This is a genomic window from Nostoc sp. (genome assembly GCF_036916985.1).
Lineage (GTDB): Bacteria > Cyanobacteriota > Cyanobacteriia > Cyanobacteriales > Nostocaceae > Nostoc.
On sequence record NZ_JBALFD010000023.1, the window covers coordinates 1 to 45,864 of the forward strand.

A 45,864-nucleotide genomic window follows, 5' to 3' on the forward strand; every position below is an offset into this window, starting at 1 on the left:
CCACGAAAAATCAATGCTTTGAGAGACTAGAATTGTTGAACTTTTTTATATGCTTACAGTGTGAAGACAAAATAAGATACCCTTATCTTTTATCCGATATAATCTACGATTAATACTACTTCCCTTGATATACAACACTTTCACCAACATGCGATCGCTCTGGGTGCATGTTGGCAACGGAATAGACACTATTGCGCTGCCGATAAATTTTGCTTGTCTTGGTATCGCCTTTGATGCGTCATCCAAGCGATAACCATTTACAGGGTGCTAACTTCCAGTTATAGTTAGCCGTAACTTATTATAGGCACAATGCAACTATAACTTTGACTTGGTGCAAAGATAGTTTACAAAAATTGCTCAGGCGATTGCCTTAGTTCCGGTTTAATTCGAGAAGCTATCCACGCGCAGATCCCGCCAGACATCAGAAATCTGCCAGCCGGAATTGCCCACCGATTGTACTGGAGGATTATCAAGAAATGGAATATAGGCAGGAACTCTAGGCTCTGAAATTGCTACTGGTTGCTCCTCAACCTCAACCACAGGGGCTGGAGAATTGACAGTATTAGCTTGAAGAAGTTGGTCTTCAGCCTCCTTGATTAGCTTCATCTGTTTCAGAGTAAGCTTGTCGGATTTTTTGATGATCTTCTTAGTATCTGTATCATTAGAAGTTTTCATTGGCTGTTCCCTCGAAGGCATTGGTTTAAAATTTGTCTGAGTAAAGTTACAAGAAGATAGGTATTAATAATTGCACAGAATTAACAAGTCACACCAAATCGATGGAAAATACGAGTCCCTTGAAGAAGAATTTATTAATTGTGTACAAATCTGTTTTCGGGTAGATGCCCCAGCATAATCTGTTGCACAGATACAAGTATTAAGCGATCGCTTCTCGATCATGACTGTAACTCAAGATTATTTTGCGGTTTTGACTCCTAATAAGCAGATAATGAAGGGTTAAGAGTTCTCGCTCATTAGGAACAGCGTTGAGAAACTTATCAGGTGATAAAGGCACAATAAGAGTTAGTAACTTAGCGCAACACTCAAACCCCAACATATCTGCCAAGATGACAGTAAGGAGTACTAGTTCTGGGCGCAATTGTTGAAAAATATTTATTGCTTCTGCACCATTTTTAGCTTGGGCTACTCGATAGCCTGATTGTTCTAGAAAAAAGCATAGTTCTTGGCGGTTTGCCTGATTGTCAGCAATCATCACTAAAGATTGGTTGCTTGAAGAGGAGCTTTCATGACAGTAGATTGCTTTTAGCAGAATATTTAAGCGGTTTTACTATTTGCATTACTAATTGCTCTCGGTATCAAGTTAAACCTTTAGCTTGTACGGTATAAAACCTTTGGTCAGACTGAGTGTAGAGTTATTCTATGTTCCTGGTAGCGTAATGCTCCTATATAAGTATAAGCAATCACGTCCAAACCAAATTCGTTTTGTGGTAGAGCTAGGGAACCTTCTTGCTCTGGTCGATATGCTTTTTTGTACCGCAGACATGACTGATTTTGACATCGACGAATTTTTAGCTTTAGTTCTACTACCCCATAAAACGTTCTTATATGTCGAGGATTATTGTATTCATTCCACATTGCTTTCCCGCACGAAGGGCATTTTTTTTGAAACACAATCGAGTACTTTAAAAGATGCTGCCTCTGGTTTTAGACAATTTCATGCCAATTTTTTGCACCATTATTTCGGTACAAGGTCAAGATTACAGGATTTCCACTCTTCTCTAGTAAGTCTTTTTTGAGCAAACTACAAATTAAGCCATTACACAACACCTTGAAAGGGCTAGTGGATTCAAGAGGTAATAGTGCTAAGAATTACTACAATTTCATTAAGTTATTTTGCTTTAAGTTAAAAATATATTTTAGTGTATACTTTAATACCTTTAACTATTTAAAATTTTTTAAATAGTATACTGTATAAATTAGTAATGAAAGACTAGTAGTTTAAGACGTTAAATAATTTATGACAAATCCTAAAGAAGTTTCTTTAAATACTACAAATGGTGGTATCCAACTTCATTGCTAGCTGACTTTTCAACATATCTCAGATTTTTAGAAATTATATTAAGAAGGTTAAGTTTTCTATGACAGGAGAATCTTTAGAGCTAGGTAGAGAATATCCACCACAAGGCGAAGAATTACTGATAGAGCGAATATTAGCAATCAGTAAATTCTCAATGGAACACAAGCCTCATCCTCCGACTCTAAGGGATCAGCACCCGAAGAGTCATGCTTTCGTTGAAGGAGAGCTTATTGTTGAAGAAAATATTCCTAATGATTTTAAAGTAGGGGTCTTTGCAACACTCAAAACTTATCCTATCTGGATTCGTTTTTCTAATGGTAGTAGCGATTCTGCTGGAAATATTCAACCTGATACAGTAGGCGACATTCGTGGAATGGCTATTAAGTTAACAGGTGTCGAAGGAATTATGGCAATTGATACTCCCTCTCATCATGGAGAGCAAGATTTTGTACTTATAAATAACCCTACTTTCTTTATTCGTGACGTTCAAGGATATATTGACTTTTTTCCCGTTATAAACGCGATAAGGCAAGGAAAAATTACTTTCAGCCTAGATGGTAAACCAAAGGACATTCCTGATGATTTGCAGGCACAATTTCGAGCAATTTCCTATGCTCTTCCACTAGTTGAAACAATTAAAGCAAAGTCAACTTCTAGTCCGTTAGAGATTACTTACTGGAGTGCAACTCCTTATAGAATGGGTAATCGTGCCATTAAGTTTTCTGTTGTTCCTCAAAGTATTGGTGAAAACTTCAATCCAGAAATTGCCACTGATAAAAATAATTATTTACGAGAGGCAATGACTAAGAAATTAGATAGTGAAGATGTTTATTTGGACTTTAAGATTCAATTGCAAACGGATGCCTTAAGAATGCCGATTGAAGATCCAATAGTTGTATGGGATGAGCAGGAATCACCTTATATCAAGGTAGCAACCATTAAAATTCCTCGGCAAGACTTTAATACTGAAGAGCGCAAACAGCTTGATGAAAAGCAATCTTTTTCGCCGTGGCATTCTCTATTAGAACATCAACCATTAGGAGGGGTCAATCGCGCTCGTAAAATATATATGGAACTGGCTAATATCAGAAATAAAATTAATCAAGGTAATATATAGATAGTGTATAGCGCAAGGTAGTGGATGTGAAAACCACCTAATAAATCACTGAACCGGAAGGGAGCATAGGTTATTTGTTGAGGTGTCGTTACATAGCATTATTGCCCTATGCTTACTCTGGTTAGATAACTCTAAGAAAGAAAACAAATCAACTCAGCCGAACCAACCAGCTTGACGTTAGAAGAATTATTTTTGAGTTTCAAATGAGTTTTTGTTTAGTCTCAACTTTTGTTAAGGAGTATATATGCCGCAAATTTTGGTTGGTGACTTGAACGTTCACTACGAGTTAAAAGGTAATGGTGATCCTTTACTGATGATTATGGGTCTAAGCTTTAGCCTGTTAGACTGGGGTGATGAGTTACCTAATGAACTTGCAAAGCAATATCAGGTAATTCTCTTCGATAATCGAGATGCTGGGCAAACAAAAAGTTCATCAGTGAAAAACTACACAATCGCCGATCTGGCAGATAATGCAGCTGGTTTATTGAAAGAATTGGGAATCAAGCAAGCTCATGTCTTTGGTGTAAGCATGGGTGGTATGGTTGCTCAACAATTTGCTTTGAGACATCCTGATAAACTCAATAAGTTGGTATTGGGTTGCACAATGGCGGGTGGTGCTTGTAGTATTCCAGCCAATCTTGCAAATCTGGTTGGAGGAAGCCTTTTAGATTTCTTATTTACGTCGTCATATCTGGCAGATCCAGATAATAAGAAAAAAGCACAAGAATTTTTGGCAAAGACTTCTCTATTTCACAGCAAGGAGGATGGTTTTATACGGCAGATGAAAGCGATTGCTAGTCATGATATATGTAATGTGCTACCAGATATCAAAGCTCTGACACTGGTAATTACTGGAGATAGCGATGTAGCAATCCCACCTGAAAATAGTGACGTTTTGGTGCAGAAGATTTCCGGTGCAAAACTTGCAATGATTAAAGGTGCTGCTCATGGGTTTCCTTACAGCCATGCTCCTGAAGCTGTAAAATTATTGACTGATTTTCTATCCTAGTTTAACAACACAGAAATAAAGATTTTAATTAATAGTATGACAAAAAATGAAAGTGATTCTCAAAAAGAAGATAAAACTACAAATCAAAAATCTGCATCACAATCAATAGAAAATCAATCTGCAAACAAATATCAGTATTGTTCCCAGCCTGCAACAGTCGAGCGAGTGTTTGAGCCTAAAGTAGAAGGCGATCAACAACGACTTATAAGGATTTTGAGCTTTGATAAAAAATGGCTTAATGGAACGGTACTTCATTATTATTTTTTTGATGAAATACCTTTGAATGGCTCTGAAGCTGCTAAAAATGTGGTTCGCAAGGCTTTTCAAATTTGGAAAAATATAGGAATAGGACTAGAATTTAAAGAAGTTAGCTCAAAAAGTGAAGCAGAAATTAGGATTGGATTTCTTGAGGGTGATGGTGCATGGTCTTATATTGGTAAAGATATCCTCAAGCAGGGTATCAATGAAAGAACGATGAATTTTGGTTGGGATATCACCCGCAATCCTCGAGAAATTGATACAGCTATTCATGAAATCGGTCATACTTTAGGATTTCCCCATGAGCATCAAAACCCAAACGCTGGGATTGTGTGGGATGAAGAAAAAGTTTACGCTTCTTTAGCGAGTCCACCCAATCAATGGAATCGGCAAACAACATTTAATAATATTATCCGCAAACTCGACCCGCGTGAGGTAGAAGGATCGGAATGGGATCCAAATTCTGTCATGGAATATCCTTTTGAACCTGGACTAATCCTGTCACCACCTGGATATGGCGAAAAAGGCATTAATCCAGCAGGCGGATTATCAGCAAAAGATATAGAATATGCTCTAAAATTTTATCCTCCACTGCCTACACAAGAAATCGAATTAAAACCTTTTGTATCTGTTCCACTAAAACTAGCAGAGGATCGACAACAGAACTTTAAAATTATCCCGGATGCAACACGAAACTATAGCTTTGCGACCTTTGGAAAATCAGATTCGATACTTGGCTTATTTGAAATCATCGATGGTACACCACGCTATACTAAAGCGGATGACGATAGTGGTGAAGAACGCAATGCCACACTAAACATTAAACTATTTGCGGGTCGTCAGTACATTTTGAGAGTTCGCAACTATAGTAATCAAGATGAACAAATTGCAGTCATGATGTGGTAAGGAGAAATAAGTCATGGTTGAAATATATGGTGGTTTCTCTTTACAACGGCAGGATAGCGATAAAAGCCAAGTTTGGGGAGGTGTAAAACGAGATACTGCTGCGAACCACGTTGCTGAACTTCAGCAAGATCTCAAAGAGTTAGGATTCCGTATTGTCGGAGAATCCCCCGATGGCGTGTTCGGGCGTAACATTGAATGGGCTGTACGTGAATTCCAGATTTACGCGAAGATGGAATTCGTCGCTAGAGATATTGCCAAAGAAAAAGCTTCTCTAGCGAGTATTCTCGATTTTTTGCGCTTGGTTGAACAGAAAAATGACGATCGCTATTCAGGTGCAGTGAGTGGTGTTGTCAATTCCGAAACTGCAAAACGCATTAAAGCTTGGAAAGACAAAGGCTGGCGTTGTCCAGTGATTGCCTGTGCTTTTGAGATATCTAACAACGAGCGGACAGCAAATGTCAGAGTTAGTAATCTGTGGGCGGGTGATGAGTCGTATGAAAAACCTAAATATACACGAGTTTATGTTCGAGATTTTACCCGCTACTACTGCCAGAATGGAGAAGTCCCCACTCAAGTGCAGTTATTGTGGGTCGATTCCTCTTCTACAAGCCCATTTCAGCTAAAGTTTAGGGGTAACACGAGTAGCGACATTAGTGATCGAACAGTGGCGAGTCTGCAAACCGCCCTAAACACCCTCGGTAATTTTAAGGTCATTGGAACTGATGGTGGACTTTGTGAGATCCGCTTCATAGATCAGCCAACCCTCGGAACAGCAGAAATTCTAACGGTTGAAGGGATTCCCACCGATGCGTTTCACCTCGCCACTGTCCCTGAATGGCTAGTTGTCGGAGACTATGCTAAATACAGTGACTTTGGTGGCCCTCGATCGCTACCGCCAAATCACTGTCCATCCCAATACGGCGGCGAACTGTTGCCCGAATCTTTAATAGGGAAAACGGCTGCTGAGGTAGACAATTCAGATACTCTAAAAAGTACCTACCGAGTCGTGCGGGCAGTCTCAGAAGTAGAATGTTTAGGCTTCTTTGATAGTTTGAATGCTTATGATACAGGACTTATTTCCCTTGGTCCCTGCCACTGGACTTTAGGACTGAAAATTGACAAGACTCCAGCGATCGCAGCAGGGGAATTAGGAGCTTTTTTCTCCTTTTTAAAAAATAAATCTCAAGCATCATTTGAGAAAGTCATCGGTCAATTTGGCGTACAAATAAGCAATCAATGGGATGAAACCCCAGGTAAAGGGGCTAAACTTTTTAACAAAAGTCTGCGAACTTACACCACTTGGCTGCAATTACAAACAGAAACGGGATTTGCCCCTTTAGCCAAGACTTGGCAGGAAGCCAGTTGGTTTAAAACTTGGCATTGGTTTTATCGCTTCGCTATGGCAGGGCGAACTCAGTTTGCTGATGGGGCTACTGCTCCAAAAACAAATTCTCTGCTAATTGCTTACCGACTAGCCATGTGGGATATGGCCCGCATTCGTTTGCGGAATATCTTGACAGCTGAATGGCCAAAAATTGAAGGTAAAACTCTGATTTATGAAGGTGAAGAAAATCAGGCAGGGCCGAAAGGACCTCGCACCGCCCGCATTGGCGATGTCTTTACCTCAGAATTAGCAACTGCTCTCTTGCTACGCTGGCATATTAATATTCCAGCGACACTGCTCAAAAATGGCAAAGCCGGCAAACACCTTATTAATATTCTCAGACAAGTCGATAGTGGAGCGATCGCTGGTCTAGTGGCTCGGATTGATACAAATGACGCTCAAGCAGCTTTGACGAGTCAACTGATAAGTTATATTGAGTCCGATGCAAATCCCTTAAAGCTAGGCTCTAAGGCTATAAAAAACTTAGTCACCACGCTAAAGGAAATCCAGAATTGGCCAGAAGACCCTGCCCGTCAGAACCGAGGCTACCGATTAAAGAAAGATTCGGGCAATACAAATCTAAATAATCTAATCCAGGAAAAATTATTGCTCACAAGAAGGAGTTTTTCTTTTCACAAAGAGGGAATCGATGTTGCTCAGTTGCCCATTTCACCTCAAAAAGTGCAATATGCGGTAATTCCTATTAGTACCCCTGTACAAACCGATCGTCCTTCTTTTTTCCGATTTGGTGTAGCACTTTTAACTAAGCTATTCGATTTCGATGATACTGAAGAACTAGCAGCAACCATACCTATCAATGAATTAGCCCTCACCATATTTGCTCCTCCTTTAGCTCCTAACGATCCTATTCCTGATGACGATCCCTCTCTAGATGGGCTACCGCAAACCATCGTACAAGAACAACCCTTGTTTGTGGGTTTCAAGTTTCCTGTTACAAAGATTGAAGGCCGCGATCTAAAACCCGCAGATATTGTTACTGATATAAACTCATTATCAGATGAAGATTTTATCCTTTTTAATGAAACCGAAGACCCCCACAATCAAAACAGTGAAATCCTCTCATTAAACTTAAACGAAGATATCGGTAAACAAGTTTGGCAACTCGATCTATCCTCTCTCGCAGATTTTTTAGGATTCAAACCAGAAGTTAAGGTCATCCTAGAAAATGGTCAGGTTCGCCTAGATGTCACAGTTGATGACCAAAAGGTTTCCTTACCGCGGCCTTTTAACTGGTCGTTTGCCGCCAATGGTTTAGATACCGCCCAATGGACAACCTTTGAGTTTGATGTGAGCGATCGCTCTGATTTGGAAGTGGCTCATATCAAGTTTGACATAACTGAAAAAACCCTTCCACTAGACTACGGTTTACCATTTTTGTTGACGGGTAAGATGAGCGGCACTTTAGATTTAGAAGTGATTTTAGATCGAAAGTGGCAACTTGCGCCGAAACTTGATTTAACAGTAGCGATCGAAAGCGATAGTCGTATTGATTTAGGTTCTCCCATTGCCCAGCTTTCTTTACCAACTGGAGGGTTTAAAATTGAATTCGATACGACTAGGGGACTGCGCTTCATTCTCAATGAAGACATACAACCAAAACTCCATCTTGATCTCTTTGAGAAATTCGACGGTCAGAATGTCGTCGTCAACAATATCTGGTCAGGGGAACAAGGGCAATTAATAATCCTTCCTTTACCGCAGTTAACAGGACTGAGCGAGGAAGTACGGACAATTACTTGGCAGAACAGTTTCCCCTCTGTGAACCAAGAACTCATGAGTCACCTGTTGGGCAATCTTAATGATATTGCTGTACAAACAGGACGACGCTTACAATCCTTAGCAGGTGGAGTTTTGGGCGCGGTAACACCCACACAAGTTACCTTCGATAAATGCAGCACTAATTCTTTCGCGTTCACGCCAGGAGAACTCAAGGTTTGTCTGAAGTTAAAAGTAGCCGATCAAAATGAGCAAAAAACCGTACTGGAGGGGGAAGGTGAATTTGTTTTTCTTTATGATGTAGAAGGTAATAGAGTGATTTTCAGACCTGGAGCTTTTCGCTGTACGGGAGAAAGTCTGATCCGCAGCAAAACCTCTTTTAACTCTAGTTTCTCTGAAATTATCTCACTGCATATTCCAGTAGAAACTGCTTTTAAATTTATCTGCGATCCTAAAGATCCTAAATTAGAGTACGAACCCGCTCAGTCTCAAAAGGATGGTGTGCCTTCACGTATTACTATTCGGGTTCCAGCTGCTCCTGACGACAAACCTCAAGACTCGACCTTTACCTTTGAATTGGAAGAATTCGCCCTACATAGTGCAGGTTTCGATCTCAAAGGCGCAATCCGTTCTGAAAAAGTACGCTTTGGAGAAATTTTTGCAGAACCCCTAGCCGTTAAAAGTCCTGAACGCAATAATTCTAGTAATGGCAAAACACCGACGACTGGATGGCTGGAATTTAAAAATAGCACCTTGGTCAAGGGAAGTCTGCAAGCCTCTGCTAAACTAAAATACTTCGATGATGCCACAGGAACATTTACCCTAGCTCTCGCTCAAGATTCTGCCAGTAAACAACTTGACGCGGCTGGATCTTTAGAAGTCAGTGGACTGTCAGAATTCCATATTGATCGCCTGTACATGGCTTGTCAGGTTGCGATGTTTCACTTAGGTGTGAAATATATAGCTGGTAAATGGTCTGTTGATGCTTGGATGACAGGACGAATCAAATTTGCCCCGCCTCGTGGTCAGTCAGCCGGCAATATGAAAGAATTGTCCGATCTGTTTAGTGGTGTAGAGTGCGGATTTGAGAAATTAGATCCTCTTAAGTTAGGCAGCGAGAAAGTTGAAGTCACTTTTCCTGTCAAACGCTTCGAGTTTGCCGATGTTTTCGATGTCGATCTGCAAGGAGTGAGTTTTGAGAAGCCAACAGCAACCCTAAAAGATGAACTGATGCTGTTAGGCAATATTACCATCAAGCAATTACCAGGAGTAGAAGCCTCGCTACGATTTGGCAATATTACTTTAATCGATGGCAATCCACCGACTTTTATTGTTGATCGCATTGGCGCACAATTTAGCGTACCGGGTGGATTTCGCCTGGATGGTGACTTTGAATTTATTGAATTTGAAACCGAATCAGGTTTTGTTGGGGCATTCGCCGTCACTACAGAAACTTTACCTAGAATTTCTGGCTTATTGAAATTAACTCGCGTTCGTACCCGCGATCGCCAAGCTTGGGTTCCGTCCATCGCCGTTTATCTAGAAACAGATATCGATGTTGCTTTATTTGCAGGCTTTTTCCTGCGGTCAATTGGAGTAGGGCTGGGGATCTATCAAGCATTAGCAGGATTGGAACCAGACAATAGTCGCCCGCTACCGCAAAAAATCATCCAATTGGTCAATAGTCCCACTGGCTTACCGCAACCTCGTCGCCCCGAAGCTTGGAAACCTGCCCCACCTGAACGAGTCAATAGCGGTCTAAATTGGATGTTTGTCGCATCAGGATTGCTAACCCTCGGTAAGTTAAAAAATGACCAACCTCATTCCCTTGCTGCCAGTATCTTACTAGCTCTTGACCAGGATTTACAGTTAGTTGTTGGTGTCAACATCTGGCTATTTGCCTCACCTCAAGATACTCAAAGTAAAGAATTTGCCTATCGTCCCGTGGGACGCGGTGCAGTCGGTTTATCTGTTAAAGAGAAGCGACTCTTTGCCATGTTCCGTACCTTGAAAAATCCCAAACTACGGAATGATGCCCCGCCAATATTAAAAGAAGTTTTGAGCAAAGTTGAGACAAGCTTACTCTTTAGTGCCGATCGCAAAGGGATGTTAGTAGAAGTGGGCTGGCCTTGGGAAACACGCATTAAAGGTCATGCTCTAGGGGAACTAATCAAAGGGGAAATGACCTCTGGCTTCCGTTTTGGTATTTATCAAGATGTTATCAGCTTTGGTCTCAATTATGCAGTTACGGTAGCTCTAGAGGCAGAACGTCGGATTGGGTTTGACACAAAATTGGGCAGTGCAGAAGCTTATCTATCCGCCAAAGGCAAAGGAACGTTTCGCGCTTCCTTTGCTGGAGCCTTAGACCGCAGTTTTCGAGTCTATCTGCTTGGAGATGTCCGAATCAACGCCACCTTAGCCCTCACTGCTCAAGCATCAGTCTCCTTCTCCAAAAAAATTACACGCTGGTTCAAAATTAAACTGAGTATTAAGTTTAAGACCACCATCGAAATCTCGATTTCAGCTGCACTGACCGCAGCAATGGAGCCTGGCCCGAATATAGGATTTGAGGGAGAAGCATCGGTAGCGATCTCGGTCTCTGGCTATCGTCTCGCTGGGCGTTTAACCTTTGCCTATCGCCGTGAAGCGATCGCATCCACTAGGAAAAACATTGAAAGATTGCTGCCACCCCGGTTGGATAATCAGATTGCTGCACGTTCTCAACAATTAGCCTCTGTCGAAAATCTCTCACAGGGTTGGAACTACCGTTTTACAAAAGTTAAAAATAATACATTTGTACGAGTCTTACTTTTTCCTAAACCTGGTACGCTTTATCCTCTTCCGGCTTTACCCAAAACCCTCTCTAAAGAAGATACCCAAGTTGTTTTAATAGACTTTAGCACTAACTTTAGCATTCTATCGATTCTAAATCTTTTAGAAACACTTCCAATCGATACAACTACTCTGAAAACTCTTCTGCAATCTCTATCTCTACCTTCAGAAATTAAATCAGTAAATATTCTCAATCAAGATATTCTTGCACCTTTAGAGGCTAACAAAGGTTGGCGCGTTGGGTCTGATAGTGACATTGCCGGACAAGATTATTTGCTGATTCCTTTTGAGGAAACAGTTATACCATCTACTTCGATTTTTGCGATCGCTAGTACGGATGCCGCTCCTATCATTACTGCTTTACCATCAGGCGATTTACCAACAATAACCGCAACCTTAAAACCATTTTTTGATAATAACAGTAAACCTCTCCCCGCTCTCATCGACGGAATAAGTCCCTTAAGCAGTGACACAGTTACTGCTTTAGGTGGTCAAGAAGGTTGGCGTATTGGCAGTGATGTTACTTTATCCGATCAAGATTATGCACTGATTTTGATGCCTGATGCTTCTTTAAGCGTCTATTTCAATCCCGAACGCATCAGAACCGTCATCCGCGTTTTTTTGAATCCGCAACGACCGCGCTTTGCTCTCAAACTCAACAAACCCGAATTATTTAAAGGCTTTGTCAGGAATCAGAAAGTTAATCCAGTTGACGCTCAACTCTTCTGGGGAGAAGATATTAACCGAGAACTATCTCCTCTAGATTCTCCCAAGGAAGAAAAAATTTATGTCCGTGATGTCTTACGTTCGCTCAATCAAGAGCAAGGAAAAACCCACTTTCAAGGGACGAAGGAAATCAACGATTCACGTCCACTCAATCCTTCTCCTGAGCATACCGATGATGAAACTGCATCAGTTGCAACAGCACAGGTTAATTCGCCCAATTTAACCCGCAATACTAAGTACGATCAAGCTTTATCTGATGCTTGGTCGGAATCGACAACTCCACGCTCCTTTTTAGTTTCATACAAAGATTCAGCCGATAAAATTAAGATTGAGCAAGCGATCAACAAGTTAATTGAGCTTGCTCAAAGTCCGACAGAAACTGACTTTCCCCAAGAATTGAGTGATTTATTTGTAGGAAAAACCGAGCAACTGTTAAGCAGAATCTTTGTTACACAACTCCCTAACTCGGAGGTTGAACCATTTCAAGCTCAAGCTGTGTGGCAAGTTAATCCAGGAAATGATGAACCTGCCGATTCTAATGGTTTTGTTCCTGGGTACTATATCCTGCAAATCGATCAAGGTTTAAAGGTTATCGCCAATTACTACAATGAATCAAAGATAGAAGAGCCTCTCTCTCCAGGAATGCTGTTAGCAGAATTGTTAGAACTCATGGCTGATGAAACCGCTTCCGTTGATACGGTCGTTAATGAAGGTTTTGCACCTTATCTCAATCTTGTTTTAGAATTTGAGCTAACCAAAGATTTAGAGAATAAATTCGATCCAGTTCCCGAATTGATCGACTTAGAGCAGGGAATCAGGATTGAAGAAATACAACAAACGCTAGAATCACTTTTAGGTAAAGGCATTGAACCACCTGAATACGATCTTGTAGCGGGGCCAGTTCACCAGTCTAATGAACAGATTTGCTTGACTTGGTTATTTTTGCGTGAAGATTTAGCCCAACCGCAATTAGAAGTTAGTCCTGAAGACTCAGCCAATCCCTTTGTTGCTTATACTGAACTAGAACGGTTTGTGATTATTCGCCGCAACCTCAGCAGTTTGTCCGATAAACCAAGGGAAATTGCCATTTATCCGTCATGGATTCAAGGTAAAACAGGCTTAATCCGCCCTCAGTTTCAGTTTGTCGATGAGCAACTCGAAAATGTCAGTGAAGGAAATCAACTACAGTACGAAGTCATTGCTAAAGCTTGCGATCGCATTTTAGCTTCTTGTTTAATTAATACCATTCGTCAAACTGTTCAGCCTTTACCACCGTTAGGACAAGCCTTAGCCTTGCACGATCTTAACTCTAGAGAACCGAGCATCGAAATTGTTGTGGCAGTTGAATCCGTCGCCCAAGAAAAATTTCGGCTCACCGATGAGTCGGTTAAAGAATTGAAAACCATTTTATACAAGAACTTCACTGACGATATCACTGACAATATAATTGATGGGATTATTAACAAGGTTATTTCTTTGGTCAACCAGACTTTTGACCAAGAAACTCAGTTGAGAAAACAACTGAAAGAATTATTGAGTGCAGGAGAACTAATCCGCTTTGAAAAGTACATCTTGGCTCAAGCGCGATTTACAGTTTTCGTGCCTCTTTTCTCTGAGGATGAATTACGATTGCGCTATCGCTTAACGCAAGCCAAAACTGTTGGTTCCTATGGCTTTGAAAATCGTCCAGAAGTCACCACTCAGTGGTCAAACGGACTCCCCTCACGTGAAAAAGACCTTAATTTCCCCCAGATCGAATTTGCCTCAGTTCAAGGAAATTATCAACTTCCTTGGGTAGAAACAGCCGATACAGCTGACTTACCCTTATTAGATTCCATAAGCTGGGAATTAGTTGAAGAAACCCTACCCGGACAGCCTCTCCAATATGGTTATCGCAAACGATTTCCAGAAAAACAACTGCGTGAGTCCCTCGGAAAATGGCGTGAGGGGGCTGCCATTGAATTTTTTATCGGTCGAGAACAATCAAACCAGCAACAAGGAAACATAAAAAAAACAAGCAAGCGATCGCCTCTGTTGAAATGCCGACATGCCATCATTGCGATCGCTGCTATACCTTTGACGGACGATCCCTCCAATAATCCTTTATATCTGGGACGGGGGAACTTTGTAGAAGCCCTTGAATATCTTCCCGAAGATAAGCCTCAATTAGAGTGGCTCAATCCTAAACGAGTCATTGAGCATCAAATTGATTATCCAAAAAATGACGAGCAGAAGACATTCTCACTTACTCTAGCATGGCGACATGACCTATCAGGACGACAAGGCTATGACGATCCGATGTTACTGGGATACGACGATCCCTCAGCAGATACCCCTGGTTTGAAAAAACTATTCGATCCAGTCATTGGCTATCGCCTTTACCGCCAAGATGCCTATGACCCCAATCCGTTAAGAGCCGACGCAGAAGTTTTTATCCGAGTTATCCCCGATCTGCTCTACCGCGCTCAACCCGCCTCGATTGAAGTGCTGGGATTGACAGATAAACCCGATCCAACGATTTCCCGTCCGCGCAAACCCACTAACCTTGATGAAGCAACGATTGATCGCCTCGATTATGGATTGATCGCCCCGGTTGCCGATTGGATACCAAAGCAAGAGGACAGAAGGGATTTAAAAACAGAGACGCTAAACGATCTTGCTGATGGAACGCCAGCACCGTTACCGTTCAATGAACCAGAAAAACTTCCCGGTGGACGAGTTTGGCTACATAAAGCTATTCAGGAATTTATCACAAAACTCAAAGATAAACTGCAAGCTAAGGCAGTTATTGAATTAGACGATCCACTGGAGTTAAAAGCAGATGCCGAGGAAAGTGTTACCGATGAATTACTCATCTCGGAATTACAGACGTTGCAGACTGAGTTGAATGGTAAAACCGATCCCTACGGTTGGCGAACGGCTGAAGCATTTGGCTTATCTTGTGAATGTCGTTTTCAAACCAGCACGGGACAATTCATCCCTACTGAAACCGTCGTCAAGGCCATTGATGAGATCAAAAATGACTTACCTCAAGTAAGTGTCGGTATTTTTCTTGCTGAGAACGATCAAACACCGTTAAATGTAATCCGGTTGGTTTATGCACGTAAAATCCGAGACTGGACAGAACCAAAGCGGGCATTCGATCTAGATATTGCCTTCGCTCATCGCTATCTAGGGACGCAAGTAACTGACAATCAATATATTCATCGGACTCTCACCGAATCACAGCGTCAGCGATTGTTAAATGATAAATCAGGTTTTAATCTTAAACAATGGCTTGATAACCTCAATGCTCGACTAACAACCTCGCAGTTGATGGATGAAGATCAAACAAGAGCAATTAGTCATCTAACCTTCTTTCGCTATGATGCCAGAACCAGCCAAAATGTATCTCAAGCAGACAACTTACCACCGCAAGCTGTTGTGGCTTTACCTATCAACCGAGAAGGACGGATCGAACATCGCCTAGCAGTTCCCGATCGCTGGGCGCACCAGTACAAAATTTCATTAGAACTTGTACGACGCTACGATCAAGCACGAGGGCGTATTTTCGGCGGCATACCCCAGCCAGAGTATCAAAGCGTAATTGATGTCATGCGATCGCTTGAACTTGTTCCTCACAATCTCCTCGCCACACCGCTAAACGGTGGAATTCAAGCGATCGTTTTCCGTCATCCGGCGGCTTTTGCAGCAGCAGCTTCAGCTGTACAAGCGGCTCATATTCAATATTCAGGGCAAACTGTCCATCTAGAACGCCGGATCGATCCAAGCGTTTTGGACGTACTCAAAGCCCTCTACAATCGCTTTACCGTGAAGAATCCCGCTTTGAATTGGCAACTCTATCAGCAATGGCTCTTTAAGAGTGGCAAAGAAGATGTGACACCTGGCCCGAAACTGTACAGTGCGGATGGGGCGATCGCAAAACCTAAATCTCTCGATCCGCTACAACCCGTAGACGAAGGAACACTACCCGCAATTTATGGAGCTGATCGCTATGTTTTCCCCGATCTTCCTGGCTACTATCAGTATCGAGTCGTCGCCTATAGTACCGCCGGTCGTCGCCATAGTCAACCAAAAGCAACTCCTTGGATTAGCCCACTTTATGAAGCAGGAGACAATGCACGTCAGCGTCCTGTCGCTGAACCCTGTAATTTAGCAGATTATAGCGCCAGTCAAAAAACTTTAAAATTGCAAATTCCCCTAATTCATCCTCGACAACATTTATTAGAGGCGATTCGTGGCTTATGGGTCGATGCAGATGACTGGTTTGAGATTAACACGACACCTGCGATCGCGCTGAGGTTTGGCAGTCTTCCCGATTTGTATCTGACTTATCAACTCTATTTATGGATTAACAAAGGTGTCGGTGATGGTGCAACGCGAGTTTATTTACCGTTGCTGAAGATTAATAAACCACCTCGTTTAGAAAACGATGATGACAATAATTGGTTTGCTGTAGAATCACAAGCAACTGGCTTGAAACTAGCAACTGATCCAGCCACTAGCAGCGAAAAATTTATCATTACGCAAGTCGAAGGTCAACTCGTTTTTGAAATTGATTTAGACCTTAACGATCCTAAATGTCAACCTCTGCTAGAAGCTTTGAATGCTCTCAAAACAACCGATGTCAAAGAAATTATTTCTTTAGCAGTTCAACGGGGTGGAGTCTGGTCTAAGCTTCAACCGCCCTTTTTATAATCTAATTCTGCTCAATGCTTTTGGAGGAAAACTATTATGCAACGTGACACGATTCGATTGACAATTCCTTTATTTTATGCATGGAGTGAACAGGAAGATCAATCTGCACGAGTCGATATCATCCTCACATCCACCGACAATACAGGATTTGAAGTCATTCCGATCGGCACGGTGGCAAATGCAGCAGACAAATACGCTCAAGTCTATTGGAATTTTACTAAAGACAAAGCGGTAAATGCTGAAATTATCTGGCGGTTTGCAGGCGGTGAAATCTCCTCAATACTGCAAACAACAAAGATCGAAGCTCAACTGGAATTAGGTCAGATTGGCGCACCGCCAAGTGAATCAGGTAACTGGGATATCCTCTTGCGAGGTTCTCTGTTGATTGGTACAGATTCTTTAACCTCCCTCCCGGAAGAGTGGAAAAAACGTCTCACTCAACTCTGGCCGACAGGTAACTTGAAGGATATTACCAACCTACGCATCGAACCAGCAGGGCTATTTTTGCAAGGTAAGTTGCCCAGTGCCTTTTTTCCTGGTGAAGCAACTGAAGTCGTTCTCCGTATCCCACAAGCTAAATCTGATCTAGTCAAACCTCGTAGCAATTTTCGGCGTGAGGATCAATTAGTTGTTGAACCCTCAATCGACACAGAAACCCGTGTTTGGACGTTATCGACCTTTCGCTTTCCCAACCTCATCAATGCAAAAACATTTGTCACAGATCGAGCTAATGAGTTTAAAAACTTCACAATATTTCCTCATATTCAAGAAAATAGGACGACATTTTTAGATAATGTGGTCTGTGAACCCGATCCTAATTGTACCGTTCGCCTAGCGGTAAAAATAGACACAACATCGAATAGCATTACAGATATTAACTGGTGGGCTGAAGGAATTGGCGTAAGATTAATGATTGCAGCCAAAGGTACAGATGAAACTACCTTCTACCCTGAAGCTTTGGTGGGAAGTCTGAACCGGTTTTTAGCTATGCCTTGGGAGGGAAATCCGATCGCTTTTGTTTCAGGTCAACCGAATCCTGATGCAAATGACTTAATCCGGCTCGATTTGTCCTATCTGTCTTCCAACTCGGTTCAGTTCCACTTCCAAGAAAGAGAACTAGCAGCCCACGTCATACCCTCTACTGCTTTACAAGAAAAATCGGGCAATTTAAAACGAGATAGCCAAAACAATTTTATTCGCCGCGCTTGGTTATGTACTGAAACAGGTTGGCTTTCTTTAGATGCCACTCATCCCCAAGCCAAACTTAAAGATGCAGCTGAGATCCCTTCCTCAGAAACAGTAACGAGCGTGCTTCCACTCGATGAGTTATTGTCGGCCTTAACGACTGAATCCGAAGTCCTTTCAGGAATGACGGTTCAGGTTGAAGCCCTCGCAGAAAGTCACGTTGCTGTTATTCTCTCCCCGAATGCAACCGAGTTAAGTCTGTGGTTGACTAAGACTAAGACGATCCTCAAAACTCCCTCAGTTTGGTACTATGCGCTACGCAGCCAAGGAGACCTAGAAAAACCTAACCCTCGTGAGGAACAACCCGTATTAGAAACACTGATTCCCTCATTGACCGCAGCTTTGACGGAGATCCAGTCAGTAGAATCGCTCGAAACACAATTGCAAAAGGTTCTTGTTGCTGCAACTTTCTTTTCTAAAAATGTTCTGGACATTAAAGAGAATGAAAACTCTTTAGAAGTTCCACGAGAACTAATTACTCGCATTAACTGGAATGAAAACGATCGAGAATTTGTCTTTAAGTTCGAGTCGAAAGGAATGCAACTTTGGCACTACTTTGAAGGCTGCCCACTCGTTCAAGAGGTTCCCTTATCGCCTGTTGTTTCCCGGGATATGTTTCTGGATGCAAACCGAGGTTTGATTCCTTACCAAAAACGGAAAACTGACGAACCCGTAGCGATCGTTTTTCCCACAGGTCAATTACCTCGTCTCCAAGAAATTGATGCGCCTCCTTCGCCCACAACATTAACGATCAAAGATAATAACTGGCTTGTTACCCCAACTGTTGCCGATCAACGCTTTTTCCTACCAACTTTACCAGGAGTTGAACTTCAGATCGAAAAACCTTCTTTAAATCCTGAAGATTGGAAATGGCAATGGTCTTACCGTCATGCGGTTCCCGTTCTCGATGAAGCTTATGGAGAAATTATTGAAGTCCCACCCGAAAATTCACTACAAACACCGCAAACTGTTCTAGTTGAATTAACTCGCATCAAAGGCGCAACCGCCTTTACAATTCAAAGCGGGTCAGGTGAGGCTAAAGGGTGGCTGCATCCCACGCCTGATAACGTGGATGGAAAAACCCAGATTGAAATCAGTCAAATTAACTTGGTCGGTTTACAGCCTCGCATCGATTTTAAAATCCAGGGACTGAACGCGGCTTTCGCGTTTCAACGCCCCCGTTTTCAAGACTCGACAACCGTCTCAGAATTAACAGCTAATCTCCAAGCGAATCTGCTTAACAATAATGCCGATTTACCCACTTTCCAAGTCAATTGGGCTAATAATGGGGCATCTGAACTAGCGATCGTCAATAATGGTCAACCTCTGTTTGCTCGTTGGAGTGAGACTTTAAAAAGATTGCTTACTTTAGATGGCGAGGGAATTGTCCAAGAAGAAGCGATCGGCCCAGATCGACGAGAACATCACCTCAATCAACCCACACTGACTTTTCGGACTGCCAGTTACCTTCTCAAAGATCCTAACAGCTTAGAAACGGCACTTCAGTTAGATGTAGTTAACATACCAGTCGTGCCTCCCCCAAATCCTCAGCCTGAAACGGGTCAATGGATGCTACATGATGGCGCAGGTACGTGGCCAGTTTGGCGAGGGTTTCCGCTTATGCCGTTGCGGTTACAAGAGTTCCAACAAGACAGCGATATTATTACCATCAAACTCGTCGTGATCTTGCTTTGGCGAATTCCTGAAGCAGTTTCAGAAGTATCCACAGAATCAACCGGAGAAATAACCTTCACTTTTTCAGGTTCAAGTGAAAACATAGTATTAACCGAGCTACAGGGAGTCATTGACTGGCGATTTTCTACTTTATTGGAAAATCAATCAGAGGAACAGGTATTTCTGAGCCGTTTTAAAGCCGAATTGACAACAACCACCCCTACGTTACCGTTATTAAAATTACAAGAGATCGATTTAGAACATCCCATTAGCTTATTACGACTACGACCCGATCTAACTCAAACTATATGCGAATTAGGAGAAAAAGAGTTAAGTTTTATTGCTAAACGTAACACGCCTGCTTTTACCTATGAAAGCGAATCGGTGCGTTTAGCCTTCCCAATCGATGTATCGCAACTCTCATCAAGATGGAATTTTAGCTGGTTTAATTCAGATGAAGATACTCAAATCCGTTGGCAACTCAATCATGATTCATCGAAATGGTCGTTCCGCTTAGAACGTCAGTCAATGGATCTAATCGGTACGCTAACGCTGAAGCCTCATTGGGTTGCTGCTCGACAGTTCCTGTTTGAGATTTCTGAGAGTGATTCTATTCCTGTTCTGTCAGAATCTTGGTTGAAGATCGAGCAAGCACAAGGCGGATTCATAGGCGTTGAGTTTGGTTTACCAGAGAATGTCGGTGATGCGGATGCTTCTGAATTAGTGGTTGTCGATATTGCTGGTGATTTGCAGCTTTTACTTGGTGATAGCGAAGATCGGATTAATGATGCTATTTATATCTACAATCCTGAATCCGACGAGTTGCAGACTATTGATCGGGATACGGGTAATGTTTGCGAACCAGAATCCTTACCTAGTTTTGGCGTAACAGCAATTTCACAACAAATTTTCTGGGGAACTCAAAACGGCGTAGTAAAGCGATGGAATCTCAATAATAATAAAGTTGATCGCAAAATTAGTACAGGTAGTACAGATATAAACCTAGAATTACCGAGCTTCGCCGATCCTCCCCCTGCTAATACGATCGTTCAATCATTCGCTCCTATCAATCCAGGTGACGCAAGCGTTGTCTTCTCAGACCAGAACCATGAACTTTACTATTGGGATCTCAACAACCCGGATACACCGTTAAGTCTTGGGACAAGTAAACTGAAAAATCCTATTGATCGACCAAATACTCAGTTCAACGGAATTTTACTTTTAACCTCATCTCAACGGGCAAACCCCAGTAACTCAACGATAGCTTGGTTACGTAAACGAGTCGATAGTAGTGTTCCCCCTCGCTTGTATTTATGGAATCCAGAGCAGCAACGTACAGGGCCTGTTGACCCCAACTTGCAACCCGTTACTCTCCATCAAGCGGATATTACTGCTGTTGATTTTCTCTTCAGTACAGGTTGGATCGTTTCTGGAGACGGAGCGGGGGAAATTCGAGTCTGGAAACCGCAACCCCAGCCGACAGAGCCAAGTGTTGCTCAGATAATGCGTCAGGGGACGGCAATAACAGCTTTAGCTGTAATGGGAACGACTCAACAAGCCAGCAACTTAATCGTCTCAGGTGATTCAAATGGGAAAGTTCGCTTGTGGAGTAGGCCTGATGATACAATGCCTACTGTCTTCAAAGAACTGTCGGAGAGTGACAAACTTGATCGCTACGATCTTCCTGCTGGAGAGAAGGTCAAGTTTCTTGTGGCCTTGGGTACTGCCTCACTCGCTATTTTGAGTAGTACAGGCAAGGTGACGATTCTCTCCATTGAACAAGACAAATTCGTCACTTTAGACAATAAAGAGTTTGCAAACTTACCTAAAGAGCGTTTTCCTCGGTTTCTGGATTTGCGGGGAACGACGGCAAAAGCGATCGCTTGGATGAGAAAAGACGAAAAAGACCAGTTGATTGTCACAGGCGACACTGTAGGAACTCGTCTTTCTGGATTGCTAAAACTGAGTAAGGATGGGGAAGGAAAACTAGACGTTCAACTACAAGCAACAGGTTGGTTAGTTTTAGAAAATGATATTCACTTAGAAGAGGAGATCAACAAAAGCGGAACTAGAACAACTCGGCAATGCACGCACAAAATTAAAATTTTCCTTGATCGTGCTTCTCTACCAATTGATGCTATTTACAAGAGTATCGGCCCAGCAACCAACGATTATTTCGTGGCAGGGATTGTTGAGCATACACTGCGATTGAGTGCGGGACAGAGTGTTATAGGCAAAGAAACCCAGCAGATCGAACGCACTTGGCAAGCTCCTCAACTCCTGCGCTTTACTACGATGTCACGATTTAGCGAAACATTTTTGAAAAGGACGATTGCTGACGATTCTCGTTTGGTGCTGGAGGCGGGTACAGTTTTCTGGTTGCAATGGGTTTCCCCAACTCAGGAGCGCGAGTTTGGTGGGGCTAGTGAAATATCCAATCCTTCATTGAGCTTATTTCTGCGATCGCAACGGTTGGGTCAGTTGCAAGCACCGATGTCATCTCAACCCGAAGAGCGCGCTCGTGTGGTTCGACTGCCCTTTGCTTCCACTCCCATGTTCAGTTCTCCTGAATTTCCTCTAGCCACCATTAAAATCCCCGACCGGGTTTCTCCACTGCTTAAAGAACTGCTACACGAGACATCGGGGGTTCAGCCACTCCTGCTAAATCCTACCCCTTTGAATTCTGATGCTGAAATTGAGTATTTTCGACGTACCACTCAATCGCGTCTTACTTCGGTACGTCCTATTTCTGTTACTCTTGATGCGCTCTGGCTGGATGAACAGTTTTTGAATCAAGCTTTGTCTCCTGACATAGCTGATGAACCTCTCGGTCAGGTCTCACCCGTTTTTAAAGACGATCTCAGCATTTCGATTCCTAATGAACTCAACGATCTAATTTGGTTGCGATCGATCCAGGATACACCCTCACCTTTGAATCCTGGTAATACCATCACTAAACGTCAGAGGCAAACGCTCGCCGCAGGAACTTTAACCCGTAAATATTTACCCAACCAAGGATTACAGACGCTTTTGGGAACGGCTTTGTTTGAATTTCCGTTTCAGATACTGGTTTCTGATGAACCCAAGCCTATAGCCTCCAATCTACACGATGTTCAATTAATCGGATTTGTCGAAGGGCGACTTGTGCGTCTAGCGGCAGAACGACTAGAAGGGGATGACGAGCGGTTGAAAGATTGGGCGCAAAATATCTTAATAACCCGACGGCGAACTCATGGTACATTTATCCTGATCGATTTTTCTCGCGTTTTGGTAATTCCTCTGGGTGCTGAAGCAACTCAAGAAGAACTGCGTTTCGCTCAACCTTGGTCGGGTTTATCGCTTGCTATTGATGTCCGTAGTCGTTTTCCCCGACTGATTCCTGCTACACTTGAAGCCCAAAAAGTACGGTTTCAGACTTCTCCTAACCTGAATTTACTGGTTTTCGATGCTTATCCTGTTAAACCACTTGCTCCTTATCCAGGTGTTGCTGCTACTCGCTACCGGATGACTCCCACATCCAGCATTGGTAGTTGGCAATTAACTGAAGATGCAATCGATAAGTGGAAGGAATTAGCAGAAGCGATCAAAAGAGGTCGCCAAGCAAATACAGGTGAAGATCCTTCTTTTTGGGATCGACTACGGACTACTATTAACAATGTGGTTTTACTGGATGATATTATTTCCGATTCCAATAATCGAGAAAAACAAAAAGAATTGCTATTTAAACTGAATCAAGCATTAGCGGGTTCTTTCCTCTATAATCCCCTAGATTTTGCGACCTTTACCTCAAATATACTAGAACAGTTCCTTGCAGAGGAAATATCTGGACAAGTCGATCAGTTATCTGAACCTTGTCAACCGTTTTTTAATCGCCGTTTGTTAGAAATTGCGGTGTCTAACGCAATTATCTCTCGCCTAACGCTTGACCAACACGAGAAAAGAGCAGGTTCTTTACGACCAACACGGATCGAAACGATTTCTGTAGAAGATAAGGCAGGAGGGATTTTGGGCTACACAGTACGAGAGGATTTGCCTTTCGAGCGAACAGAATTAGGTTTGTATCCTCGCTCCAATGCTCGTCCTCTTACAGAACGTCCCTTAGCTCCCATAGCTCAGGTTGCAGAAAACAATACACGCTCTGTGCTTCCTCCCTTGGTTGATGTTGTTTCTTGGTCAGCTAGACCTGGGGAAATGTCCCGCACGACTTGGAATTTAGAACGCACCTGTTATCGACCCGATACAGTCTGGTTGAGTTCTTCTAATGCAACGACAGTCAATTTGCGACGACCTAGAGCGATCGCAGGTAAAACTCAAAGTGTCCGTTTTTCATTTCTACCAGACAAGCCTGCTACTACTGTTTTTGGGAATCGTTTCTCTTATGCTCGATTATTATTAACACAAGTTCTTGATCGTACAGGTCAAGCAGAGTTAGAAAGTTCTACTTACGGTGTTTATGCAGTTTTGGTCACAAAAAATGAACTTTTCCGAGGAGCAACAACCTTTGAGCGAGCATCTCAAACACCTGCTTTAATTTATGGCTCTGCATCAAAACTTGAACCTTTTGAACTTTATCTAATTGTTGATACCCAAAAATTTAACCCAAGTTCTAATTCTCCAATCGATTCGTCTAAAAAAGAGAAAACGCTTTTGCTCTGGACAATGCAAGACATTTCTCCTGGAACTCAACCACCCAGTGACGGCGATCCCACTATCCTGCTCAATGTCGATGATCCGACACTACCAGGCTGGGAAAATGTTTTCGGCTCGATTTGGACAAAACGAATTTCCTTCGACCAACTCAAAGCTAATATGCCTCCTAGTGACTCAGGAATTTCTTTAACTCTCGTTCACTATGGACTAAATAATCTATCAGATCCGACTCAATTTCAAGCAGAATCGTGGGCTGTTGTGAAGCTTAACCAGCTTGACTCTGAGGGTCGTCTTCGCTCTCCCAAAATGAGTGTTTCTATTCTTGCCTATCCCGAAGATTCTGATAGTATCGACCCTGTTCCTGCGATTTTAGCTGGCTATGGTCGCCTAAGCGATGATGACCTCTCGCCTATTCGCCCGATTGCGGTAGTAGCTTCTCAAACTCTGGAGTGGTCGCGAACGGCAGGTTTACAAACTTTACACCGTGTTTCTCAATTTGATGCACAGAAAACCTACCACTATGACGGCATTGTTTACGGAGCGGGTGGTGAAGTCTTTCCCACAGAGCCGAATGGCACTAAGAAAAGCTGAAATGGTTGCCTGGTAATAGGTTTAGAAAACTAATAGTTTTAAGGTCGGGAATCAGAGTAATCTGCAACTCTCAATTTGCGATCGCTGCTTCATTAGCCTACGTTTTTCCAAAGTGATGAAACCCTTGTAGATAATACATTTGCACTTTTCTTAGTGCCATTCGATTAATATCCTTGATAATATATTGGGCATGGGCGAATTGTAGCGTTTGAGTTGTCGTTGTGATAGACAATAACTCTACTACAAAGCGCCCTATCTCTTCACTCTCTTCTTTTAGCTAAGGTATTGTTGGTATAACAGCATTCTATTGAACTTGAATTTATAAGGTCTTAGTTTTCAGGGCGAGACGTCTACTTTGAAAGATGCGGGACGAATTATACAGCCTTTTAACTCAAGCGCTTTACTTAATCCTTCTAATAAAGAAGTCCAAGTTTGCCTTTGCAAAGGGCCACCAACTTTGCCAACTGCTGTGTTTGGTCTTGAAACACCTCTCGTATAGAAAAGAATAGATTGATTGCTATTCACTTCAAATCCAAACTCACGAGAACCATTTTCCGGATGTGAACCCGTTTTTTCTATCTCGATCGTTGATAGAGTGAATGCGCTGGGGCTAATTTCAGATATAATAACTGAGCCATTGTCAGGTCCAATAATATCAATGTGAATCACTGCACCAAGAGCAGGTCAGAGCTTAATTTGTCAAACTCACACAACCTATTGAATGATTCATTGTTCACTGTTCCATTCATATCTTTAGCTAAAGACACAATTATGCTTTCAGGTTTCACGCTGCTTGCCATCCTATCAACGACAAACGAGTATTCATCTCTTACTGTTTCCCCAAAGCCATCTGTAAGCCTCTGGAGTTTTGCCTGTGCTATCTTAAGAATTTCAATAAAATCAGGAGCAGTTGCCCAGGTCTCTTTCTCCAGCCTTTCATGAGTTTTCTTTGCTGATTCAGAAAATGCCATACCTTCTCCTTTAGTAAGAACAGAAATTAGACCTCTTGCAAAATTATTTTATGGTATATAAGACTAATATTTGATTTCTGAAAAAGCTCCGTACATTTGAAGAGTGGTAAAGTCAAAGGTAGTGTGTCGGATAAACCACTCAAACATCTTTCTTTTAAGGATGCTTGTCATATTCGTAGAATAGCTGCGGTAAAAGGCTCTGAGCTAATATTCAAACAACTCCTTCCAACAATGGATGTTGATTTTGTCCGCACAAATCAAAGTACTGTAATTCCTTTCCCTTTTAAATATCTTCGAGAGTGTAAAAATTTAGGCTAGTGGTTTCATGCGAATGCAAAATTACTAAGTTTTTTTATTTTCTCTGTGGCGGTGTCTGCAAAACAAGATTATTAAGTGTGTGAATAAACACTGATATTGAAGCTTGATATATTGAAACGGTGATTTATATTTCTCCTGAAAAAGTTCAATCTTCGTCTAGTTGAGGTCTTGTCAAGATAAGTGGTGTGATTCGCTCAGTCTAAATTTATCGCATCGAATAAGCGCTACACACAAAGGCACAATCGTCATGAAGAGCCCTCTTTGCGATAGTCTCAAAACTGCCTAGAATAAATTCGGATATTCCTTTACAGGAATAGCTAACGGTTGCTACTTACGTAGTGTGCCAATTAGAAGCCAGAGAGCGGATTTTTTGAAGTTCCGATGGAGAGAGGCGCTCCAAGTTACGCAGTATTTGAGTCATACGTGGCTGCTCTTTTAACAAGTCGTAATGACGAGCCAGGAAGTCCCAATAAAAAAAGTTGAAAGGACAAGCATTTTCAGTGGTGCGCTCACGAGGGTTGTAAGTACAATTCAAACAATAGTCACTCATATTGTTGATGTAGTTAGCAGAAGCAGCATAAGGCTTAGATGCAATCATTCCACCGTCAGCAAACTGCCCCATGCCAATAACATTGGTTTGCATCACCCAATCGTAGCCATCAATAAAAGCAGCATGAAACCAGTCTTCAAGTTCTTGGGGGGAGATACCTGCTATCATTGCAAAGTTGTTCAACACCATCAACCGTTGAATATGATGAGCATAACCTATTTGTTTAACCTGAGTTAGAATTTGGTGCAGACAATTCATCTGTGTATCGCCAGTCCAATAAAAAGCAGGCAGTGGATGAGTGTGGTTAAACCAGTTACGTTCTGAATAGTCATCATCTAGGTAAACATAAACACCGTGCATATACTCTCGCCAGCCAAGCACCTGACGGATAAAGCCTTCAATGCTGTTTAGCTCCCAGTCGCTGCTGTTGTCTAAATATGCAAGCTGTGCCGCCTGAACAACTTCCAAGGGATGAAGCAATCCAATATTGAGATAGGGAGAAAGCATCGCGTGCCACATTGTCTGTTCGCCAGTCACCATCGCGTCCTGGTATGGCCCGAATGAAGACAAACGTGTTTCGATAAAAAACTTCATTACAAGTAGTGCTTGCTGTCGCGTTACACCCCAGCAGAAGGGTTCTAATTGCCAGTAACTTTGATTGTCACCGAATGCCTCAGATTGCTTAATGAAGTCAATTACATCTTGTGTAATTGAGTCTGGTTCAAACCATAAAGCTTCGGGTAAGGTCAGTTTGCCTTTTGGTGGTTTGCGATTTTGTTTGTCAAAGTTCCATCGACCACCAACAGGTTGGTTGCCGGACATTAGAATGTTGAACCGCTTTCGTCCCTGGCGGTAAAAGTCCTCCATGATTAGGCGTTTGCGTCCACTGGCCCATTCAATGAACTCCTGATCACTCCAGATAAAACGGTTATTTGGTGTAAAAGTGACTTGAATTGTCAAGTTTAACTTTTGAATTAATGTAGCAAAAGGGCGATCTGTGGGAGTCATCACCCGCAGTTCGGTAATTTGGTATTGTTCAATCCATTGAAGTAAAGGTGTATTGAAATCTTGGCTTTGAGCGTATGTTACTGGGAAGCCAAGCGATCGCAATTCGGCAGCAAAGTGACGCATGGCTGACCAGACCAATACCAGTTTTTGCAAGTGATAACGAAGTTGCCCTGCATGGGCAAGAGATTCGATAAAAATCACAGGAGTCTGTTGGTGTTTTTGTAGGCAACTCTCTAGCGCTGACTGCCCAGCCCAAAGTTGATCTCCGAGAACCCAAACGCCAATAGTCATGCCCTTGCTTCCTCTCAATCCGTGCGTTGGCAACGTGATGACAAAATGCTACTCAATCAAGTGTAACTTTATTGCTACAAAAACTTTCTCAATGAAAAAGCAGATGAAAGCCCAAAACTCGCTCTAGTGCTAATGTACTATTGGAGTGAGAAATTTCTCAAATATATCGAATCACAAATTAAAGAGAGAATAGTCGTTCTCGCCGCTTGGTAGAAATGGTAATACTTCAAAAACAATGCAGACGAGGAAGATAGTTCACGTTGATATGGATGCCTTCTACGCATCGGTGGAACAGAGGGACAACCCTAGCTACCGAGGCAAACCGTTAGTCGTCGGTGGCAGCCCGAATCAGCGAGGCGTAGTTGCAGCCGCCAGTTATGAAGCTCGTAAGTATGGTGTTCATTCAGCGATGCCTTCTGTAACAGCGATCGCTAAATGCCCTGGACTGATATTTGTCAGACCGAGATTCGACGTTTACCGAGAGATTTCCACTTCAATCCACGCCATATTCAAACGCTACAGTGATTTAGTGGAAGGAGTTGCACTAGATGAAGCATACCTGGATGTGACTGAGAACAAGCAAAACATCACCTACGCTTCTACTATCGCAAGACACATCAAAACTGCGATTTTCCAGGAAACTCTGTTGACAGCAACCGCAGGCGTGTCGATTAACAAGTTCCTAGCAAAAATGGCATCAGGGCAGAATAAGCCGAATGGACTAACGGTGATTTTACCAGAGCAAGCGATCGCCTTTGTAGAACAGCTGCCGATTGAAAAGTTCCACGGCATTGGAGAGGTCACGGCGGCGAAGATGCACTCACTCGGCATTCACACTGGCGCAGAATTGAAAGAGCGATCGCTGACTGAGTTAACACACCACTTCGGTAAAGCAGGTCATTATTACTACAAGATTGCCAGAGCAGAAGATGACCGCCCAGTTGAGGCGAATCGAATTCGCAAATCGATTGGTGCAGAAACCTCGTTTGCACAGGACTTAAGCGATGTTGGTCAGATGTTGCAGGAACTCGAACAGATTGCCCAAATTGTCGAGCAACGGGTGGAGCAGCATGAAACGCGAGGACGCACATTAACGTTAAAAGTCAAGTTCTCTGACTATCAGCAGTTAACCCGCAGTAAAACAATGCTTGCTTCCATCAGTGAACTCTCTACGATTTTCGAGATAGCCAAAGCGCTGTTTGAGTCGATTGATCTGGAAAACCGTAGCATTAGGTTGCTGGGCATTTCCTTGTCCAATTTGGATAATGCCAAACAGTTACAAGCGATTCAATTGCCATTATTTCAGAATGGGAACATCATATTTTAGGGTAGATGTAGTCTGTTCAGACGCTGAGAACTCGGTTATTGTGAGAGAGCGAATCAACTCCCGAATCACATCAGTTGCAGGTCTACCTGTACTTGCACAATATTTTTCAAGTTTTTGGCTTTCAGCAGATGCAAGATTTATTGTGATTCGTTTGACAGCCCATTTTTTGTTCATGACTTGCTCTATGGATCAAATTTAATGAATTATCTAGACTTGAAATGCCTTGTGCAATACTTAACAAATATATAGATGTTAACCACAGCATACTTGCCGTAAAACTATTTTTAGCACATCCCTTCGCAGAGTATTTACTTATAATCCAAAACTTCATCGATAAATCATCTATATGAACTTTAAAATATTTGAAACGGGCTTGTATTTTTTATAAATATTGTTAAGCAAAGCGCAATCGGAGTGAGCTTTGCAAGAGGCGTATAATCAGCAAGTATTGCCAATTGAATTTAGTAAACCTTATCTTCATACAATTGCATCTAATATTCATTTGCTCTTTACCCAAAGGTGAAATTGATTAACTACTCTGGATATTGACTTTGATTCAAGCACTATATTTAACTCTATAACTTAAAGAAACCTTAATGTGTCTAGAAAATTTTCTAGGAGCATTAAGGTTTAATAATTTTGGTTCTTCAGCAGCTGTTATGCCAAATTATTAGTTAGATATCAAAACTAGGCTCGACAATAAAGCTCAAAAGCCCGAATCAGTGCTAAACCCCATAAAAAACTAGTAAATAATGTTTATTTTTGTTGCCTAGTAAGCGTTTCATAGCTTTTTTGAAGGTAATTTAGCGTGATAGATATATTAATTTTTATTCAGTCAGAGCTTAATTTACTCACAAAAATCATCAACTCTCAACTCGCGCCACACATCAGACGGTTGCCACCCGGAGTTACCCACAGAGCGGAGGGGGCGATAGTGTTCAGAAATGTATTCGGCTTCGGAAACGTAGTCTTCAATGTACACAGGTGGATTTGATTCAATTACTGGTTCAGGAATATTTTGATTCTCAGGAATCTCAATGGGTTCAATCGGTGGTGGGGTTACTTCTGCTTTCTTGCGAACTGGATTAGGGTTTTTTTTAATGAGTCGTTTCATATCTATAGGAATCATTCGGCTCTCCACAAAGAACGGATATCCCAGAATACAAGAACTTATCAGCGAATCAGAGACATTTTGCCATAAAGTTGTATGGGTGTGGATTGCTTTTTGGGCACGTAAGCGGAGCGTGATGCCAGATAGCCTGTCAATAAAGGTGGTTTTATTATTAAATGAGAGCGGAAGATTAAAAATAAAGGTAACGCGGTTTATTAAATATGGATACTCGTATCCCAGAATGTATTCGTCCAGTATTAAATGATTATTTGTTGTTATTACAAATCGAACTTCCAGGTCTGATAGAAGGCTTTTATATTCATGGTTCTATTGCACTTAATGCCTTTAACCCATACTTGAGTGACATTGATTTTATTACTATTCTCATACAACGAGCTACAACATCCGAGGTAAAAAAACTAAAAGCAGTTCATAAAAAACTAGAACTGAGCTATCCACAGTGGAAACTGGAAGGAAGTTATTTGCTTCTTGAAGATGTCGGGCGTGAGCAACAAGAAATTGCTCCTTATCCCTACTATCATGACAGGGATCTGCACTCTGCTGGATATCATGACATAAACCAAGCTACTTGGTGGGTGTTGAAACATCGAGGCATTTGTTTGATTGGAGTTCCGCCAGAAAACCTTGCATTTACAGTCGATTGGAATCTGCTGCAAAGAAAGATGAAGGAAAATCTGAACAGCTATTGGGTAAGTTGGACGCGATCGCCAAGTAAATTAGCATATTTATTAACAGATAGTGGTGTTGAGTGGGCTGTGCTTGGCGTTCTGCGTCTGTTTTACGTATTGAGAGAGCATGAAATCCTCTCGAAAACGGAGGCTGGTCGATATGCTTTGGTGCATCTTCCACCAAAGTGCCATCAACTTATTCAAGAGGCAATTAACCTCCGTGAAATTCGGCATGGTTCCTCTTATCGCAGCAAAGTGAGCCGCGCTGTTGAAGCAGTACGCTTCTTACGCTATGTAATTAATGTATGTAACGAAATACGCATTTGACATTTGACTTGCTTATATCTGGGATGGTGTTGATACTCACGCTTAACTATTGTGTGACGGCAGTTTCAACATGTTTCGTTATTTCTGCATAAAACACAAAACAAAAGAAGAAGAATATTATATATCAAACTTCTATATAAACCAGAGGACAACACTTTAAAAGTCTTCTATTTTATTTCTTGTAATCAAAAATTATGTTTTATCCTGTGTTCATATAATAAATAGTTAGACATCAATAACTTGGTGTTCGAGTATGAGAGTTCTTGAAACAGAGCGTTTAGTTCTTCGTCGGCTAACAGTTGAAGATAGCGAGTTCATTCTTGAGATATTGAATGACCCTTTGTGGTTGCGCTTTATTGGTGATAAAGGTGTGAGAACTCTTGATGATGCTCGTGAATATATTTTGAAGAATCTGGTTGCTATGTATGAGCGTCTCGGTTTCGGATTGTATTTGGTTGAGCTAAAGGGGAAGAGCGTCTCGATTGGAATTTGCGGTTTGATAAAAAGAGATTCCTTGGAGGATGTGGATGTTGGGTTTGCCTTTCTTCCTAAGTTCCGGGGAAAAGGATACGCCTATGAATCTGCTTCTGCTGTTATGATGTATGGGAGAAGAACCTTTGGCTTAACTCGTATTGTCGCTATCACTACACCGGACAATTATGGTTCAGCAAAGCTGCTCAAAAAACTAGGACTAAGCTTTGAGCGAATGATTAAACTATCTGATGATAGTAAGAGTGTTAGTTTGTTCATTTCTGATATCTAACAATTGCGGTGCAGCGGATTGAAGAAAGCCGCTCGTACTGAGTTCGAGTTTTTAGCAACCTCTGAGCGCAGCCGCTATGCCGCGAATTTCAGTTACCGTCGTAAGGATTTCACAAGCTCATCAATGATTGCAATTGTGTGTCTGAACTATCTTCCAATTTTTGAAGAATTGGGATAGTTGATATTTTAACGCTTCAGCAGTGTGAATAAGATTAGACTCTTAAGCTGTTTTTAGCTTCATGGCAAGACCATCTGCCAGCCAAAAAAACTAAATGGCTGAAATTCTTCACTTTATATTTGATGATTTTGGACTATGAGTCATACTAAAAAAAGGCTCATGATTCTAGCAATCGCTAACTATATTTCCAAGCAGCCATTTGGCTAAGGAAATAGTTGAAACTGGGTTGACATTCATTCTCTTATGAAAACTTATTAGTAGGAAGGTAAAGTCATGAACCAGTCTCATGAGGAAGACAAAAATAAATTCCTTTACCCTCGTGGTCGCTACTACGGACAAGTTAAACCAGAAAACTTAGTGTTTAACGCTAACTTGCAAGAATTTGCTCAAAAAGTTGGCATGATCACCAGTTTAGAAAGCAATGGTAAGCTTGACCCAGAAGATGCTTATCAGCAAATTAAGGAACTTTGGAAACAGTTAAAGCGCAGTAAGAAGGAACTGGGAATTGATGAGGAGCCATCGGCAACAGCCTGAAGTTATTCTAATTTCGGGGTAATCACCTCAAACTCATTGCGCCTGAGTGATACTAAAATATTTTCCTCATCTGAATCTACTTTAATAAGCCAGCGTATGCTTGATTGACCATCTGAGTCTGGCTCTCGACCACAAACAACCCCAACTTTTCCAGTTACATAGAAAGGACGTAGAATCAAAACTGTGTCTCCCACTTGAGGAAGGTCTGGGGTCTGCAATAGCGCTCCTAAAGGTGTTAGCTCTGAAAAATGAGCTTATACAAGTGAAATCTCTGTTGTATAACCTTATCTTAATCAGGGCTTAATTCCTAGCTAATCTTCCTGTTGATGCAAGTGATGGAATACTTTGATTTGTACGCAGCCAGCACTTGTAACTCTAAGCCAATCAACAGTCATCAAATCAATCAATAGGCAACCATGCTCAAACTTGAAGAAAGATGAGTATCTGTTTGAGTTCACTGGGTGGAACAAACCACTTCAATACTCTGCGATATTTCTCACTGTTGAACAACTACCAAAAGCAATCAGCAAAAGCTAGCCAGTAGCCTGTAATCAAAGCATCTGGATTATGAACCTGCTAGGTAATCTTTCAGTAGTTGCTCAGTGTCACAGTCAAGAACACCTGAGAGCGCAATCAAATCATCTTCTGTAGGGCTTTCTTCTCCAGTGATTAAATTATTAAGTCGTTGAGATGAAATTCCAACCATCTGAGCGATCGCTTCTAGCGAGGGGTAACGTCCTGATTGGATAACGGCATTAATACTTTTACCTAATGACTCTGCCTTGCGATCAATCAGCAAATTATAGAGTAATGTATTTAGTTCTTGAGCTACCTGAACTTTATCTCGAAGGGAAGCACGCCATTTCAGCCAGTAGAGTACATCATCGCAGGTTAGTTTAGTTAAGTGTTCAAACCGACGTTTGGGGTTGAGTAAGTCATCCAAGCCAACCCTTCCAGAAAGGTAGCTGTCAATATCTTCGATACTACGTCCTAAGTAGCGGGCAATTAATATTTTTCCTTCTGCACTGATGATACCTGTGTTCCGCCATCGGTGAATTGTGCTTTGAGAACCCAATTTTAGCTCACGAGCTATCCACCGCAGTGTTTTATTCCCCTGTAAGCGCTCTAGTAGCTTCTGCAAGCGTTGTTTTTCTTCGTCCACTTTGATTTACAAAACACCATTTGTTCCATTTTCTATCAGTATTGGGTTTTGGCTTTTTGTTTTACAATAGAACATATTTTGTTTTACAATAAAACAAATTATAGAAGTGGGATCAACACAACCCACAGGCATCAGAATATATGGCTAGAAATACGTACAGGTTTGCTGCCGCTTGGGAAGATGAACCGATTGTATTTGGTGCTTCCAGACCTGGTTACTCCAATCAACAGGTATCTGATTGGATTGAGTTCATGAAAAAACAAAAGATCCAACGAGTCTGCTGTCTTCTCCCCCAAAAGCAACTAGCTCGTTACTCAAAACTTTTAGACATATATCAACAAGAATTTGGTGAGCAGCAAGTTTGTTGGGCACCGATTACAGATTTTCAATTCGCTAATTTAGAAATGCTCACCCAAAGAATACTTCCTTTTTTAGTAGCAGCAGACAAACAAAACCAAAAAGTAGTGGTACACTGTTCGGGTGGTATTGGCCGCACTGGTCATGTGCTAGCTGCATGGCTGGTTAGTATTCGGGGATTTTCCAATAAAGATGCGTTAGCCGCCGTGAAAAGAACAGGCAGAAATCCTTATGAAGCTGCGATTGCATCTATGTTCACATTTAAAAATCCTTTGAAAGTTGTACAGGAACTAAATGTACTTTTAAATAATTGCCGTCTAGCAGTCTGTTTGACCAATCCTGACGAATTTATTTGACAAAGCTATCCTCTGTATTTGAATCAATTACCAATGACGTGTAACGCTTGACTTCGACATCTGCATTAACAACTACAATGGTATGGTTAGCAATGGGTGAACATTTTGATGTTATTAATTTGATCCCAAAAGACTGTAATCTTATTTTTTCTTAACTCGTAATTCTTTACTTAAAGTTCAAGCTGACAACATCACATCAGATCATGACTCATCGGATTCAAGACGTTTGCCCAAGCTGATAACATCGTCAACAAGATATCCCAAACGTTCATAAAATCTAATAACTTCGCTATTTGTAGTCCGCACTAGCAAATTAATTTTCGGACAACCTGCTTCCACAAGGAGTTGTTCGGCTTCTTCCTTGACGCTGATATTGTGGGGCAACTGCAAGGTAATTTATCCAACCTCGATGCCCCTCATACCCTGCCATAACTGTTGCTATAAGCTCCTGCCCAGTTGTACCTACAAGAAAAAGATGGGGTTGTACACAAAGCTTTCGCTCAATGTCCCTTTTGGGATCATTCCAGGGTCGAGTTAAACCACACCGTATCCATAAGGCAATGACGGCAGACTCATCAGTAAGTTCAAAAGTTCGGATCTCTATATCTGCCATCGTAATTATGCTATTTGCATAGCATCGCTATGATCACACTACCTTGGTAAACCATCCCTTTGATTTACGCCCGACACAAAGCATAAGCCAAGAATTAACTAATCATTTTCATAGCAAGAATTGCTATATATTTTTCTGCTTGCTTTTTACTCTGGTTCATGAGACTATTAAACTTCATTAAATACGATAACTTGACCGACTAACAGTACTTTATTCAAAGTGGTTCCAGTAACTAAAACAAGCAGTTGGAAATAGAAGAAGTAAAATATCAGCTTAATCTGGAATCAAGAAGACCGGAAATTTACAGATTGCTCTAGTAGCAAATATATCAAAAAAGCAATGATTACATGACCTAGCGAAAAACTAACTTTGCCACAACTAAAAGCAACCTGTAAAGCAGTCACAAATCTATATACAAGACTGATCTAACTTGTTAATGCCATTCGTCCTGGGGGATCAAACTATGACATCATCAAAGACCTCTAACATTTTTGGTCGGCTTGACCCCTTTGAAGTATCAACCAATAAGCGTAACTCCTTTGTCAGCAATGTCTGGCGACTGCGGCACTGGATGGCTCCGTATCGCTGGCGCATTGCGTTAGCTCTGTTGTTTGCAATGCTTTCGGCTACATCTGCCGTTTTGATACCAGTTGTAGTAAGCCGGGTGGTAGTGGACGGGATCTTGATGCATAATTACCGGACTGATCTACCAGATTATGGACAAACGGCATTAATCCAATGGTTAGCAACTACATTAAACACTGAACAAATAATTGCTGCCGCCCTTGTTGGTTTACTTTGGGTACTGCTGTGGTCTGGCTTTGGGTATGCCTTCCGCTCTCAGTTGTCTTATGCGGCACTGTTGGGTTTGAGTGACTTGCGCCGCGATTTGTTTGCCCATGTCGAGCATTTGCCATCTGCTTTTTACGATCGGGTTATGGTCGGGCAGGTATTGACCCGGATTGCTAACGATATCGAGAGTTTGTCCGAACTTTTGACTGGTGTCGGTGCGTTGGCTGGAGAATTAATTCCATTGGTTGTTGCTGTAAGCGTAATGTTATCTTTGGATGCGATGCTTGTCGTAAAACTATCACCTTTGATGTTGTTTGTGGCGGGTGTAATCGTAATTTTTAGACGTTATTCTAGTTCGATCTATCAGGTCATCCGTGCCACCTTATCGCGTCTCAACGAGCATTTGCACGAACACTTATCGGGAATTGAAATTGTGCAAATGTCCGGGCGAGAAGCACTGAGCTTTCAACAGTACTCTGCGATTAACCAAGCCAATAAAGTAGCCGAGACTAAGGCGATCATGGCAGAGACTGTATACAATCCGATTATCGACAACATATCCTATTTAGCGATCGCTAGTATCTTGTGGTTAGGTGGGCAACACGTACTGAACCAGACTACTACCCTGGGATCGGTCGTGTTGTTCTTGCAATTTAGCGATATGTTGTTCCGTCCGATTGTGGCTTTGGGGGATCAAGCAAATGCGGTGTTTCGAGCGGCGGCAGCCTGTGAACGCATATTCGGGTTGTTGGACTGGAAGGAATCTTTGTCCGTGCCGTTGCAACCTATACCCTTACCTGAAGGTTTGGAAGGTCGAATTGAGTTTCGCGATCTGAATTTTTGTTATGAAAACGGCGAAACAGTTATTCGTCACTTTAATTTTACTGTAGCACCAGGAGAAAACATTGCCATTGTCGGGCCCACTGGTTCTGGCAAGACAACATTGACGCGGCTCATCTGTCGTTTCTACGATGTGCCTGAAAATAGCTTATTCATAGATGGCATCGATATCATGCAGATAGATCCTGCACAGATCCGCAAGCGTGTAGGTATTATCTTTCAAGACTTTCATCTTTTCCCTGGTACTGTCTATGACAACATCGCCTTGGGTAATCCAACTATTACGCGGGAAGATGCTCGAAAAGCCGCTGAACTAATACAGACTCTAGATTTCATTGAAGCCTTGCCACTAGGCTTTGATACGGTATTGGAAGACCGTGGCCAAAATCTATCGCAAGGACAACGCCAGTTATTAGCGTTTACTCGTGTCATTGCCTTAAATCCTGAAATTCTGATTCTGGATGAAGCCACTGCTAGTATTGATCCGGAAACTGAAGCTGCTATACAAGCAGCTTTGGTGAAAGTAACAGCCAACAGAACTTCTATCACCATTGCCCACAGATTACAGACTATTCGCCGAGCAGACCGCATTGTGGTTTTAAATCATGGTCAACTAGTGGAGGTAGGAAACCACAAGGAATTAATGCTTCGTAATGGTTTTTATAAAACCCTTTATGAAGCGCAATTGTACAAGCGTAGACGTGAAAACACATCATCCCGCCTAACTCAGGATGTCTAAATATTGAGGCAATTTTTCAGAAATACGTTTGGACAAAAAATGAATCTTAACTAAGCTGATTTGCCAACTGTATTAACTTTATTATTTGATTGGGAATTACAAGCTGTAAGTCTTATTAATATAAATTGCTTTGATTGAGTGATTTGAAAAAATAATTGCTCTTATCTAATAGAAATATTTCTCTATACAGCCAAATTAAACTGATAATAGCTGACCAAGAAAATGAAATCAAATTTACACACTTTAACTGTGTTACAGCGAATTTTTTACTACTTCAAACCTTATGGTTCCCAGTGGCTAATAGCAGTAATAGCTCTTCTGAGCGTTCATGTTGTTGAAGCTGTCATTCCTATCTATTTGAAAGTCGGTATTGATTTGATTTCAAAACAGGATGAAAATATTTTATTACCGACTCTGGCGATACTTGGTTTGACAGTTGTGCGCTTTGGTATCCTGCACTTTGGTCGTCGCAAAAATGCACTGATTTCAATTTACATATCTTATGATTTACGGCAAGCATTCTATGCACACTTACAAAGGCTTGGTCGTGGCTTCTATGCAAACTATCATTTAGGTGACTTGATTGCACGAGCGACTAATGATATGGAATCCATTCGTCGCTTTTTCCGGTCTGGTGTGCATCGACTGGTGAGCTTTATTGGTGTGATGTTTATTGCCCCAATTTTTATGTTACAACAGTCGCCCCAGTTAACATTGTTGCTCCTGCCTTTGCTAGTAGTAATAGTTGTTAATGGCTGGTATTTAGCTGGGCGTATTTTGTTGGCATCAGCAGCGGTACAAGCGGGTTTTGGTAAGTTGACAGAAACAGTGCAGCAAAACCTCAAGGGTATTCGTACCATTCAGTCTCATGCCCAGGAAGAGCGTGAGATTAAGTATTTTACAGGCGTGTCAAATTGTTATGCGCTAGCTCATCAAAAGTTGATCAATTTGAACGCTATTCTCACTGCCTCCACTGTGCTGGGTAGTGGTTTGATGACCTTAATTGTTGTTGGCGTGGGTGGTAAGCAAGTCTTAGCTGGGCAAATCAGTGTTGGCACGCTGACAGCTTTCATCTTTTATTTAGCAATGATTTTGGGGGTGATCAAGGAAAGCAGTTTTGTTATGTATGCTTTGCTCAATGCCATTACAGCTGCAACCAGAGTATTTGAGATTATGGATGAAAAGCCAGAGATTGAAGATGTTCCAACAGGCTTATCAGCCCAGCCGATCAATGGCGAAATTGCAGTTGAAAATCTATTGTATAGTTACCCAGTTAGTGCTGGGCTGCCATCGCGTCTGGTTCTAGAACAGATATCCCTGAGTATCAGCCCTGGTGAAATGATTGCTATCATCGGTCGTGTAGGCTCTGGCAAATCTACCTTGTTACGACTGCTGGCCAGGCAATTGGAGCCTAATAGTGGACAAATCAAATTGGATGGGCAAGATTTAAAAGATGTTCCACTGAATCACTTGCGTCAGAATCTGTCATTTGTACCCCAAGATGCTTTCTTATTTGCAGCACCAATTTCAGAAAATATTTCATTCGATAAGCCAGATCGACCACCCGAATCTATTTGGCAGGCTGCTCGATATGCACAGCTTGAAGCAACAATTAACAAATTTAGTGCAGGTTTATCCACATTAATTGGTGAGCGTGGGGTAACTTTATCAGGTGGGCAGAAACAAAGAACCAGCCTAGCTCGTGGGCTGATTCGCCAGACCCCCATCTTGCTATTAGACGATTGTTTTTCTGCATTAGATACTAAAACTGAGGCTTTAGTTCTATCGCAATTGCGAGCGGTCAGGAATGGACTTACTACAGTATTAGTTTCTCACCGTTTGTTGGCGACACGTTATGTAGATAGGATATACGTACTTGAGCAAGGGCGTATCGTGGAAGCTGGCAGCCATAATGAACTAATTGCCCAGGATGGTTATTACGCCAAGCTAGTTAGTATGCAAGACGTTCTCTGATATTTAAGAGTTTCAATAACTAACATTGTTAAAAATTTTACCCCCATTTTAGGTTTAAAAAATTGCTTATATTCTTTTCTCTCTAACTAAAAATTAATCCGGTAATTTTGTTTGAAGCAGTGATTTCTTTAACAGGTAGAGATGCATAAACGATCAGAGATTGATTGGCTCATTGAACGAAGCAAAATTATAGAAGTCATTGTTGGTTTTGCAAACGCACTGGATGAAAAGAATTGGCAAAAATTACGAGTTTATCTAACAGATGAAATCGAGATTAATTATTTAGATTTTCGAGGTGAACCACCTCGGCGGGCGACCGCAGAAGAATATGTAAAACAACGAGTTGATGGCTTGGCAGGATTACGGACTTTGCATATCAGCACGAATCATGAGGTAACAATCAAAGAAAATGTAGCTGATTGTAAATCAGCATATTGTATTTATAGAGTTGATCCCACACTTGAAGCAGGACAAGATCGGTTGGATACAGCAGGGAACTATCTTCATCGGTTGATTCGAGTCGATCAAGAGTGGCGAGTCAATGCGATCAAGCAAACAGTGGTGGTAATGAGTGGCAATCGACAAGTGCATGGTGCGTTCCACAATGGTCAAATAGAATAGCTTTATACCTTTTTATCAATTTCCTAGCTTGTGCCTAGCACATCTGTTTGGCCAATCCTGATGAATGTATTTAACGGCGCTATCTTCTGTGTTTGAGCCAATTAGCAATCTGACTTTTCCCGTTAAGTCTCGAAAAGCTTGCTGGTAAAGGATTTAAGAAACAACACAGCAAATACGGTACAGTCAAGTTTGTCGATGGTACACAGTCCATTGCTAGAACTAATCCCAATACTGGTGCAATTGAATTGAATGTTGCACCGGCCAAAGTCTTCAAAGCTGGCGAAAGCAACTGGTTACTACCTACGTTATCTCAGGCAGATATTGACGCGCAAGTTCCTAGTCCACAAATCATTGACTAATGTTTGCTAGGTATTCAATCTTGAACATTTATCTAATATCGTAAACCGTAAGCTTTTCTCTAATATGGCTTATGGTCTAGATTCCTAATCATCTATGTTGTAAAAATCCTGAAAATCTTTACCTGTTTACTTTAAAGACTTCTGAACTTGGATTTTATCGAAAATTTCACCTTCATTAAAAAATTGCTGTTGAATCTTGTTCCATCCTCCTAAATCTTCTGCTTTGAACAGAGTTTTAACTTTAGGAAAATTGCTACCCAATTCTTTTGCAATTGTATTATTCACAGGGCGGAATCCTATTTTGGCAAATTCTCGTTGTACCTCTGGGGTATAGAGATATTGAACAAATTCTTCTGCAACTTTCCGAGTCTTGTGTTGCTCGACGTTCTTATCTACCACAGCAATTGGATTATCAATAGATATATTCACATCAGGGACAATATATGAGAACTTTTCGCCTTTTTGCCTTGATAAAATCATTTCATTTTCATAGTTGAGTAAAGCATCCCCTTGACCTTGTTTAAAGAACAATTCGCTGGCATTACGAGCAGTTTTAGGCAGCACAAGTACATTTTTATAAACTTTGGAAGTAAAATCTAATGCTTGCTTCTCATCCTGACCAGTTTTTGTGATGTAACCCCATAAACTTAAGAAGTTCCATCGCGCACCACCAGATGTTTTCGGGTTAGCTGTCAGTACGCTCACTCCTGGCCTTGCCAAATCTGTCCATGTTTTAATATTTTTGGGATTCCCCTCACGAGTAGCGATCGCACTTACGGAGTGTGTCACAATTGCATTATTTGGTGCTTCTTTTTCCCAACCCGGTTGAATAAAACCTGTCTGAACCAGTTTGTCAACATCAAGGGCTAGTGACAGGTGTATGACATCAGCCTCTAAACCATCAATCACATTTAAGGTTTGAGAACCAGATCCATCATAACTTTCAGTAAACTTCAGATTTTGGTTATGCTCTTTTTTCCATTTTTCTACAAATTGTGGAATAATTTGCTCGTATGCAGCCTTTGTCACGGAGTAAGAAACAAACGTTAGGTTTATATCACGCTCTGAAGTGGCGATTCTATTATCAGTGTTATTAACATTAGCTCCAGAGCAAGCACTCATCACTATACTTAAGCTTACTCCCGCCAAAAATAGGGATATAAACCCCCAGTTTCTTATAGCTTGCCAAGCTTTAACAGTACGAGTGTGAACTTGTCTAGTGATATCTCTGTTTAATTTCCAAGTATGCTGCCGCTTGTTTCCCAAAATTTTCCTCCTCTATTAAATTCGGTAAGCCGAGGGATTTACTGTAGTTTAGAGGTATTATAAGATAGTTGGCATTCATTACATAATCTTTGATTAACCTAAATTTAAACAAGTTGTATATTGATTACGCATACAAAGAGGATTAACGTTGCCAAAACAAGAGCCTTAGTGTTCGCACTTCTTTAGGGCAGCGACAGCGAAGGATGATTGTTAAAGTTCTGACTTTTAAATCTTCTGCAAAATGTTTAAGCTGCCCCGTATAGCTAAATAAATATATGATTAGAGCCGTACTTTTTGACCTTGACGATACGCTCATAGATCACGATGCAGCAATTAGGGATGCCGCAAGTGCATTGTTTGATAAGGTCATACGCGATGGCAAACATGAGTTCAAGGTGTTCATAGAGCAATGGATATCCTTGAACCGAAAGTGGTATAAGAAGTTCTTTGCAAAACAAGTCACTTTTCAGGAATCGGGCAGAGGAAAAATGCGAGAAGCATTCTTGAAATACGGATATCAATTTTCAGATACAGATGCTGATGCCTTGCTCTCGGAGTACTGGGAACATTACGTGAGTATGTGCCAGTTATACGATGATGTCCATGAGTGTTTTACACAGTTACAGAAATACAAGATTGGGGTAATAACAAACGGTCAGGAGGCGCAGCAGGTTGAAAAACTTAGACGATGCGGTATTCTGTCAGTTATTGATATCGTTGTTACTTCAGAAGTGGCGGGATTTGCCAAGCCTGCGCCTCAGATTTTTCAGTACGCTTGTGCAAAATTGGGAGTACAACAAACACAGAGCGTCTATATTGGAGATAACCTTGAACTAGACGCGTTAGCGGCCAAAGATGCCGGATTAATAGGAGTTTGGCTTAACCGTCTTCACGGCGATTTGCAGGCATCTCCTCGGATTATAAAACGAATTAATCGGCTGACTGAACTATCAGAGTTAATCTTATAGAAGCTGGCATCAAGGGCTACAGTTTATCAAATCATGAATAAACGGCGAGACAATGTTCCTTTTGATTCTTACTACTTTGAGAAGCTCACATATCTAGGTGTGAACTTACTGCCCGGCGATACCTTCCGGCACATCTTCCAAACGAATCATTGGCGTGGATCTAATTCAATTTCAGGGGAGGGCGCTACTAGAAGACAAACACAACAGATTGAAGCTCAACTTCCAGCATTACTTAAAACATTACAAGTAGAGGTACTCCTCGATCTCCCTTGCGGAGACTTCAGTTGGATGCAGTTCATAGAGTTACCTATTTCAAGTTACATCGGTGCAGATATTGTACCTGAACTGATTACTGAGAACCAAAAGCGTTACGAAAGTAAAAAGTGTCAATTTATGACATTGAATTTAACAAGCGATCCTCTACCAATAGCAAATATATTGCTATGCCGAGATTGCTTTGTGCATCTTTCAATAGCAGACATTTTCTTAGCTCTCGATAATATTAAAAGTAGCCATATTGATTATCTACTAACAACTACTTTCCTCAATTGTGAAGACAACGAGGATATCACGACAGGTGACTGGCGTTTACTAAATTTGGAAAAACAACCTTTTAATTTTCCTACACCTCTACTAGTGATAAATGAAGGATGTACTGAGGGAGGTGGCTTATATAAAGATAAGAGCTTGGGATTGTGGCAGGTGCAAGACATTCCTTGAAGTATTATCCTGAATAGATGTTCGTGATTGTAATCAAAGTTTTCCACCACTTCAGCAGTTCTGGAGTTGGCGCGAATAGTGGAAGGTGTTTGCCTTTCCAATTTTTGGGAGGGTACAGCGAGATTGAAATGCCCTCGCCTCGGATTTCGCCACGGTAGTATAAGGTGTAGATTGTCTATAATCGCACCCTCTCCAAGTCATAGTCAGTCACTCGTGCGATGGGCGAAGTCCCGCCAAGGGCGATTGTATCTCTGAAAGTAAAAACCTTGTCACCGTTTTCAGATATTCCTGGGGACATCCACTCGATGCAGTAGAACTAGGAATCGCAAATCAGTTGAATGCCCTGGACAATCCTTGCTGGTGGGCCATCGCCATGAAATCGGAACTCGACTAATTCACCCAGTTCAAACACAGGCTTTTCTTTGGTAACTAATTGTAAGTTACCTGTACCAATGATTTCACGTCCTAAAACAGTTAGATTATCGTTGCTGGAGACAATCTCATAACTCCAGCCTTTAGCTGACCACTCTACACCGCAACAGTAACCGAAAGATTTGGTGGTAGTAACGTAGACTTTCTCCAACAGGGAAACTTCCAGGGGGGGAATCTCTTGACCCCAAGGTGGTGAAAGATACCAACAAGTTTCTAGATTCGGGACTTGGTTAATCATGGTTATGCCTCCTGATAGGACAATAGATGCCACAAGTAATCAATTCGTTTCCAAGCGATCGCAGCTTGCCTTGGAGAACAACTCAAGCCATAAGCACGACGGGCATCATAATTGCCCTTGATTGCCTTGGCTACTCCAACGGGAATCCCAAAAGCCACCTCACGAATGCCGGGTTCAAAGCTTCGGTCTTCATGAGAGAGCCGTACTTGCGTAATCTGATTTCCAATTTGGTCTGCCCAGGAGGTTGGCTGTTGACGGTAGAATAAGCCATCGGCGTAGGCAAGGTTGTTTGATAAAGGATCGGCTTGAGCCTCAACTGCGACTCAGAGGGTATATGAAGTGGACAAATTAGAATAGGTAAGGAATTAATCGTTTCGTGCATTGTCTGTAAACTTCATATTCATCACCAAAGGTATCAAGTAGCATCTGTTCCTCCTGTCCAATTCGTGTTGCATAGGCAATACTAAAGCTAATGAATCCTGATAGACCTGCAATCAAGTTGGAGAGCAAGAGTAGTTGTGCAATGCACAGTAGCAGAACAGAGGTGTACATAGGATGACGAATATTTTGATACACACCACTGATGGAGAGAGTATGTCCAGCCCGAATTTGCAGTGTTGATGACCAATTTTGACCCAAGTCGTGATGACTGCGCCAAAACAACCAAAGGGAAAGGGCAAGAATAGCAGTGCCTAATCCATTTGCCCAAATTGGTAGATGGTAGTTAGCAAAATTCAACCAAGGAGATAGAACATGAATCAAAGGAAGAAGCAGTATCCCAACCAATAGCAGAAGGCGGACTATCTTTTCCTGGAGGGTTTTTCGTTCATCAACAATTATGTTCTGTTTTTGTATTTGTTGGTAAGGAATTCTAATCAGCAGCCAGAAGACTATCCCCAACATGAAAATGCTTTTTGAGACAAATGGATTCATCACTGCTCCAATAGACTACAAAACAGTAAGTAAATATTTAGCTCAAATTATATTTAAGTATCTGTTTGTTGCTCTAAGAGGGTGTTTGAAAAGTCGGAAAGTTTGTAAAAAAGCTCTCTCAGTATACGCTGTGAATAGATAATAGACAGCACCGAGAGAGCAGCATGAGTAAAGCTTACCCCAGCAACCTGACTCCCGCACAATATGAATTTCTTAGCGACCTGATTCCAAAAGCGAAACCAGGTGGTCGTAAGCGGGAAGTCGATATGTGGTCTGTCCTAAATGCAATTTTTTATATCCTGCTAGAAGGAGTGAGATGGCGAGCATTACCTGGAGATTTTCCTCCTTGGCAGACAGTCTACACATATTTCCGCAATTGGCGCAAAGACGGGACTTGGCTGAAAATCCATGACAGTCTTAGGGAGTGGGTTCGGATCGAGCAGGAACGTCATCCAAGTCCATCTGAGGCAATAAGGGACTTCCAGAAAATAAACTATTCCATTAACAGTAATGATAATCATTTTAAAGGGGAATGAAGTGGCTGCTACAGCAGCCACTTCATTCCC

General features: G+C 41.7%; 31 protein-coding genes and 1 pseudogene. 16 read left to right on the forward strand and 16 right to left on the reverse strand.

Going from position 1 to position 45,864, the window contains the following annotated elements; translation table 11 throughout:
- Positions 1-381: 381 nt before the first annotated feature.
- The 3 genes from V7L07_RS09325 to V7L07_RS09335 all read right to left on the reverse strand — a co-directional run bounded on the left by V7L07_RS09325 (position 382) and on the right by V7L07_RS09335 (position 1,593).
- Positions 382-675: a hypothetical protein gene (locus V7L07_RS09325; RefSeq protein WP_335057110.1), complete on the reverse strand. Its 294-nt coding sequence runs from the start codon at positions 673-675 to the stop codon at positions 382-384.
- Positions 676-874: 199 nt separating this feature from the next.
- Entirely contained in the window at positions 875-1,210 is a 336-nt protein-coding gene (locus tag V7L07_RS09330; RefSeq protein WP_335057112.1) for a response regulator, read from the reverse strand.
- A gap of 143 nt (positions 1,211-1,353) precedes the next feature.
- Positions 1,354-1,593: a hypothetical protein gene (locus V7L07_RS09335; RefSeq protein WP_442936033.1), complete on the reverse strand. Its 240-nt coding sequence runs from the start codon at positions 1,591-1,593 to the stop codon at positions 1,354-1,356.
- 503 nt (positions 1,594-2,096) lie between these two features.
- Between V7L07_RS09335 and V7L07_RS09340 the strand changes: the two genes are divergently transcribed.
- The 5 genes from V7L07_RS09340 (at position 2,097) to V7L07_RS09360 (ending at position 24,862) form a co-directional block, all read left to right on the forward strand.
- A complete protein-coding gene (locus V7L07_RS09340; protein ID WP_335057114.1) occupies positions 2,097-3,152 on the forward strand; it encodes a catalase family protein in 1,056 nt (351 codons plus the stop codon).
- A 244-nt stretch (positions 3,153-3,396) separates the two neighbouring features.
- The gene (locus V7L07_RS09345; RefSeq protein ID WP_335057116.1) at positions 3,397-4,161 is read left to right on the forward strand and encodes an alpha/beta fold hydrolase; all 765 of its coding nucleotides are present in this window, start codon (positions 3,397-3,399) and stop codon (positions 4,159-4,161) included.
- 36 nt (positions 4,162-4,197) lie between these two features.
- Positions 4,198-5,325: a matrixin family metalloprotease gene (locus V7L07_RS09350; RefSeq protein WP_335057118.1), complete on the forward strand. Its 1,128-nt coding sequence runs from the start codon at positions 4,198-4,200 to the stop codon at positions 5,323-5,325.
- Between the two features lie 13 nt (positions 5,326-5,338).
- Positions 5,339-16,702 (forward strand): peptidoglycan-binding domain-containing protein, encoded by an 11,364-nt coding sequence (locus tag V7L07_RS09355; protein WP_335057120.1) that lies wholly within the window; start codon positions 5,339-5,341, stop codon positions 16,700-16,702.
- 36 nt (positions 16,703-16,738) lie between these two features.
- Positions 16,739-24,862: a hypothetical protein gene (locus tag V7L07_RS09360; protein WP_335057122.1), complete on the forward strand. Its 8,124-nt coding sequence runs from the start codon at positions 16,739-16,741 to the stop codon at positions 24,860-24,862.
- Between the two features lie 336 nt (positions 24,863-25,198).
- Here the strand turns inward: V7L07_RS09360 and V7L07_RS09365 are convergent, their stop codons facing one another.
- The 3 genes from V7L07_RS09365 to V7L07_RS09375 form a co-directional block, all read right to left on the reverse strand.
- Entirely contained in the window at positions 25,199-25,531 is a 333-nt protein-coding gene (locus tag V7L07_RS09365; RefSeq protein ID WP_335057124.1) for a hypothetical protein, read from the reverse strand.
- Positions 25,528-25,833 (reverse strand): hypothetical protein, encoded by a 306-nt coding sequence (locus tag V7L07_RS09370; RefSeq protein WP_335057127.1) that lies wholly within the window; start codon positions 25,831-25,833, stop codon positions 25,528-25,530. The genes V7L07_RS09365 and V7L07_RS09370 overlap by 4 nt, the downstream gene beginning before the upstream one ends.
- A gap of 649 nt (positions 25,834-26,482) precedes the next feature.
- On the reverse strand, positions 26,483-28,000 hold the full coding sequence (locus tag V7L07_RS09375; protein ID WP_335057129.1) for a cryptochrome/photolyase family protein: 1,518 nt from the start codon (positions 27,998-28,000) through the stop codon (positions 26,483-26,485).
- 235 nt (positions 28,001-28,235) lie between these two features.
- Here V7L07_RS09375 and dinB point away from each other — a divergent pair, with 235 nt between their 5' ends.
- Positions 28,236-29,327: a DNA polymerase IV gene (dinB, locus tag V7L07_RS09380; protein WP_335057131.1), complete on the forward strand. Its 1,092-nt coding sequence runs from the start codon at positions 28,236-28,238 to the stop codon at positions 29,325-29,327.
- Here the strand turns inward: dinB and V7L07_RS09385 are convergent.
- On the reverse strand, positions 29,298-29,501 hold the full coding sequence (locus tag V7L07_RS09385) for a CopG family transcriptional regulator (RefSeq protein ID WP_334955625.1): 204 nt from the start codon (positions 29,499-29,501) through the stop codon (positions 29,298-29,300). The two genes, dinB and V7L07_RS09385, sit on opposite strands and share 30 nt — an antisense overlap.
- Positions 29,502-30,174: 673 nt before the next feature.
- The gene (locus V7L07_RS09390; protein WP_335057133.1) at positions 30,175-30,456 is read right to left on the reverse strand and encodes a hypothetical protein; all 282 of its coding nucleotides are present in this window, start codon (positions 30,454-30,456) and stop codon (positions 30,175-30,177) included.
- A 203-nt stretch (positions 30,457-30,659) separates the two neighbouring features.
- Between V7L07_RS09390 and V7L07_RS09395 the strand changes: the two genes are divergently transcribed.
- From V7L07_RS09395 to V7L07_RS09405, 3 genes are all read left to right on the forward strand, one after another.
- Complete coding sequence (locus V7L07_RS09395) at positions 30,660-31,454, forward strand: aminoglycoside adenylyltransferase domain-containing protein (protein ID WP_334766843.1); 795 nt, start codon at positions 30,660-30,662, stop codon at positions 31,452-31,454.
- Positions 31,455-31,707: 253 nt separating this feature from the next.
- A complete protein-coding gene (locus tag V7L07_RS09400) occupies positions 31,708-32,217 on the forward strand; it encodes a GNAT family N-acetyltransferase (protein ID WP_335057135.1) in 510 nt (169 codons plus the stop codon).
- A 450-nt stretch (positions 32,218-32,667) separates the two neighbouring features.
- A complete protein-coding gene (locus V7L07_RS09405; protein ID WP_335057137.1) occupies positions 32,668-32,928 on the forward strand; it encodes a DUF7219 family protein in 261 nt (86 codons plus the stop codon).
- A gap of 2 nt (positions 32,929-32,930) precedes the next feature.
- Here the strand turns inward: V7L07_RS09405 and V7L07_RS09410 are convergent, their stop codons facing one another.
- Positions 32,931-33,146: a hypothetical protein gene (locus tag V7L07_RS09410; RefSeq protein ID WP_335057139.1), complete on the reverse strand. Its 216-nt coding sequence runs from the start codon at positions 33,144-33,146 to the stop codon at positions 32,931-32,933.
- Between the two features lie 347 nt (positions 33,147-33,493).
- Positions 33,494-34,090, reverse strand: a complete 597-nt coding sequence (locus V7L07_RS09415) for a helix-turn-helix domain-containing protein (RefSeq protein WP_335057141.1) — start codon at positions 34,088-34,090, stop codon at positions 33,494-33,496.
- 140 nt (positions 34,091-34,230) lie between these two features.
- On the opposite strand from V7L07_RS09415, the gene V7L07_RS09420 reads away from it, so the two are divergent.
- On the forward strand, positions 34,231-34,803 hold the full coding sequence (locus V7L07_RS09420; protein WP_335057143.1) for a protein-tyrosine phosphatase family protein: 573 nt from the start codon (positions 34,231-34,233) through the stop codon (positions 34,801-34,803).
- A 201-nt stretch (positions 34,804-35,004) separates the two neighbouring features.
- Here the strand turns inward: V7L07_RS09420 and V7L07_RS09425 are convergent, their stop codons facing one another.
- Positions 35,005-35,193 (reverse strand): hypothetical protein, encoded by a 189-nt coding sequence (locus tag V7L07_RS09425; RefSeq protein ID WP_335057145.1) that lies wholly within the window; start codon positions 35,191-35,193, stop codon positions 35,005-35,007.
- Positions 35,117-35,416 carry a GNAT family N-acetyltransferase gene (locus V7L07_RS33445; RefSeq protein ID WP_442936036.1) on the reverse strand — a complete coding sequence of 100 codons (300 nt, stop codon included), beginning with the start codon at positions 35,414-35,416 and terminating at the stop codon, positions 35,117-35,119. The genes V7L07_RS09425 and V7L07_RS33445 overlap by 77 nt, the downstream gene beginning before the upstream one ends.
- Before the next feature lie 463 nt (positions 35,417-35,879).
- Between V7L07_RS33445 and V7L07_RS09430 the strand changes: the two genes are divergently transcribed.
- The 3 genes from V7L07_RS09430 to V7L07_RS09440 all read left to right on the forward strand — a co-directional run bounded on the left by V7L07_RS09430 (position 35,880) and on the right by V7L07_RS09440 (position 40,382).
- A complete protein-coding gene (locus tag V7L07_RS09430) occupies positions 35,880-37,787 on the forward strand; it encodes an ABC transporter ATP-binding protein (RefSeq protein WP_335057147.1) in 1,908 nt (635 codons plus the stop codon).
- A gap of 222 nt (positions 37,788-38,009) precedes the next feature.
- The gene (locus V7L07_RS09435; RefSeq protein ID WP_335057149.1) at positions 38,010-39,761 is read left to right on the forward strand and encodes an ABC transporter ATP-binding protein; all 1,752 of its coding nucleotides are present in this window, start codon (positions 38,010-38,012) and stop codon (positions 39,759-39,761) included.
- A gap of 141 nt (positions 39,762-39,902) precedes the next feature.
- Positions 39,903-40,382 carry a nuclear transport factor 2 family protein gene (locus V7L07_RS09440; protein ID WP_335057151.1) on the forward strand — a complete coding sequence of 160 codons (480 nt, stop codon included), beginning with the start codon at positions 39,903-39,905 and terminating at the stop codon, positions 40,380-40,382.
- A gap of 485 nt (positions 40,383-40,867) precedes the next feature.
- On the opposite strand, the gene V7L07_RS09445 is transcribed toward V7L07_RS09440, so the two are convergent.
- Positions 40,868-41,965, reverse strand: a complete 1,098-nt coding sequence (locus tag V7L07_RS09445) for a sulfate ABC transporter substrate-binding protein (protein ID WP_335057163.1) — start codon at positions 41,963-41,965, stop codon at positions 40,868-40,870.
- 317 nt (positions 41,966-42,282) lie between these two features.
- Between V7L07_RS09445 and V7L07_RS09450 the strand changes: the two genes are divergently transcribed.
- Positions 42,283-42,975: an HAD family hydrolase gene (locus tag V7L07_RS09450; RefSeq protein WP_335057153.1), complete on the forward strand. Its 693-nt coding sequence runs from the start codon at positions 42,283-42,285 to the stop codon at positions 42,973-42,975.
- A gap of 33 nt (positions 42,976-43,008) precedes the next feature.
- Positions 43,009-43,695 (forward strand): class I SAM-dependent methyltransferase, encoded by a 687-nt coding sequence (locus V7L07_RS09455; protein WP_335057155.1) that lies wholly within the window; start codon positions 43,009-43,011, stop codon positions 43,693-43,695.
- A 316-nt stretch (positions 43,696-44,011) separates the two neighbouring features.
- Here V7L07_RS09455 and V7L07_RS09460 read toward each other — a convergent pair whose 3' ends face one another.
- The 3 genes from V7L07_RS09460 to V7L07_RS09470 all read right to left on the reverse strand — a co-directional run bounded on the left by V7L07_RS09460 (position 44,012) and on the right by V7L07_RS09470 (position 45,298).
- Positions 44,012-44,365 (reverse strand): DUF1392 family protein, encoded by a 354-nt coding sequence (locus tag V7L07_RS09460; RefSeq protein WP_335057157.1) that lies wholly within the window; start codon positions 44,363-44,365, stop codon positions 44,012-44,014.
- Between the two features lie 2 nt (positions 44,366-44,367).
- On the reverse strand, positions 44,368-44,523 hold the full coding sequence (locus V7L07_RS09465) for a hypothetical protein (protein WP_335057159.1): 156 nt from the start codon (positions 44,521-44,523) through the stop codon (positions 44,368-44,370).
- A gap of 190 nt (positions 44,524-44,713) precedes the next feature.
- On the reverse strand, positions 44,714-45,298 hold the full coding sequence (locus V7L07_RS09470; RefSeq protein ID WP_335057161.1) for a protein-S-isoprenylcysteine O-methyltransferase: 585 nt from the start codon (positions 45,296-45,298) through the stop codon (positions 44,714-44,716).
- Between the two features lie 164 nt (positions 45,299-45,462).
- Between V7L07_RS09470 and V7L07_RS09475 the strand changes: the two are divergent.
- Positions 45,463-45,789 (forward strand): annotated as a pseudogene (locus V7L07_RS09475) (transposase); the annotation flags it as partial.
- Between the last annotated feature and the right edge of the window lie 75 nt (positions 45,790-45,864).

Excerpts from the sequence above, each read along its gene's own strand:
- V7L07_RS09325 (WP_335057110.1), bottom strand. The coding sequence starts at position 675 with ATGAAAACTTCTAATGATACAGATACTAAGAAGATCATCAAAAAATCC.
- V7L07_RS09330 (WP_335057112.1), bottom strand. The coding sequence starts at position 1,210 with ATGATTGCTGACAATCAGGCAAACCGCCAAGAACTATGCTTTTTTCTA.
- V7L07_RS09335 (WP_442936033.1), bottom strand. The coding sequence starts at position 1,593 with ATGTGGAATGAATACAATAATCCTCGACATATAAGAACGTTTTATGGG.
- V7L07_RS09340 (WP_335057114.1), top strand. The coding sequence starts at position 2,097 with ATGACAGGAGAATCTTTAGAGCTAGGTAGAGAATATCCACCACAAGGC.
- V7L07_RS09345 (WP_335057116.1), top strand. The coding sequence starts at position 3,397 with ATGCCGCAAATTTTGGTTGGTGACTTGAACGTTCACTACGAGTTAAAA.
- V7L07_RS09350 (WP_335057118.1), top strand. The coding sequence starts at position 4,198 with ATGACAAAAAATGAAAGTGATTCTCAAAAAGAAGATAAAACTACAAAT.
- V7L07_RS09355 (WP_335057120.1), top strand. The coding sequence starts at position 5,339 with ATGGTTGAAATATATGGTGGTTTCTCTTTACAACGGCAGGATAGCGAT.
- V7L07_RS09360 (WP_335057122.1), top strand. The coding sequence starts at position 16,739 with ATGCAACGTGACACGATTCGATTGACAATTCCTTTATTTTATGCATGG.
- V7L07_RS09370 (WP_335057127.1), bottom strand. The coding sequence starts at position 25,833 with ATGGCATTTTCTGAATCAGCAAAGAAAACTCATGAAAGGCTGGAGAAA.
- V7L07_RS09375 (WP_335057129.1), bottom strand. The coding sequence starts at position 28,000 with ATGACTATTGGCGTTTGGGTTCTCGGAGATCAACTTTGGGCTGGGCAG.
- dinB (WP_335057131.1), top strand. The coding sequence starts at position 28,236 with ATGCAGACGAGGAAGATAGTTCACGTTGATATGGATGCCTTCTACGCA.
- V7L07_RS09385 (WP_334955625.1), bottom strand. The coding sequence starts at position 29,501 with ATGAACAAAAAATGGGCTGTCAAACGAATCACAATAAATCTTGCATCT.
- V7L07_RS09390 (WP_335057133.1), bottom strand. The coding sequence starts at position 30,456 with ATGATTCCTATAGATATGAAACGACTCATTAAAAAAAACCCTAATCCA.
- V7L07_RS09395 (WP_334766843.1), top strand. The coding sequence starts at position 30,660 with ATGGATACTCGTATCCCAGAATGTATTCGTCCAGTATTAAATGATTAT.
- V7L07_RS09400 (WP_335057135.1), top strand. The coding sequence starts at position 31,708 with ATGAGAGTTCTTGAAACAGAGCGTTTAGTTCTTCGTCGGCTAACAGTT.
- V7L07_RS09405 (WP_335057137.1), top strand. The coding sequence starts at position 32,668 with ATGAACCAGTCTCATGAGGAAGACAAAAATAAATTCCTTTACCCTCGT.
- V7L07_RS09420 (WP_335057143.1), top strand. The coding sequence starts at position 34,231 with ATGGCTAGAAATACGTACAGGTTTGCTGCCGCTTGGGAAGATGAACCG.
- V7L07_RS33445 (WP_442936036.1), bottom strand. The coding sequence starts at position 35,416 with ATGGCAGATATAGAGATCCGAACTTTTGAACTTACTGATGAGTCTGCC.
- V7L07_RS09430 (WP_335057147.1), top strand. The coding sequence starts at position 35,880 with ATGACATCATCAAAGACCTCTAACATTTTTGGTCGGCTTGACCCCTTT.
- V7L07_RS09435 (WP_335057149.1), top strand. The coding sequence starts at position 38,010 with ATGAAATCAAATTTACACACTTTAACTGTGTTACAGCGAATTTTTTAC.
- V7L07_RS09440 (WP_335057151.1), top strand. The coding sequence starts at position 39,903 with ATGCATAAACGATCAGAGATTGATTGGCTCATTGAACGAAGCAAAATT.
- V7L07_RS09450 (WP_335057153.1), top strand. The coding sequence starts at position 42,283 with ATGATTAGAGCCGTACTTTTTGACCTTGACGATACGCTCATAGATCAC.
- V7L07_RS09455 (WP_335057155.1), top strand. The coding sequence starts at position 43,009 with ATGAATAAACGGCGAGACAATGTTCCTTTTGATTCTTACTACTTTGAG.
- V7L07_RS09460 (WP_335057157.1), bottom strand. The coding sequence starts at position 44,365 with ATGATTAACCAAGTCCCGAATCTAGAAACTTGTTGGTATCTTTCACCA.
- V7L07_RS09470 (WP_335057161.1), bottom strand. The coding sequence starts at position 45,298 with ATGAATCCATTTGTCTCAAAAAGCATTTTCATGTTGGGGATAGTCTTC.